Source organism: Kitasatospora purpeofusca, from assembly GCF_034043715.1.
GTDB lineage: Bacteria > Actinomycetota > Actinomycetes > Streptomycetales > Streptomycetaceae > Kitasatospora > Kitasatospora purpeofusca_A.
This window is the reverse complement of sequence record NZ_JAXCLC010000010.1, coordinates 1-55,287: the sequence shown is the minus strand read 5'-3', so window position 1 is coordinate 55,287 and position 55,287 is coordinate 1. Positions and strand designations below refer to the sequence as shown.

Sequence of the window (55,287 nt, the reverse complement as noted above, 5' to 3'; positions counted from 1 at the left end):
CGGGCTCATCGGGCTGACCAGCCGTGGAGGGACGGCCGGGCGGCCACGCGTCACCAGGGGCTCGCGACCGCCACCACGCCGCCGTCCACCACGAGGTCCTGGCCGGTGATGTAGGCGGCCCGGGGCGAGAGCAGGAAGGCGACGGTCTCGGCGACGTCCGCCGCCTCGCCCAGCCGGCCGAGCGGCACCCGCGACCGGACGGCTTCCTGCGCGGCCGGTTCGGTGATCACCTCGTGGAACATCCCGGTGACGATGTAGCCCGGGCTCACCGAGTTGATCCGGATGCCCCGCCCGGCGAACTCGCTGCCGAGGGTGCGGGCGAGGTTGTGCACGGCGGCTTTGGTCGCCGCGTACACCGGGGCGTTGGGCAGGCCCCGGTGCAGGGTCCAGGAGGCGTTGAGGACGATCGCGGCGCCGCCGCCCGGGGCCTGCTCCAGCAGCGGCAGGGCGTGCTGGACGGTGAAGAAGACGCCCTTGAAGTTGACGTCCACGGTGCGGTCGAAGCTCTCCTCGGTCACCTCCGCCGGGGCCTCGAAGACACCGATCCCGGCATTGGCGAACACCCCGTGCAGGTGGCCGTACCGCTCCCCCACCCGCTCCGCCAACCGGGCCAGGTCGGCCGGGCGGCCGGAGTCGGCTCGCACGGCGAACACCCGCTCGCCAGAGGCGAGTTCGGCCTCGGCGTGGGCGAGGCGGGCGTCGTCGCGGCCGGTGATCACCACGTTGGCGCCGCGGTCCAGCAGTACCCGCGCGGTGGCGAGGCCCATGCCGCTCGTGCCTCCGGTGACCAGCACTGTGCGGCCGTCGAAGTCCTGGTCCTGGGTGGTGGGGCTTGTGGAGGCGGTGGGGGTGGTGGGGGTGGTGGGGGTGGCGGGTGCGTTCCGGTGGGTGTTGGTCATGGGCCCAGCCTCACCGCCGGGCGGCGGGGCGGACCAGGCCCGTTCCGACCCTGGGTCCGGCAGGACCACCTTGGCGCGGCTCCGGCGCCGCCCGGGCGTACGTCCGCCCCCGCCGGGGGTCGGCAGGGGCGGACGTGGTCGCGGGGGCGGGGCGGCGCGGGCGGTCAGGACTCCCGGCGGGCGCCGGCGGAGGGCACGGCCCGGTAGACGTGCGGCTCGGCCCAACCCTCCGTCAGGAAGGCCTCGGTGACCGCCTTGGCCACCGCGTCCGCGTCGGCCGTACGGGTCAGGGCGATCACCGAGCCGCCGAAGCCGCCGCCGGTCATCCGCGCGCCGAGCGCCCCGGCCGCGACGGCGACGGAGGCGGCGAGGTCCGTCTCCGGGCAGGACGTCCGGTAGTCGTCGCGCAGCGAGGCGTGGCCGGCGATGAGGATCGGCCCCAGGGCGGCCGGACCGTGCTGCTCCAAATCCCGCATGGTCTGTTCGACCCGGCCGTTCTCGGTCACCACGTGACGGACCAGCGGGACCAGTTCGGCCGGCAGACGGTCGAGGGCGGCGGGGAGGTCGGCGGCGGGGAGGTCACGCAGCGCCGGCAGCCCCAGCAGCGCGGCGGCGCGTTCGCAACCGGCCCGCAGAGCGGCGTAGGCGCCGTCGGCGAGGTCGTGCTGCACCCGGGTGTCGAGGACCAGGAGGGTGAGGCCCGAGCCCGCCAGGTCGAGCGGGACGTACCGGGCGGAGAGGTCGCGCGTGTCCAGGTGGAGGGCGGTCCCGGCGGTGCAGGCCATCGAGGCCATCTGGTCCATGATTCCGCACGGGACGCCGACGAAGTCGTTCTCGGCGCGCTGCGCGATGAGGGCCAGCTCGGCTGCTTCCAGACCGAGTCCGTACAGGTCGTTGTAGGTGATCGCGACCGCGCACTCCAGCGCGGCGGAGGAGGACAGGCCGGCGCCGCCCGGAACGTCGCTGTCGAGCAGGATGTCGGCGCCGCCGATCCCGTGGCCCGCCTCGCGCAGCGTCCATACGACCGCGGCGGGGTACGCGGCCCAGCCGGGCACGCCGCCCGGGGCCAGCCCGGCGACGTCCAGCTCGACGACCTCGCCGGGGACCCGGGTCGAGGCGAGGCGCAGCACGCCGTCGGCGCGGCGGCGGGCGTAGGCGCGGACGGCCTGCGGGAGGGCGATCGGGAGGACGAATCCGTCGTTGTAATCGGTGTGTTCGCCGATCAGGTTGACCCGGCCGGGGGCCGCCCAGACGCCCTCGGGGGCGTGGCCGTAGAGCTCCTCGAAGGCGGCGGACGGGGGCGTGGGGGACGTGAGGGTCATCGCTGCGCTTCCTCGTCGGTCGTATCGGGGGTCGAACCGGTCGCGGCGGTCGGGCCGGACGGGTTCACGGTTCCGGCCTGGCCGACCTCGCGCAGCCGCCGGGCGGCGAACTCCGGGGCGACATCGTTCATGAAGGCTTCCATCCCGGACTCGGTACCGGCCAGGTACTTGAGCTTGTCCGCCGTCCGTCGGACGGTGAACAGCTCTAGGTGGAGGGCGAGTTCGTCCTCGTGGCCGGCCGGTGCCTGGTGCCAGGCGGCGATGTAGGGCGCGCGGACCTGCCGGTCGCCGTCACCGAAGAGCCGGTCGAAGCGGCGCAGCAGGTCGAGGTAGATCCGGGGGAACTCGGCGCGCTCGTCCTCGTTCAGCCCGGTGAAGTCGGGGACGCGGCGGTTGGGGAAGAGGTGGACCTCGTAGGGCCAGCGGGCCGCGAAGGGAACGAAGGCGGTCCAGTGCTCCCCCGCCAGGACGACCCGGCTGTCCTCGGGGTGGTCAACCGGGGCGCTGTCGGCGGACAGGCTGCCGGCGGAGGCTCGCTCGGCGGCCACGAGGTCGTCGAAGAGGTTGCGGCCGGTGGCGGCGCGGTGCCGGGCGGCCTGGTCGATCATCTTGGCCGTGCGCGGGGGCACGAACGGCAGCGCGTAGATCTGACCGTGCGGGTGGGCGAGGGTGACGCCGATCTCGGTGCCGCGGTTCTCGAAGCAGTAGACCTGCCGGATGCCGGACAGCGCGGAGAGTTCGGCGGTGCGGTCGGTCCAGGCGTCCAGCACCAGGCGGGCGCGATCCTCGTCGAGGTCGGCGAAGGAGGCGTCGTGGTCGGCGGTGAAGCAGACCACCTCGCACCGGCCGACACCCGGCCCGCGGCTGTGCAGCGGGTCGTCGAGGGCCGGCGGCACGGGGTGGGTGCCGGGCTCGCCCGCGAGGGAGGGGAAGCGGTTCTCGAAGACGGCCACCTGGTAGTCGCCGGCCGGGATCTCGCTCAGCCGGCCCGCACGGCTGGGGCAGAGCGGGCACTCGTCGGCCGGGGGGTGGTAGGTGCGCGCCTGGCGGTGGACCGCGACGGTCACCCAGGCGCCGGTCATCGGGTCCTGCCGGACCTCGGAGGAGGGCGCGACGGCGTCCAGCGGACGCTGGTCGGCGACGGCTCGACCGGCGGGCGGCGTGCCCCGGTCGTAGTAGATCAGCTCGCGGGCGTCGGCCAGTTCGGTGACCGTCCTGGTCGTCGCACCGGCCTGCCTGCTCGTGCCGGCCGGCGCGCTCGTACCGGCCTGCGCGGCGGTACCGGCGGTCGTTCCGTTCGCCTCTGCCGACCCGCCCGCGCCAGCCTGGCCGGTCGCATCGGTCACCGTTGGGGCCATGATGCGCTCCCTCTCCTGGGGCTTCCCTTCAACCACATGAACAAACAATATCGAACAGGAATCAACATGTGAGCCCTGGGTCCACCCCGATTCCGGAACCGGCCGCCGGCCGGGCGCCGGGGCGCGTCCAGGGGGCATGGCCCCTGAAGTGACCCGACCCAGCACAACCCACCGAGCGTCCCAGGACTTCTCCTGGCGCCGGTGCCGGTGCCGGCGCCGATACCGGTGCCGGTACCTGGCCCGGCACTCGCGAACGAGCCTAGAAGTCGGCGTGGACCACACTCACCCGCCCGGGCCCCCACGCGGAGCAACGACCTCGACGGCCGGACGTCACCCGGGCCGCAGGGGACCGGACGGCCCAGGGCTGGGCTGGGCCAGGGCCGGGCCCTCGCAGCCCCAGCGGCGTTGCGACCCTGGCGCACCCTCCTCGACACTTTGCAAATAGGGTCTATTTGCAAAGTTCTGACGACATACCACCAGCTCAGAGCCGTGCTGTAGGCCATTTCCCGTACTTTGCAAAGTCACACTTTGCAAAGTACGGGAATGGGGAAGGGGCAGGGAGAAGCCCCCACTCCGCTTCCTCACGGGCCAGGATGTAGAGCGCCCCCGGGAGTGACGGCTTCCGGGGCGCGGCGGGCGGTCGTGGTCAGGGGGCCGCGGGGTCGCGGTGGTGGTGATGCCGGACCAGGGCGCGACCGGACGGGGCGTGCAGCGGGCGCCGCTGGACGGGCCGGCGGGCCTGGCGGTGGTGGGGGCGGACCGTCACGGTGGCCGACTCCGGGCGGATGGCCGGGGTGGCTGCCGGGGCCGCGGTACGCCAGGCCCGGGTCGCCAGGCCCGCCGAGACCAGGGCGAGGACGGCCAGGGCGACCGTGGCCGCAGGGAGCCCGGCGGTGGCGCCGAGCCAACCGGCCAGCGGATAGGCGAGCAGCCAGCAGACGTGGGTGAGCGAGAACTGCGCGGCGAAGGCGGCCGGGAGGTCGGCCGACGGGACGGCGGACCTCAGCAGGCGGCCTCCCGGCGTCAGGATCAGCGAGCCCGCCGCGCCGAGCCCGGCCCACAGGGCGAGCAGCGAGGGCCAGCGCCACGCCCCGCCGCCCGCCGTGGTGACGACCGCCAGGGCGGCGAGCAGGCCCGCGACGGCGAAGGCGGCCGGCAGCATCACCGTCCGGTCGGCGACCCGGTCGAGCATCCGGGGCAGCAGCAGCGCGACCAGCATCGAGCCGCCTCCGTACGCACCGAGGGCGAGCGGGACGTCGCCTGTCGAGCGACCCAGCTCCTCGCGGACGTAGACGACCGTGTTGACGATCACCATGGCGCCGCCGGCCGCCACCGCGAGGTCCAGGGCGAGCAGCGCCCGCAGGCGCGACACGGAGAGGAAGAGCCGGATCCCGGCCAGGGAGCGTGCGCCGACCGAACGCACGCCCACCGAACGCGCGCCCACCGAGCGGCCGCCATCGTCGGCCGTGTCGGAGTTGCTCCGCGCCGCCCGCGCCGCGCCGGGCAGGACCACTCCGGGAAGGACCACCGAGACGACGAGGACCGCCGAGGCGAGGAAGCCGACCACCGTCCCCCAGAACAGCCACCGGTAGCCGACCAGCGCGAGCAACGCGGCCGCCAGCACCGGGCTGACCAGGGTTTCCGTGTCGTATGCGAGCCGGGAGAGCGAAAGCGCCCGGGTGTAGTCGCGCTCCGCGGGCAGCACGTCGGGGATCACCGACTGGAAGGCCGGGGTGAAGGTGGCCGAGGCCGCCTGGAGGACGAAGATCAGCAGGTAGACCTGCCACACCGAGCCGACGAACGGCAGCGCGAGCGCCACACCCGCGCGGGCCAGGTCGGCGGCGACCAGCAGCCGTCGGCGCGGGATCCGGTGGGCGAGCGCGGCCACGAGCGGGGCGATGCCGACGTAGGCGACCATCTTGATCGCCAACGCCGTGCCGAGCACCGACCCGGCGTCGGCCCCGGCGAGATCGTAGGCGAGCAGGCCCAGCGCCACGGTGGCCAGGCCGGTCCCGGCGAGGGCGACGACCTGGGCGACGAACAGGTGCCGGTAGGTGCGGTTGCGGAGGACGGCGAGCATCGGGGACTCCGTTCGTGCGGAGCGCGCCGCGGTGGCGCGGGCCGGTGGGGTCCCTTCCAGAATAGGACAACATGTGCGTACGCGTGCACCTATTGGAGGCAAAAGACCTGCGAGGGCACGGGGCCTCGGAGCAGCTCAGTCGTGCGGCGGCAGTCCGCTGATCTGGTGATCGGCGACGCTCAGGGCCTCTTGGACCAGCCGCCGCAGATGCCCGTGCCGCAGCGTGTACACGACCCGGCGCCCGTCCTTGCGCGTGGACACCAGCCCGGCCAGCCGCAGCTTGCCAAGGTGCTGACTGACGGACGGACGCGCCGCACCGGCCGCCTCGGTCAGGGTCGTCACATCCGCCTCCCCCTCGCTCAGCCGCTGCAGTAGCGCGAGCCGGGTCCGGTCGGCCAACAGGGCGAGGATCCCGGCTGCCACATCCAGCCGTTCGTCCCCCTCGGCCAACTGCGAGCCATGTGCACCTGATACCTGGAGGCTCCCGCTCATGACCTCATGGTAGACATCGCACGACCGTCTCTCCCCCGCCTGGCTCTGTTCACCGCGATCTCGCGAACAGAGTCATCCGCTCTGCGGCGAGCCCCCCCCCCCGCTCCGCCACCCAGGCGCCCCGGCATTCACCGACCTGTTCCCACCGAAGTGCCCGAGCGGACGACGCCAGCTGGGCCGCCGGACGCGGGAGGGTCAGCGGGGGGTGCGGCGGACTCGGGTGCGCAGGGCGTCCTGGGACTCGACGTACTTCACCATCAGGCGGGCGAACTCCAGTCGCTCACTCTCGGGCCACTCCGCGGTGATCTGCTCGAAGGCCGAGCGCTGGTACTGACGGAAACGCTCCATCAGCTCCTCGCCCTCCGGCCTGAGGAGCAGGACTGTCCGACGGCCGTCCTGCTGGGAGGCGGCGCGGACCAGGTATCCGGCGGAGATGCAGTCCGACACCATGCGACTGCCCACCGAGGGGTCGACGCCCAGGTGCTCGGCGACGGCGCCGACGGTCACCTCGCGACCATCCTGGCCAGTGACATCCTGGACGATCCGCAGGACCAACGTCCGACTGAGGTCCTTCTGGGACATCGGGTCCTCGACTTCAAGCAGCGAGGAGCGCCGCAGCCGCCCGAAGGCCGGCCCCACGGCATTCAGGAGATCCTCACCCTCGCCCGATCCGGGCTTCGTCGTCATACGGCCAGCCTATCCGTCTACGTGAACCGGCGAAGACATGTGTTGACATGCAAACGTGTGCAAGACATCATGCATATGTCCTTCGGTACCCACCTTGAGGAGCGAGCCCGCCCGAACCACGTCGGCCTTCCGGCCCCGACCCGATCGCCACCCGCTCACCATCTGAATCTGACGAAACGAACGGACTCTTCCTCATGACCACCACCCTCATGACCACCACCCTCGTCACCGGCGCCCGCGGCAAGGTCGGCTGCGGCGTCATCGCCCGCCTGCACGCCGCCGGGCGCTCCGTCCGCGCCGCCAGCGCCCGCCCTGCCGACCTGACCGTTCCCGACGGCGTCCAGCGCGCCGAACTCGCCCTCGACCGACCCGAGGCTTTCGGCGCCGCGCTGCACGGCGTTCAGCAGGTCTTCCTCTATCCCCAGCCCGCCGGCATCCACGCGTTCGTCGAGGCCGCCGAAGCGGCCGGCGTCGAACACGTCGTCCTGCTCTCCTCGTCCTCCGTCCTCGGAGCCGACGCCGAGAACGACCCGCTGGCAAGCCACAGCCTCCTGGTCGAGCGCGCGCTCGCCGACTCAGGCCTCAACTGCACCTTCCTGCGCCCGGATGCCTTCACCAGCAACTCCCTGGGCTGGGCGTACCTCATCGGCCAGGGCCTGCCGATCCAACTCGCCCACCCCGATGCGCACATCGCTCCCATCCACCCCGATGACCTCGCCGATATCGCCGCCGAAGCCCTGACCGACGGCAGCTCCCTCACCGGCGCCGCGCCCACCCTGACCGGCCCCGAGTCACTCACCTTCCGTGAGCAGCTCGCCGTCCTCGCCCAGGCCCTCGGCCGCGAGATCCCGGTCGAGCAGATCAGCCGTGCCGAGGCCGAGGAGCAGATGGGACGTCACATGCCCGCCGCGGTCGTCACCTCCCTGCTCAGCCTCTGGGAGGCCGCGACCCATGGGCCCGCCACCGTTCACGACACCACCGCGACCCTCCTCGGCCGCCCCGCGCGGACCTACCACCAGTGGGCCCGGGAGAACACCGCCGCGTTCGCCAGGGCCTGACCAAGCCCTGTTCCGGCACAGCCCTCGATGTCTCGACCGACCCGGGCACCCATCCAGGAGGACGACGTGCAACCCATCGGTTACTGGCTCAACCGCACCGACCTTGCCCTCACCACGACCATGAACACCATGCTGGCCGAGTCCGGCCTCACCCGGCTGACCTGGCAGGTGCTCAATGCCATCGAGGCCGACCAACAGGCCACCGACTCCACCGTCCACTCCACTCTGACCGCCAACGCCTCACCCGCCGAACTGGCTGACGCCATCACCGCCGTCCTCGCCGACAGCTGGGCCGTCCGACCGGCAGCGCAGCACCTCGCCCTGACCGAGGACGGCCGCGCCCGCCTCGCCCGGGTCGGCGAGCGCGTCGCCGCCTTCCGGGAGGACTCCGTCGCCGGAATCTCGCCCGAGGAGTACCGGACCGCGGTCGGCGTCCTGGAGCGGATGACCCTCAACCTGGAGTCCGGTCAGGGCCGCTGAGCCATGGCCCGGACGGTCCCGTTGTCGACCGGGCTCCGCCCCTCAGCCCCCTCCGTGCCCCTCCCCTCCGCGCTCCCGAAGGTCCTCGATCCGACGGATCTTGCCGACCGAACGCTCGAGCGTGTACGGGTCCACCACCTCGACGTCCACACTGACGCCGACGCCGTCCTTCACCCCCCGCACGATCGTCCCGACGGCCGCCTCACGCTGCCCGGGCCCGGCATCCGGCCGTGCCTCGACCCGCACTGTCATGTGGTCCAGCCGGCCCCGTCGGGTAAGCCGCAACTGGAAGTGCGGTGCGACGGCGGGCACCCGCAGCAGGATCTCCTCGATCTGGGTCGGAAAGACGTTGACCCCGCGCAGGATGATCATGTCGTCGCTGCGCCCCGTCACCTTCGCCATCCGGCGGAACGCCGGGCGCGCGGTGCCGGGCAGCAGCCGGGTGAGGTCGCGGGTGCGGTAGCGGATCACCGGCAGCGCCTCCTTGGTGAGTGAGGTGAAGACGAGTTCGCCGCCCTCGCCGTCCGGCAGCACCTCGTCGGTCAGCGGGTCGACGACCTCCGGGTAGAAGTGGTCCTCCCAGATGTGCAGGCCGTCCTTGGTCTCCACGCACTCCTGCGCGACACCCGGCCCCATCACCTCGGAGAGTCCGTAGATGTCCACGGCGTGGATGTCCATCCGCCGCTCGATCTCGGCGCGCATCTCCTCCGTCCACGGTTCGGCGCCGAAGATCCCGACCCGCAGCGAGGTGCCGCACGGATCGATCCCCTGCCGGTCGAACTCGTCCAGCAGGGTGAGCAGGTAGGACGGAGTGATCATGATGACCTCGGGCCGGAGGTCCTGGATGAGCCGGACCTGGCGGGCCGTCATACCGCCGGAGGCCGGGATCACGGTGCACCCGGCACGTTCGGCACCCGCGTGCGCGCCCAGTCCACCGGTGAACAGGCCGTAGCCGTAGGCGATGTGCACCGTCTGGCCGGGTCGCCCACCGGCCGCCCGGATCGAGCGGGCCACCACGTCCGCCCAGACGTCCAGGTCATGCTCGGTGTAGCCGACCACGGTCGGCAGGCCGGTGGTCCCGCTGGAGGCGTGGATCCGGCGGACCTTCTCCTTCGGAACGGCGAACATCCCGAACGGGTAGGTGTCGCGAAGGTCGGCCTTGGTGGTGAAGGGGAAGCGGGCGAGATCGGCGAGGGCGCGACAGTCCTCGGGCGTGACACCGACCGCGTCGAACTTCCGCCGGTACAGCTCGACGTTGTCGTAGGCGTGGCGCAGCGTTGCCCGCAGGTGCTTGAGCTGGTGCGCCCGCAACTCCTCGCCGGTCATCCGCTCGCCGGCGTCCAGGAGTTCCGCCGGCGGCGCCTCGCCGAGACGCGTCGGCGCCCGCACCTCTCCTCCCGGATCCACGGGCGTACCCGGATCCGTCGCTCCGCCGCTCATCGTGCCTCCTTCAGAACTCACTACCGACCATTCGGTCGGCCCTGGCCGGAGCCAAGTAATCCAGTGCCCGAACCACCTGTCAAGGCTGGGCACGCGGGTGACCTCGCAGGTCGGCACCCATCGCCCTCGCTCAGAATTTTGCCCTTGCCCCCGGGCGCCAACCTGTGCCGATCGGCAGGTTCTCGCTCTGAAAAAAGGCCCTGGATCTATGCCGATCGGCAGATGGCAGGGCGCGGCCGACCGGGAAGGCTGGTTGCCGTCAGTCACCATCCCACCCACGACCGGGAGAGCGGAGCACGGGCACATGAGCCGATCCGATGCAACACCCCACCTCGAACTGACCGACGTCAGCAAGGTCTACCGGGGCGGCAAGCGCGCCGTCGACGGCCTCTCGCTGCGACTCGGGCCCGGGCTGCTCGGTCTGCTCGGACCGAACGGCGCGGGCAAGTCCTCGCTGATGCGGATCGTCGCGACCGTGACCCGGCCCAGCTCCGGACGGCTCACCTACCGGGGGGCCGACGTGCTCGCCCGCCCCGATCTGCTCCGGCGCGAACTCGGCTTCCTTCCCCAGGATTTCGGTGTCCACCCGCACCTCACGTCGCGCGAGTTCCTGTCCTACCTGGCCGCCGCCAAGGGGCTTCCCGCCCGCGCCGCCCGGGCCCGGATCGACGAACTGCTCGTGCTCGTCAACCTGACCGAGGCGGTCCGGAGGCCGCTCGGCGCGTACTCGGGCGGCATGCTGCGCCGGATCGGCATCGCCCAGGCGCTGCTCGGCGACCCGAGCGTCATCGTCGTCGACGAACCCACTGCCGGCCTCGACCCGGAGGAACGGGTGCGCTTCCGCAACCTGCTGAGCGTCCTCGCCGAGGACCGGGTGGTACTGCTGTCCACCCACATCGTCTCCGACATCGAGTCGGTGGCCGGGGACATCGCGGTCCTGGCCGGCGGGCGGCTGCTGCGCCGGGGCAGTCCGGAGGAGTTGCTGCGCGGCCAGGCCGGCCGGGTGTGGGAGGTCCTGGTGGACGCGGGCTCGGTGGCGGCCGTGCAGCAGCACTTCGTGGTGAGCCGGATGGTGCGCACGGGAGACGGGCGGGTGCGGCTGCGGCTCCTCGCGGACGGCCCGCCGACCGCCGGGGCGGTGCCGGTCGCGCCGGACCTGGAGGACGCCTACCTGGGGTTGGTCCGGTCGGCGCCCGACGGGTCTGTCTTCGCCGCCTCGGCCGCCGCGGCCGGTCCGGGGGTGCGGCGATGACCCGGAGCGTTCTCCCCTTGCCCCGCCCCGACGGGTCCCGGGCACCGACCGGCCGTGCTCCCGGCACCGCCGCCGGTGGGTCGGAGCGCACCGGCCCGGTGGGCCGGATCGGCCGGCTGGCACTCGGCGACTTCCGGGACCGGATCCGCCGCCCCGCCTACGCGGTGACGCTCCTCGCCGCGGTGGGCCTGGGTCTGCTCGCCGTGCCGCCCACCGACGGGCACTGGGCGATCCTCGCGCTCGGCTCCTACCGGGGGGAGTACAACAGCGCGTACGTCGGCACGGCGACCGCTTTGGCGGGCACGCTGTGGCTCACCCTCGGCGGGTTCTACGTCGTTCGCAAGGGTCTGGGCCGCGACGAGGAGACCGGGGTCGGCCAGCTCCTGGCCGCGGCCCCACTGCGGAACGTCGAACTCATGCTGGCGAAGTTCCTCGGCAACCTGCTGGTGCTCGGTTCGATGCTCGTCGTGCTCGCGCTCACCGCACCCGTCCTGCAACTGGTCCGGGGCGAGGACCGCGCGCTCGACCCGGTCGCACTGCTGACGCCGTTCCTGGTGCTGACGTTGCCGCTGCTCGCGGCGACCGCGGCACTGGCCGTTCTCTTCGAAACGGTGCCGCTGCTCCGCGGTGGGCTGGGCAATGTCACCTGGTTTGCCTTCGCGCCCGCTCTCCTGATCGCCGGGGAGGCGCCCGGCGCACCGTTCGGCGGGCTCGGCCTCGGCCCGGTGGCCGCGTCGCTGCGCGACACGCTGGCCGCACGAGGTGTCGACCTGGGCGGAGACGACTTCAGCCTCGGCCTCACCAAGGTGGACTCCCCGCTGGAGGCGTTCCCGTGGGACGGTGTGGACTTCGGGACCGGGTTCCTCGCCCAGCGCCTGCTGCTCGTCGTGCTCGCGGTGGCGCTCGCCGCGCTGCCGGCCCTCTGGTTCACCCGTTTCGACCCCGCCCGTGCCAGGGCGGCGGAGCGGCACCGCGACGGTACGGCGTCCGCCCCTGTCCCGGCCTCCGCCCCTGGTCCCGTCCGCGTGGCAGCCCCGTCCGTCGCGCCGTCGGCCGGGCCCGCCTCCGCGCCCCATGCCCACCACCGCTCCCGCTCCGGCTTCGGCTCCCACTTCGGCCGGCTGCTGCTCGGTGAGGCGCGGATCCTGTTCGCCGACGCCTCGCGCTGGTGGTGGCTCGCGGCGGCCGGCCTGGTGCTGGCCGGGCTCTCCGTGCCACGGGACACCGGCGTCGGCGCGGTGCTGCCCGCCGCCTGGGTCTGGCCGGTGCTGCTCTGGTCCCGTCTCGGGAGCCGCTCGGCCGAGAACGACCTGGAGGTCCTGCTCGGCGCCTACCCGGCCGCCCGCACCCGGCTGCTCGCCGAATGGGCCGCCGGGGTGCTGCTCACCGCCCTGATGGGTGCGGGTGTCCTGGTCCGGCTCGCCGCGGCCGGCGACACCGCCGGGGTGGCGGCCTGGTCGGCCGGCGCCCTGTTCATCCCCTCGCTCGCCCTCGCCCTCGGCACTCTCTCCCGCACCCACCGTCTCTTCCAGGCCCTCTACTTGCCGCTGTGGTACCTGGCGGTCAACCAGCTCGCCGCCCTCGACTTCATGGGCATCGTCCGCCGCGCCGGTCACCCCGCCGGCCCCTCCCCGGTCCTGGTCACCGCTGTCACCCTGGCCCTGCTCGCCACCACCTTGCTCACCACAACGACCCGCAGTGCGCTCCGCGACTGACCTCCGAACACGACGGCCGCCGTCCAGCGGGCACAGGACCCCCGGACGGACTGCCGCCCGGTGTGACACGCCGGGTGTGACTCTCCCGGGGAGGCATGACCTCCTCTCCGGACCGGTTGACCGACATCCCACCGCGACCACGTCTCGACATCAGGGAGGTGCCGTAGGGCTTCCGCCCGAAGCACGCTGATACCCAAGGACCTTATGCGGCCCTGGACTTCGCACTGGTCACCAAAAGCGACGGCCGACCCTGCGGGCACGAGGACGGCCTGGTCAACCGGCTTCGTAGTGATCGCGGTGCCGCACTCGGGCCCGAGGCGGACAGCCATCACCTCCTTGCCGCACCGACAGCCGGCAGGTCCTCCTCGCGGGCCTGCACGTCGGCAGCACGACCGGCCACCGGCGGCTTGCCGTCGGAGCGGGTGGGCGCGAGAGGGGCGGGTGGGCGCACCGGCGGCACTGGCACCATTCGGCGATGGTGCTACTCTCACTAGCATCATGTTGCTGAAGCTGGAGGCCGGGGACTCCCGGCCGTTGCACGAGCAGGTTGCGGGAGCGATCCGGCGAGCCGTCGGTGAGGGCGAATGCGTGCCCGGGGAGCGGTTGCCGCCGGCACGGGACTTGGCGCGGGCGCTCGGAGTGAACTCGAACACGGTGCTGCGGGCGCTACGCGTACTGCGGGACGAAGGAGTGCTGGAGTTCCGCCGGGGGCGCGGCATCACCGTCGCCCGCGGTGCCGACCGCCGCGCCGAACTGCTGGAGGCGGCGCGTCGGCTGGTCGAGGACGCGGCGCACGCAGGTTTCAGCCGGGAGGAACTCGTCGAGATGATCAGGGGGCTGGAGTGAACAAGGTTTCGCAGGCGGACGGACGCGGCAGCGGGCAGCGCGACGCTCGCAAGGACGCGGCGGCCCGGGTGATCGGGGTGCTCGCGTTCGGCGCCGTGGCCCTCGGGGTGGTAGCACTGCTGCTCGGACTGCCGTGGGTGGCGCGCGACCGGTTGCCGGAGCCCGTGGCCACGCACTGGAGCGGGACGCGACCGGACGGTTCGATGTCGCTGACGGCCGCGATGGGCTTCCCCGCCGCGGCGTGGGTGGCCTTGGTCGCGGCGGCGGCCGTCGCCCGGTGGCGCGGCGGGAAGCAGACGACGGCCAGGTCGGCGGTCGGGCTCGGCTTCGGAGGCACGCTGCTGACGGGCGCGCAGGCCGCGATCGTCTCGGCCAACCTCGACCGCCCGGCCTGGCATGAGGCCCGGCCGCTGGGCGCCGAGGTGGTACTGGTCGTGGTGGTGGCGGTCGCGGCCGGCGCGCTGGCCTGGTGGCTCACCCGGCCGCAGGGCCTGGGGCCGCGCACCGCCACCGTCGCCGACGGCCCCCGCCTGGATCTGCCGGACGGGCAGCGCGCCGTCTGGCTCGCCCGGGCGGTCAATCCCTGGCTGGGACTACTGGCCGCGGTGGCCGGTCTGGGCGCGGCGGGGGCGGCGCTGGCCGGGTTCGCCGGGCTGGGCGGGGTGGCCTGGGCGACGGCCGCGCCGCTGGCGGTCGTCGCACTGGCGGGGCTCGGCTGTTCGTCGGTACAGGCGCGGGTGACCGAGCGCGGCCTGGACGTGGCGTTCGGCCCGCTCGGCCGGCCGTCCCGGCACTGGGATCCGGAGGAGATCGTCTCGGCCCGGGCCGAGACCCGTACCCCGGCCCAGGTGGGCGGTTGGGGCTACCGGCTGAGCGGCCTGGGCACCACCGTCATGCTGCGCCGCGGCGAGTGCCTGGTGATCCGGCCCCGACAGGGCGCGGAGTTCGCGGTGAGCGTGGACGACGCAGAGCGGGGCGCCGCCCTGCTGAACACGCTCACCGCACCCCGGAGCGCGTGACCCGCCGAGGGGGCGCACGACCAGCGGGCCGGCGCCCCCACCCGGCACGGCCGACGGGCGAATGTCAGCCGCGACGCTTCGGGCGGCCGCGCCGAGCGGCCGCCGTGCCACCGGACGACGATCCGGCGCCGCCCCGGGCGCGCCCGCCGGCGGTGGCACGGCCTCCGGCCGCCGGCTTGCCCGCGCCCTTCGGAGCACCGCCCTTCGCCGCGCCACCCTTGGCGGCACCACCCTTCGCCGCACCACCCTTCACGGTGCCACCCTTCGCACCGCCGGCGCGGCCCGGGGCGGACTTCGCCGCCGGGGCCTCGACCGGGGTCGCGGCCGTCTGGCCCCGGCCGCGCGAGCTGTTGACCGTGCGGCCCCGGACGATGCCGATGAACTCCTCCACCAGGTCGGTGGTCTGCTCCTCCGGCCAGGCCAGCGCGATACGGGACTGCGGAGCATCCGCCATCGTCCGGTAGGTGAGGTCACGCCGGTGGTGCAGCCGTGCCAGCGACTGCGGGACAAGCAGCACCCCGACCCCGGCCGCGACCAGCTCGATCGCGTCGGCCGTGGTCGCCGGTCGCTCGATGGCGGGCCGCCCCGGCAGCTGCTCCCATTCGAGGGTGTCGTCGAGCGGGTGGAAGACCACGTCGTCGGCGAGGTCCGCGACGGTGACCTCCTCGGCCGCCGCCAGCCAGTGGTCCTTCGGAAACACCACCACCGTCGTCTCGGTGTAGAGCGGGATCGCGCTCAGACCGGTCCGGTCGACCGGCAGCCGCAGCAGCCCCGCGTCCGCGTCTCCCGCGCGCAGCGTCGGCTCCCCGGCGGCGGCTTCGACCGCTACGAGGGCGAGCGGAACGTCCGGGAGCCGCTCCGACCAGACGCGCGCCCACTTGCCGGGGATCACGCCCGGGACGTACGCCAACCGGAACGAGGGTGTCACCTGCATCTCTGTCACCCGACCAAGGCTACCGACCGTGACAGCGGGCGTCGGCCGCTCGCTTACCCTGGTGACCATGACATCGCTCAAGCAGAAGACCACGCAGACCATGAAGCCGGCGACGGCGGCGAAGAAGCTCGGGGTCTACCTCGGCGCCACCCCTGCCGACTTCCAGTCGGGCGTGATCTCCCGCGAGGAGCTCACCGCCCTGCAGACCGAGCCGCCGCAGTGGCTCCAGGACCTGCGCCGCAACGGCCCGCACCCGCGTTCCGTGGTGGCCACGCGGCTCGGCGTTTCCGCGTCCGGCCTGGCGCGCGGCGGCATCACCGAGGCGCTCACCACCGAGCAGATCGAGGAGCTGCGCGAGGAGAACCCGGAGTGGCTCCGGCGCGAGCGGACGATCCAGGAGGAGGTCCGCAGGGAGTCCGTGCGGGTCAAGGAGAAGCACGAGAAGGAGGAGAAGCAGCGCCAGCAGGCCGCCACGGAGGTCGAGCGCGAGAAGCGCCGCTGACCTGCGGATTTCCGTCTGCTCCAGCTGTTCTTTCCCGGCCCCCGGCGCTCGCGCGCCGGGGGCCGTCGTTCGTCCGGGACAGGCAACCGGGGGACGGTCCGGCGGGACGGCCGCCACGGCCTCCGGCCGGCGTCGAGCCAGGCGTCGAGCCATGCATCCGGAAAGGCGTCCGGCAAGGCATCCGACGCAGCCCTCTCCCCGCCCGCCGCCCCGGCAGGACAGGCGCCGGCGACTCGCACAGGCGCACGACCAGAGCCCTCCGAAGCTGGTCGAACTTCCACCCGAATGCCGCACGCACGCCCGAAAGGGTTCGCATACGTTCGGCCCCGCGAACAGCGTCACCGGACCGGAGGAGCGGGTCGGGAATCCCGGAGGACCGGCCCGAGCGGCGGGACGAGGGCCGGGCGGGTGGCGGCGCGGAGCCGGGCGGGTGACCTGCTCGACGTGTCGGCGGGGATCCGGCACGGCCGGCGTGCGTCGGTTGGAACGCGCCGCCCTCGAGCGGCGCGCGCCCCTGTCCCCGGACCTGAGAGCCGCCGATGCCCCCCATCGCGCACCTGCGCCGCCTGCTTCCCACCGCCGTGTGCACCCTGGCCGCCGTCCTCGCCGCCCCCGCCGCGGCACACGCCGCACCACCGGGCCGGGGAGGCGGAGCGGGCATCGATCGGGGGACCGTGATCGACTGGGACCGGGTCGCGGCCTGCGAGAGCAGCGGGGACTGGCACATCAACACCGGCAACGGCTACTTCGGCGGCCTCCAGTTCGACGCGCCGACCTGGAAGGAGACCGGCGGCCTCCGCTACGCCCCGCGCGCCGACCTGGCCAGCCGGGACGAGCAGATCGCCGTCGCCAACGCCCTCGCCGAGCGGCGCGGCCTCACCCCGTGGCCGGTCTGCGGCGCCCGCGCCGACCGGGACCGCGAACGCCGCCCGGTCGAGTCGGCCACGGAACCGGCGGAGGCGCCCGCCACGGGCACCCCCGCCGCCCCTCCCCCGGCCGATGGCCCCAGCACCTGGACGGTGCGCGACGACGACACCCTCGACAGCATCGCCGAGCACCTCCGGGTCCCCGGCGGCTGGCAGGCGTTGTGGGAACGGAACCGCGCGGCCCTCGGCGAGGACCCCGACCTCATCCAGCCCGGCCAGGAGCTGACCCTCCCGCTCTGACCCCGGCGCGAGAAGCGCACACCACATCGCGAAACCTGCGACCGGCCGGGGTGCCCCCGCCCCCCGGGGCCCCCGGGCCGCAACCGTGCCGCCCCACCCGGCCTCGCTCCGCGCAGCGCCGGCCCTCTCTCCCGCCAGGGCCGGGCCCACCGAACGCTCGGCCGACAGCCGCCCGCCCTACCCTCCCGGACCGGTCCACAGCCACCCGGAAATGGCCCCACCTCGTCCGGTGTCGGCCCATGGAACGTCGAAGTGACGGGCGCCAAGTACTGACGTTCGCCTCAGCGGCCTTGGAGATCAGACATCGGCGGTGATCGCGTCGGTGGGTGATCCGGACGGTGGCGCAGCCGACCGCCCCTCCAGTGGATGCGGCCCAGAAGCGGCGGAGCCGGACTCAGTCGTCGTCGGGCAGGTGGAAGTAGACCGTCCCCGACCGCCAGGCTCCGTGCTCGGTCATCTCCGACTCGATAACGACATCCTGAACCTCGACAGGGCCCAACGCTTCGATCGAATCGGCCAGCCTCCGCAGGAGTGCTGGCACGCTGGCACAGCCCGGACCTGCAGGATTGGCCTGAGAAAAGTGGCGAATGGTCCAGGAATCCGGAGTGCTCGTCATGAGTCCGATCGTAGGACCCGCCCCTGCCTGGCCAGAGTCGGTGGTGGGGCCTGGCAATCGGGACGACAGGCCCTGGTCCGGTCTGTGATCGTCAGGACAGTGCCTGCCCTGGATCCGGGGCGAATCCCTCCGCGCGGACGGCGTCAGAGCGGGAGCGTGGTTTCGGTCGGTGTCCACGGCCGGGCGAAGGGCCGGTTGAGGTGGGCGGTGCCGAGGAGCGCGCCGGTGCGGCGGGCCTCGGCGAGGAGTTGCTCGCGGCTGTGGCGGGCCGTTTCCGGATCGGCTTCGAAGAGGTAGCGCACGCCGGGGGTGGCGAGTTGGACGGCGTGGACCAGTACGTCGCCGGTGAGCAGCAGGCGGTCCCCGCCGCCGTCGACCAGGACCGACTGGTGGCCCGGCGTGTGCCCGGGCGTCGGGAGCAGGGTGATCGCGCCGCCTCCGGGACTGGCCCGGCCGGCGAGCACCGTGCGGCCGTCGACCTCGTCCAATTGCCCGGCGCGCAGCAGCGGTTCGATGACGTAGGTGCGTGCCGTCCTGGTCGGTCCGAGTGCCGCGACCTCGGCGTGCTGCACCAGGTAGCGGGCGTTCGGGAACACCGGTACGCCCTCGGGGGTGACCGACCAGCCGTAGTGGTCCTCGTGGAGGTGGGTCAGGACCACCGTCTCGACGTCCGCCTTGGCGATCCCGGCCCGGGCCAGGACTGCGGGCAGCCGGCCGGGGACGGGCGCCCAGCCGGAGGCCGGGCTGCCGACCGGGCCGATACCGGTGTCCACCAGGGTGACCCGGCCGCCGGGGCGGCGGACGGCGTAGCAGCGGAAGTCCAGTTCCCAGGTGTCGCCCGGGCCGAAGGCGGCCGGGTCGAGTCGGCGGGCGCGCTCCCAGTCGGTGGCCGTCGCGTCGGGGAACGCGGCCTGCGCGGTGCCGGGGAACGGGCCGTGCGCGTCGAGCAGCGCCAACACCTCGTACCGGCCGAACCGCCGCACGACGACGGCCCCGGTGGCGGCACCGGAAGTGGCACCAGCAGGCTCGGCGGCGGCGGGCGTCGCCGCGACGAGCGGGCGCAGCGCCACCGCGCCCGCGACGGCGAGCGCGCCGCGCAGCATACGGCGGCGCCCAGAAGCAGCCTCGGCTCCGGCTCCGGCTCCGGCTCCGGGATCCTCGGCGAAAGGGACGGCGGGAACGATCGGATCGTTCAACGGGACTCCTCGGACAGGACGCGGACAGGACGCGAACGGGACACGGACTGGACGGGGCCGAAGGGCGACGCGGGGTCGGCGCCCCGACCCCCGTGCGGGGCGCCGACCGGTCCCACTGTCCCGCCGCACCCGTCCCGGCGGCTTGTCGTTTCTTGCGCAATCCGTTCGCGCGCGGGCAAGCACTGTGCGACCACTGTCCGAGTACCGTGCAAGCATCACCGGATGATCGACGAGGAGCCTGCGACGGGCACCGACCTCGTCGGCGACCGACTGACCCGGGCCGGCCTTGGGCTCGCACCGAACTTCGAGCTGCTGGACGGCCGGTGACGGGCGACGACAGTGCGCCGCCCCGCGAGTAGGGTGCGGGCATGGCGGTCGAACGTGCGCCCCTGTTGAGCGGGGACGACCTGAGTGTCGCCGACGTGTCCTGCCAGGACCCGCCGGAGGGGTGGACGGAGTTGCGGCCGGCGCCGGTGTTCGGGTTGGTGATGGTGCGGCGGGGGATGTTCCGGGGGCGGATCGACGGGGTCGACCAGGTACTCGACCCGGCCTGCGTGTATGTCGAACGGGTCGGCTGCGAGCAGCAGTTCGCGCATCCGTGCGGCGGCGATCTCTACACCGAGCTGGTGCTCTCCGAGCCGCGGACCGCCGAACTGCTGGGCGGGGACCCGGAGGTGCCGCAGGGGCTGGTGTTCACCACGCCGCGGATGGCGCTGGCGCACCGGATGCTGGTCGTCCGGGCGCGCGGGGGCGCGGACTCGTTCGAACTCGCCGAGCGTGCGGTGGCCTTGGCGGGCGAGGTGCTGACGGCACTGGCGCCGGCGAGGGTGGCGAGCGGCCGGCCGGTCCGGGACGCGGCTCGCCGTCGGCTGGTGGACGCCGCGCGCGCCGCGCTGGCGGCGGACCTCGGGCTCGGGCTGGAGGAGCTGGGCCGGGCGGTCGGCTGTTCGCCGCACCACCTGAGCCGGATCTTCCGGGCCGGGACCGGCGAGGGGATCGCCCGCTACCGCAATCGGCTGCGGGTCACCCTCGCCCTGGAGCGACTGACCGAGGGGGAGACCCGACTCGCCCTGCTGGCACAGGAGTTGGGCTTCACCGATCAGGCTCATCTGACCCGGGTGGTGCACCGCGCGGCCGGACTGCCGCCCGGCCGGCTCCGGGCCCTGCTCGGACCAGGCCCCGCCCCCGCCGCCGCGTCCGGCGGGGTGACCGCCCCGCAGCACACGTAGGCTCGGCGGGTGTCCTCGACCCCCGCCTCCACCCCCGGCTCCTCCGCCTCGGCCTCGCCAAGCCCCGGCTCCCCCACCGCGCCGCTGACCAGCCTGCACGACCGGGCGGCGCTCGCCGAGCGGTTCGGCCGGGACCCGGAGCTGCACCTCTTCGAACTCGGCGACCTGGACGAGCCGTTCTGGTCCCACACCGCCTGGTACACGACGTCGGCGGACGGCCCGGTGGCGCTGCTGTACGCGGTCGGGGACGTGCCCACCCTGCTCGGCCTCGCCCGGCCCGCACACGCCGACCGCCTGGCCGGGCTGCTGCACGCGATGCGGCCCGTACTGCCGCGCCGGCTGCTCGCCCACCTCACCGACGGCGGGGTGGAAGCCCTCGCACCGGACTACCGCGCCGAGCACCGGACAGCGATGCTGCGGATGGCGCTGACCGACCCTTCCGCCCTCGCCCCACACCTCGGCAGGGCATCGGGCGCGCGCCCGGTCGGGCCCGTGGCGCGGCTCGGCGCGGCGGACCTCGCGGATCTGCGCGCCCTGTTCGCCGCCGGCTACCCGGGCAACTGGTTCGACGAGCGGATGCTGACCACCGGCCCCTACGTCGGGATCCGGGACGCCGGGGGCCGGCTGCTCGCGGCGGCCGGAGTCCACGTCCACTCCGCCGCCCGACGGGTGGCGGTGATCGGGAACGTCACCACCCGTCCGGAGGCCCGGGGCCGGGGGCTCGCGGCGGCCTGCACGGCGCGGCTCTGCGAGGTCCTGGCGGACGGCGTCGACCACATCGGTCTGAACGTCCGGGCCGACCACCCCACCGCGCTCGCCCTCTACCGGCGCCTGGGCTTCGCCACCGTCACCGGCTACGAGGAGGCAGTGCTCACGGCCTGCTGAGGTCCTGGCGCCCTGACCGGCCCTGAGGTCCTGCTGACGTCCTGCTGACGTCCTGCTGAACGTTCTACTGGTGGCCTGTTGAGGTCCTGCCGAGGTCCTGCCGAAGCCCTACCGGCGGCCCACCGACGGCCCACCGACGGCCCACCGGCGGAACGAGCAATGCTCAGGACTTGTGGATCGATTCCTGGGAGGGCGCGCGGAGGGCGTACCTTCCCGAATGATCCTGTGATGGTCACCGAGTAGGCCCGCGTTCGTAGCGCGGGTCGGGAAGGCACACCCGTGCTCAGCGTAGTGAATGCCGATGGTTCGACGGAGTCCGGCTCCCTGATCGACGAGATCGTCCGCGAGGGGGCCCGGCGGATGCCGGCCGCCGCGCTGGAGGCGGAAATCAACCAGTACATAGCCCAGTTGGCCGCAGAGGCCGACGAGCGCGGGCACCGCCTGGTGGTCTGCAACGGTCGCCACCAACCCCGGACCGTGGCCACCCCGGCCGGGCCGGTGGAGGTGACCGCGCCGCGTGTGAACGACCGTCGCGTCGACGAGGAAACCGGCGAGCGCAAGCGGTTCTCCTCGAAGATCCTGGCGCCGTGGTGCCGCAAGTCGCCCAAGGTTTCCGAGGTCCTGCCGCTGCTCTACCTCCACGGCCTGTCGTCGGGGGAGTTCGCGCCGGCCTTGGAGCAGTTCCTCGGCTCGGCCACCGGGCTGTCGCCGGCAACGGTCACCCGGCCGACCAGGCAGCGGGGCGAGGACCACGTGACGTCCCAGGTCCGGGACCTGTCGGACCGCGACTTCGTCTACGTATGGGCCGCCGGGGTGCACCCCAAGGTCCGACTCGGCCAGGCCCACTCGTGTGTGCTGGTGCTGCTCGGCAACGTCACGAATGCCCTGCCGAAGTCCGCCCAGCCCGGCGCGCTGAAAGCGATGCAGGAGACCTACGCTGAGGACCGCGCCCACGCCGAGAAGGCGATCGCGCCGTTCGCACGGACCTACCGCGCGAAGTTCCCGAAGGTCGTCGCGAAGATCACCGACTACGCCGAGGAGCTGCTGGCGTTCTACGACTTCCCGGCCGAGCACTGGATCCACCCGCGGACCACGAATCCGATCGAGCCGACGTTCTCCACCGTCAAGCTTCGCACGAAGGTCACTCGAGACGCCGGCAGCCCGGCCGCCGCACTCGCGATGGTGTTCAAGCTCGTCGAGTCCGCACCGGCCCGCTGGCGCGCGATCACCGGCGCCCACCTCGTCGCCCTGGTCCGCTCCGGCGCCCGCTTGGAGCACGGCATCCTGGTCGAGCGCACCGAGGTGGCGGCATGACCGAGCCCCTCAAATCCGGCAGCCATGTGGTCCAGGTGGAACTGGCGATCGACCAGGTCACCATCGTGAGCCCTGCCGAGGCCACCGCCACCGTGCGCTGCATGCTCGGGCCGGTTCGCTGCGGCGCCCGCTTCGACCGCATCCACGACTCGGCAGAAGCCATCGACCTGGAACTGACGCAGATCCTCGCCTACTTCGGACGCCCGGTCGAGGAACTCGACCCCGTCCACACCGCGCTCGTCACCCTCCGAGGCACAGGGGCCCAACTCCTGACGTCAGCTGCCCCACGCTCCCGCTGGCAGTGCATCCAGGGAACCAACCCGCCACGATGACCGTGCCATCCAAAGGTATTGACTGTTGCTCCGGCGGAACGGTGGCCGTCCCCGCACGGGAAGTCGGCCCGACCGGCCTCCCGTGCGGGCCGCGCGAAGGCGGGCAGCCCCGGTCAGCTGGTGACGGGCCAGGACAGGGTGGCCGTCAAACCGGCGCGGAGGGCCGGGTCGAGGACGGCGGGGGTGGGGTCGGTGGCGGTGGCGGTCAGGGTGTGGACCCGGCCGCGCGGGCCGGGGAGCGGGACGGTGCGCAGGTCGACCGCCGTCCGGCCGCGCAGCTGCGGCAGCGTGCGCCCGTCCAGGGACCAGCTGAGGGCGGTACCGGCGACCGGGAGGTCGACGGTGAGGCGGTCGGCCCGGGTGAGCGGGGTGCCGGCCGGGGTGGGGCTGGTGAGCGGCGCGGCGTGGCGGTAGAACCCGGCGATCATCGCCTCCCGTCCGGGCAGGTTGAACTCCCGTCCGAGCGAGCGCATGATCGAGTTCTCGGTGGGCCGGTACAGGCCCTTGGGGTAGTAGCCACCACCCTCGTAGCTGCCGACCACGCCCCCGTCGGGCGAGGTCCGGCCGATCCAGCGGTACCACTTGGCGCGGTCGTGGGTGAGCCGGTCGGCGGTGGACATGCTGATGTTGGGCTCGGCCGGTTCGCCCTCCTCGGCCGGGTAGGTGCCGGAGCCGTCGTAGAAGTACTCGTCGGCGAGCTTGCCGAGCGAGTGGCCGGTCTCGTGGACGGCGATCTGCCCGGCCTTCGGGTTGCCGCCCGCGACGGTGGCGATGCCGTCGTAGCCGAGCGGGGAGGCGACGTTGTAGCCGGCCCCGCCGTACTTGGCGGTGTTGGCGACGACGAGGACCAGGTCGGCCTGCGGGGCCTTGACGGCGTACTTCTCGACGGCCTCGGTGTCGACGCACAGCAGGCGTTCGATGTCCTCGCACCAGAAGTAGGAGCCGAGCGCGGTGGAGCGGACGGTGGCGCGGTCCGGGTCGCCGGTGATGCCGGACTCGGTGGAGACGGTGGCGACGGCCCAGACGTTGAACAGGTTCCGGTAGCCGGCGTAGGGCTCGACGGCGCTGAGGTCCTGCCACTTGGCGGCGGCGTCGGCGCGGAACTTCTCCTGTTCGGCGGCGGTGTAGCCGTCGCCTATGACCACGACGTCGACCTTGCCGCCGCTGTCGCCGCTGCGCAGGATCGGGGTGACCTCGCCGTCCCCGGTGGCGGGGGCGAGGCCGGGGCGGTCGCCGGTCAGGTACGGGGAGGCGGCGGGCACGGTGGCCCGTCCGATCGAGCCGTCCTCGGCGAAGACCTCGACCCGGTGCCGCGGGCTGCCGGCGGCCTCGGCCACGGACGAGCCCTCGACAGTTGCCGGGCCCGCGACGGCCGCCGGGGCGGTGCCGAGGGCGGCGAGGGCGAGGGTACCGGTCAGGACGATCGAACCGAACCTGCGATTGCGCACGGAAGTTGCTCCTCTGCGGGGCGGGGCCGATAAACGGACTGCCATGCTATGCACCTGACAACCCACCAGCACAGGCCCCGCACACCCCGAACTCCCCCGCCCCCTCAGTCCACGTGCACCCTCAGCTCACGCGCGCCCTCAGCTCACGCGCACCCTCAGCCCACGTGCGCCCTCGGCTCAGGCGCACCCTCAGCCCACGTGCACCCGCGGCCGCCGGACGCGGTCCGGCTCCGCCTCCCGCAGCACCTCGCGGGTGACCGGCGCGACCTCGCCCTGCCCGAACAGGAAGAACCGCAGGAACTGCGCGAACGGATTGCCCTCCGTCCACTCGAAGTAGATGTGCGGCTGCTGCCCGGTGCGGTCCCGGACGGTGAGCAGCAGCGCGGCCAGCGCGTTGGGGACGCTGGAGCTCTCCAGCGTGAGCACCCGGTAGCGGTCGTGCAGTACCTCGCCGTGCACGGTGAGCACCGCCTCGAACTCCGACGGGTCCTTGACCGTCACCTCGACGAAGACCAGGTCGTCCTCGGCCGGGATGTCGTTGTCCGCCCGGATCTGACGCTTCTTTTCCTGGTACTGGGCGAGGTCGCGGCTGTTCGGCTCATTGGCGATCAGGCGCAGCGGCCGGTGGGTGTAGTCGCGCACGAAGCGCTCGGCGGCCTCGTCGAAGACGATGTCGGTGACCCGGAGTTCGAAGGCGCGCTTGAGCCGGGAGAGCAGGGAGACCAGCACGATGGCGGCGATGAAGCAGGCGCCGATCTTCACGCCGTCCGGGCGTTCGGCGATGTTGAGGGCCGTGGTGTAGAGGAAGACGGCCGCGATGATCGCGAAGCCGATGGTCCAGCCGGTCTGGCGGGCGGCCCGGGCGGCGATGGTGACGGCGATCGCGGCGGAGCTGATCAGCACCAGGACGCCGGTGGCGTAGGCGCCGCCCTGGGCGTCCACGCTGGCGTCGAAGAGCCAGGTGACCAGGAAGGCGATCAGGGTGAGCACGATGACCATCGGCCGGACCGCCTTCGCCCAGTGCGGCGCCATGCCGTAGCGGGGGAGGTAGCGGGGCAGCAGGTTGAGCATGCCCGCCATGGCGGAGGCGCCGGCGAACCAGAGGATCGCGATGGTGGACAGGTCGTAGATGCTGCCGAAGGTGTTGCCGAGGTACTCGTGGGCCAGGTAGGCGAGCGCGCGTCCGTTGGCCTCGCCGCCCTTCTCGAAGGCCTCCTTGGGGATCAGCAGGGTGGTGATGAAGCTGGTGGTGATCAGGAAGACGCTCATGATCAGCGCGGCGGTGGTGAGCAGTTTGCGGGCGCCGCGGATCCGGCCGGTCGGCTTCTCCTCGGTGTCCTCCGGGTCGCCCTCGATGTGCGGCATGACGGCGACCCCGGTCTCGAAGCCGGAGAGGCCGAGGGCGAGTTTGGGGAAGGTCACCAGGGCGACACCGATCATGGCGACGGCGTTGCCGTGCTCCGCCGTGAGCGCGTCCGCCCAGTCGCTCACCACGCCGGGGGAGCTGAGGACGTGGGAGAAGCCGGTGATGACGACGACCACGTTCAGCGCGAGGTAGATCGCGACCAGGACGACGGCCAGTCCGATCGCCTCGCTGAAGCCCTTGAGGAAGACGCCGCCGAGCAGGGCGATCATCACCAGGGTGATGAGGACCTGCTTGCCGGTCAGGGCGCTGTGCAGGTGTGGGTTCTCCACCAAGTGCGCGGTGGCGTCGGCGGCCGACAGGGTGATGGTGATCATGAAGTCCGTGGCCGCGAAGCCGAGCAGGGCGAGGACGAACAGCTTGCCCTTCCAGAACGACAGCAGGCGTTCCAGCATCGCGATCGAGCCCTCGCCGTGCGGGCTCTCCCGGGCCACCCGGCGGTAGACGGGCAGGGCGCCGCAGAGGGTGACGACGACGAGGACGACGGTCGCCACCGGGGAGAGCAGACCGGCCGCGAGGGCGGCGATGCCGGGCTGGTAGCCGAGGGTGGAGAAGTAGTCGAGGCCGGTCAGGCACATCACCCGCCACCAGGGGCGGGCCTGTTCGGCGGGGGCCTGGGCGTGCGGGCCGGGGTGCTGCTTGGCCCGGTCGGACAGGCCCTCCAGCAGCCAGGCGCGGAAGCGCTGCCCGCGTCCGAAGGAGCCGCTCGTTCCGGAGGAAGCCACCCTGCACCCCTTTGTCCCACGTGCCCGAAGCCGACCCCGACGCCGACCCAGGAGCCGACCCAGGAGCCGACTTCGGAGCCGTCCGCCGCCCGACGCCGAAGCGGGTCCGCCGACCGACGCCGGCGGTGACGCGGTGACGCGGTGACGCGCCGACGGCAAGGCGACAGGCTATGCGACCGGGCCGCTGACCTCAGGGAACGCCCCGACGGTGTCCCCTCATCGGATCAGTGCCAGGTCATCGGACCAGCACCCGACCTCCCCCGGGTCCGGCGCACACGCGGGGAGCCCCGCCCCGGAGTCACTCCCCCGGTGCGGGGCCCTGTCGCGCGCGGTCGCGCACAGTCGCGCGGTCGCACAGTCGCGCGGTCGCGCGGTCACGCGGCGGATCAGCCGAAGTAGCCGAGCGCCCCCACCGCGCACAGGCCGCCGGCACCCATGAAGACCGGCATCAGCACCTTGAGCTCCACCCAGCTGCCGGCCCGGAAGCGCAACCCCTTCGGCGGGCCGATCGGGTACCAGCGCTTGCGGCCGACCGGGATCGGCCACAGCACCGGGCAGCCGGAGACGGTGAGCGCGTCGCCCAGGCAGTGCACCAGGGCGCCGAGGGTGATCGGCAGGCCGATCCACAGGTATTCCTGCCCCGGCTGGTCGAACAGCCAGAGCGCGCCGTTGCCCGGCTTGTCCAGGACGTCCGTCAGCATCCAGGCCCCGGCCGCGCCGAGCAGCCAGACCAGGACGTCACTGGAGACCCGGGCCTGGCGCCACAGCAGTCCCTCGATCGCCAGCACCATGTGCACGAAGAGCACCCCGAGCACGCCCCACCGTCCGCCGTAGACGGCGATGGCCGAGGCACCCGCACCGCAGAGCGCCGCCCAGAGCCAGGTGTGGGTCAGCGTGCGGTGGCCGCCGGTGCGACGCGGGTCCCGCTTGCCGCGGGTCGCCTTGTAGACGGCGTAGGAGAGACTGTCGATCACCTCGCAGAGGATCCGCGAGACCGGGCCGAACGCCCGGGATATGGTCGCCGCCTTGTGGTCGAGGTCCGGCGCCAGCGCGGCGCCCGCACAGATCAGCGTCCCCGCCAGCAGAACCGGCCAGGGCATCGGTTCGCCCATCGACTCCGCGATCGCTCCAACGCCCAGCCACGCCGCCGCGCCGGACAGTGAATGCGCCGGTCCCATCATCTTTTCGGCTCCCGCCCTCGTCCCGTACGCCCATCGCGAGGGCTTCGCGAGGGCCTGACGGGGCGGCAGCATATCCGCCCAAGATCGAAAACATCTGGAGCCACTGCTTCACCCGAACGGCGGACGTGTTTCACTCGCCCGGATCCAGCTGTCGGGTACCGACAGTGACGGGCGATCACCTGCGGGAGTGACGGAGCGTCCCGGGCGGGTCGCGGCGGACGGATCCGCGAGTGGCCCAGGAAAACCGCGCCGGACCGGCCCTTCCGAGCGGTCCGCCGGGCCCCTAGGCTCGGCCGGGTGACCAAGACAGCTGCCAATGCCAATGCCATTGCCATTGCCGACGCCGATGCCGACGCCGGTGCCAACACCAACGCCAACGCCGACGCCGGTGCCGCGACCAGCACCGTGGACTTCTACTTCGACCCGATCTGCCCGTTCGCCTGGATCACCTCCCGCTGGATCCTGGAGGTGGAGAGGCACCGGGACCTCGACCTGACGTTCCGGGTGATGAGCCTGTCCGTGCTCAACGAGGGCCGCGAGGGCCTGCCCGAGCGCTACGAGCGGCTGCTCACCACCGGCTGGGGCCCGGTCCGGGTCTGCATCGCCGCCGCCGAGCAGCACGGCGTCGGGGTGCTGCGCGACCTCTACACCGCGCTCGGCACCCGGCTGCACGTCGAGGACCGGGAGGTCGACGACAAGCTCCTCCGCGAGGCGCTGGCCGAGGCCGGCCTGCCGGAGGAGCTCGCCGAGGCCGCGCACAGCAGCGAGTGGGACGAGGCGCTGCGCCGCAGCCACCACGCGGGCATGGACCCGGTCGGCGAGGAGGTCGGCACGCCGACCATCCACGTCGACGGCACCGCGTTCTTCGGGCCGGTGCTGAACGCGATTCCGCGCGGCGAGGAGGCCGTCCAGGTCTTCGACGGCGTCCGGCTGCTGGCCGGGCACCAGGCGTTCTTCGAGCTCAAGCGCACCCGGACGGGGTCGCTCGACTTCAGCTGAGGATCCGGGGACGGGGACACCCCCGGGAACGCCGACGGGGACACCGGGGTCAGGCCGACGGGGACGGCCGCCCCGTCGGCCACCGCCCTCCGCCCCCCTCGGCCCGGTGGCCGCCCGACCCGTTCGGCCCAGCTCCGATCGTGGTAACGGCCCGCAGTTCGCAGACTCGGACGCGGGGGACCGAAGAACGGGGCGGGTCCAACCGGAAGAGGCATCCTCATGAACAACGGGCTTCGCCGCACGCTCGCGGCCGCCGCAGTGGTTTCCCTCGGTCTCGCGCTGGCCTCGTGCGGCAGCGCCAAGGAGTCCTCCGGAGGCGGCTCGTCCGGCTCCGCGAGCGGTTCCGCCGGCGGCGGCGGCACGGTCGGCGCGGTCCGGATCGGGCTGCTGCTGCCCGAGACCAAGACCACTCGCTACGAGCAGTTCGACCGGCCGCTGATCGAGAAGAAGATCAAGGAACTGGCGCCGCAGGCGCAGATCGACTACTACAACGCGAACGAGAACGCCACGACCCAGCAGACCCAGGTCGACACCGCGCTCACCAAGGGCGACAAGGTGCTGATCCTGGACGCCGTGGACGCGAAGTCGATCCAGTCCTCCGTCCAGAAGGCGCACGACGCGGGCGTCAAGGTGATCGCCTACGACCGCCTCGCACAGGGACCGGTCGACGCCTACGTCTCCTTCGACAACAAGAAGGTCGGCCAACTCCAGGGCCAGGCCCTGGTCGACGCCGTCGGCGACAAGGCCGGCTCCGGGTCGATCATCATGATCAACGGCTCGCCCACCGACCCCAACGCGGCCGACTTCAAGGCCGGCGCGCACAGCGCGATCGACGGCAAGCTGAAGATCGGCAAGGAGTACGACACCCCCAACTGGGACCCGAACAACGCCAACCAGGAGGCCTCCGCCGGGATCACCGCGATCGGCGGACCCAATGTGGTCGGCGTCTACTCGGCCAACGACGGCATGGCCGCCGGCATCGCCACCGCCCTCAAGGCGGCCGGCCTCAGCGTGCCGCTGACCGGCCAGGACGCCCAGCTGGACGGCGTGCAGCGGATCCTGGCGGGCACCCAGACGATGTCGATCTACAAGCCGTTCAAGCCGGAGACCGACGTGGCGGCGCAGATGGCGGTGACGTTCGCCCAGGGCAAGCCGCTGGACTCGGCGCTGGTGCCGACCACGGTCACCAACGGCAGCGGCAACCAGGTCCCGGCCAACCTGATCACCCCGGTCGTGCTGACCAAGGACAACATCAAGACCACCGTGGTGGCCGACGGCCTCTACACGGTGGCCCAGATCTGCACCCCGGACTACGCGGACGCCTGCAAGGCCGCGGGCCTCCAGTAACCGTGCCCGTCAACCCGGTCGAGGGAGTTGGTCACCGTGACGGGTGAGACCGTCCTGGCCCTGCGCGGGGTCTCCAAGCGGTTCGGCGCCGTTCAGGCGCTCACCGACATCGAGCTGGAGGTCCGCGCCGGTGAAGTGCTCGCCCTGGTCGGCGACAACGGCGCCGGCAAGTCCACCCTGGTGAAGTCCATCGCCGGGGTGCACCAGCCGGACGAGGGCACGATCGAGTGGCAGGGGCGGCCGGTCAGCGTCCACCGGCCGCAGGACGCCCAGCAGTTGGGCATCGCCACGGTCTACCAGGACCTGGCGCTCTGCGACAACCTCGATGTCGTCGGCAACCTCTTCCTCGGCCGGGAGATCCGGCGCTTCGCCGTCCTCGACGAGGTCGCGATGGAGAAGCGGTCCCGCTCGCTGCTGGACACCCTCTCCATCCGCATCCCCAGCGTGCGGATCCCGGTCGCCTCGCTGTCCGGCGGTCAGCGCCAGGTGGTGGCGATCGCCCGCGCGCTGGTCGGCTCGCCGAAGGTCGTGATGCTCGACGAGCCGACCGCCGCCCTCGGTGTGGAGCAGACCGCCCAGGTGCTCGACCTGGTCGAGCGGCTCCGCGACCAGGGCCTCGGCGTCATCCTGATCAGCCACAACATGGCCGACGTCATGGCCGTCGCGGACACCGTCGCGGTGCTGCGGCTCGGCCGCAACAACGGCGTCTTCGACAAGCGCCGGACCAGCCAGGAAGAGATCATCTCGGCCATCACCGGCGCCACGGACAACGCGGTGACCCGCCGGGAGGCCCGCGGTACGGAGGGCTCCCCATGACCGAGCAGACCCCCGGCGGCGACAAGCACCGCCACGTCCCGCTCCCCGAGGACAACATGCCCAGGGGGGGTGTCAACGCCCCCGTGCCGGTCGCCGCCGAGGCCACCCCGGCCGTCGACCCGCGGCTGATCGTGCGGCAGGAGGGCATCAAGGGCTACCTGGGCGAGTTCCGCCGCCGCATCACCAGCGGCGAACTGGGCTCGCTCCCGGTGGTGCTGGCGCTGATCGTGATCTGGGCCGTCTTCGGCAGCCTGAACAGCTCCTTCCTGTCCGCCCAGAACCTCTCCAACCTCTCGCAGCAGATCGTCGGCACCGGCATGATCGCGATCGGCGTGGTGTTCGTGCTGCTGCTCGGCGAGATCGACCTCTCGGTCGGCTCGGTCAGCGGCCTGTGCGCGGCGATCTTCGCCGTGCTGAACGTCACCCACGGCGTCAACCAGTGGGTGGCCCTGCTCTCCGCCCTGGTCGGGGGCGCCGTGGTCGGCCTGATCCAGGGCCTGTTCTTCGCCAAGGTCGGCGTGCCGGCCTTCGTCGTCACCCTGGCCGGCAACCTCGGCTGGAACGGCCTGATGCTCCAGATCCTGGGCGCCAACGGCACCGTCAACCTCTCCGGCAAGGACATCGTCTCCCGGCTCTACAGCACCATCTACGGCGAACAGGCCGCCGCGTACGGCGTGGCCCTGATCGGCGTGCTGCTCTTCCTCGGCGCCTCGGTGCTGGACGCCCGGCGGCGGCAGGCCGCCGGGGTGCCGTCCCGCCCCGTGCTGGACATCGCGCTGCGCACCGCGGCGATCGCGGTCATCGCCTTCCTGGCCGCCTACACGCTCAACCAGTACAAGGGCCTGCCGCTGGCCCTGCTGATCTTCCTCGTCTTCATCGTGGTGCTGGACTTCGTGCTGCGGCGCACCACCTACGGCCGGCAGGTGTTCGCGCTCGGTGGCAACATCGAGGGCGCCCGGCGGGCCGGTATCAACGTGTCGTGGATCCGGATCAGCGTGTTCACCATCTGCTCCACCATGGCGGCCGTCGGCGGCCTGTTCCTGGCCGCCCAGATCCAGTCGGCCAGCCAGACCTCGGGCGGCGGCAACCTGCTGATGAACGCCATCGCGGCCGCCGTCATCGGCGGCACCAGCCTGTTCGGCGGGCGCGGCTCGACCTGGTCGGCGCTGCTCGGTGCGCTGGTGATCGGCTCGATCCAGTCCGGGATGAACATTCAGGGGCTGAGCAACGCCATCCAGTTCATGATCACCGGTGCGGTGCTGCTCGCGGCCGTGGTCGTCGACTCCCTCGCCCGCCGCACCCAGCGGGCGGCCGGTCGCGCCTGAGCGGCGGGCGCGCGCCGGCGGCCGTCCGGGTCGCGGGCGCGCGCCGTGGCGGCCGTCAAGGTCGCGGGCGCGCGCCGGGAGCCGTCCGGGTCAGCCCAGTCGTTCGCCGTAGACGTGGTCGACGGCGAGCACCATCAGGACCCTCCGGTCGGCGACCATCGCGGCCCGGTACTCGTCCCAGTCCGGGTGCTCGCCGGCCGCCCGGCGGTAGTAGTCGACCAGGGCCTCCACCTCGGGGCCCTTTGGATCGCTTCCCGGCCCGACCAGGGTGACGGTGCCCTCGGCGGTCGCCCAGGCCCGGCCGTCGGCCCGGGTCGCCTCCAGGGCGGCGCGCGGGTCGCGGCGCAGATTGGCCGTCTTGGCGCGGCCCTCCGTCATCGAGACGTACAGCCGCTCGGCGGCGCGGTCGTAGAACGGCATCACCGGCGACAGCTGGGGGCGCCCGTCGGACTTGATCGTGGCCAGCACACCGAGGCGGGCGGCTTCGAGCAGGGCGCGGGGATCGAAGGTCGTCATGGGGCCATCATCGACTTCACACCGGTGTGAAGGTCAAGTGACGCACCGCGGATCAGCGTTCCAAAGCGGTGGGCGACTCAGCGTTCCAACCGGTGGGCGACTCAGCGTTCCAGGTGGGCCAGGACGGCCAGGACCCGGCGGTTGTCGTCGGCCGAGGACTCGATCCGCAGCTTGGCGAAGATGCTCGCGGTGTGCTTGGCCACCGCGCTCTCGCTGATGTGCAGGGCGCGGGTGATCGCCGCGTTGGAGCGGCCCTCCGCCATCAGCCGCAGCACCTCGTGCTCGCGCGGCGTCAGCTCCGCGGTGCTGCCCCGGGCGTCGCCGCGCGCCAGCAGCTTCGCGATCACCTGCGGGTCCATCACCGTGCCGCCGCCCGCGACCGTCCGCACCGCGTCCACGAACTGCTCGGTGCGGGTGACCCGGTCCTTGAGCAGATAGCCGATCGCGCCCCGGCCGTCGGCCAGCAGCTCCTGCGCGTACAGCCGGTCCACGTACTGGGAGAGGACCAGCACCGGCAGGCCCGGGCGGGAGCCGCGCGCCTCCAGTGCGGCCCGCAGCCCCTCGTCGGTGAAGGACGGCGGCAGCCGGACGTCCACCACCGCGACGTCCGGCTCCTGCTCACGCAGCGCGCGCCGCAGGTCGGGGCCGTTGTCCACGGCCGCGACCACCTCGAACCCGTGCTCCCGCAGCGTCCGGATCAGCCCGTCCCGGAGCAGGAAGAGGTCTTCGGCGAGGACGACGCGCACGGTATCTCCAGGGTCACGGTGGTCGGGCCGCCCGGCGGGCTGTGCAGGGCGAACGTTCCGTCGACGGTACTCAGCCGGCGCACCACCCCGCGCAGCCCGCTGCCCCGGCCGGGGTCCGCGCCGCCGCGGCCGTCGTCCGCGACCAGGGCGGTCAGGGTCCCGTCCGCATGCGCCAGCCGGATCGTCACCTCCCGGCCGCCGCCGTGCTTGGCCGCGTTGGCGAGCAGCTCGGCGACCGCGAAGTAGGCCGCCGCCTCGACCGGCGCCGGGAAGCGCCCCGGCAGTCCGACTGTGACGTGCACGTCCAGGAAGCTGTCCAGCGCGAGCGACCGGACGGCGTCGCCGAGGCCGCGGTCGGTGAGGATCGGCGGGTGGATGCCGTGCACGAGGTCCCGGAGGTCCTGGAGGGCCCGCGCCGAACTCGCCCGCACCTCCCGCAGCAGGTCGCGGGCGGCGGCCGGGTCGGAGTCGAGCAGCCGGGTCGCCGCGTCCAGGGTCATGCCGAGGGCGACCAGCCGGGCCTGCGCGCCGTCGTGCAGATCCCGTTCGATCCGCCGCAGTTCGTCCGCCCGCGCGTCCAGCGCCTCGGCCCGGGTGCCGGTGAGGTGCTCGACCCGGCGCACCAGCTCGGTGGTGTACGGCGCGGCGAGGGCCCGCCGGCTCCACCGGGCGTGCAGCCGGAGCGCCGCCGGCGCCAGCCGCAGCCCGGCGGCGACGGACAGCAGGCCGAGCGCGGCGGCGGCGAGCATCGAGGGGGTGGAGTCGACGAGCACGAAGGCGTACCAGTTGCCGTCGCCGAACCGGCGCCACAGGAAGGGCTGGACGAGCGTGCCGAACAGTCCGAAGTCGACCAGGGCCGGCGGGGCGGCGACCAGCAGCCCGCCCAGCCACGGTTCCAGCCAGGCCCAGCGGACGTCGCGCCAGAAGCCCTCGTCGGCGAGGACCGGGCCCGCCCGCCGTCGGCCGTCGCCCTCCGGTAGCGGGTCGGGCGGGCTGATCCGGGTGCCCGTCCAGCGGGTCGTCCAGGAGCGGTAGCGGTCGGAGAGCCGGCGCAGGAGCGCCGCCGCGCCCGGCAGCAGTGACTGGCCGACGCCGACCGGGAGCAGCAGCAGCGCGCCCACCACGAGGGCGCCGAGCGCGGTCACGGCGAAGGCGGAGAGGGAGAGCAACTGGCAGCGGACCAGTGCCCGCACCGCGCCCGCGAGTCCCCCGCCCGCCTGCCCCCGCACCGCCGCGCCCGCCCGTCGTTCCGTCACCTCAGCGCGCTCCGTGCGGCGCCGCCGGGATCCTACCGGGCGCCGTCCGCCGACGGGCGCCCGGCCGCGTGTCCCGCCGGGCTCCCAGCACCCACGGCACGGCGGCCAGCAGGCAGGCGGCGCCGAACAGCGCCATCGGCAGCACCGTGCCGTCCTCCTCGTCCATCGCCAGCAGCATCCCGAGGTTGACCAGGGTGTGGAAGCCGCCCGCGAACAGCAGCCGGTGGGCCCGCACCCGCTCCAGGCCGAGCCCGAGCACCACCGACATCGCGACCGTGCCCAGCAGGAACCCGGCCGCGTACCCGGGCCGCTGGGCGAACACCTGGACGTGCCAGCAACCCCAGAGCAGGCCCACCGCCGCCGGGGCGGCGAGCGGCCCGAACCGGGTGCGCAGCAGCGGCTGCAGGTAGCACCGCCAGCCGAGCTCCTCGCCGCAGGCGCCGACCAGCTGGGCGAGCACGATCAGCGCGAACGGGTGGGCCAGCGAGCGGGGGTCGGTCAGCCGCGCGTCGCCGTCGCCGTCGAACAGCGCGTAGGCGCCGGCCGCGAGAACGATGATCAGTGGCGCCGTGAGCAGCAGCCGCACCCCGGCGCCACGGCCGGGGCCCGCCCAGGCGGTGTCGCGCCGCCCGCGGGCCATGCCGGCCAGCCCGGCTCGGATCCGCTCCGGCCACAGTAGGGCGACCGCCAACACCCCTGCGGCGGGCCCGAACTGGGTCAGCTGCAGCACCTCGGTCGGGATCCCGGTGGCCGGCTGGACGGCGCCCAGCGCCCCCGCGCCGAGGAAGGCGACGGCGAGGAAGACGCCCGCCTCGGCCTTCCACGGCACCCGCCGGCCCTGCCCCGCCGTGCCCTGCTCCTGTCCGGTCCTCATATCGTCCGCCTCCGGTCCGCTCGTCCGCGTGGTTCCGTCGACGACGACTCTTCCGGGGCGCGGGCGGCCGGACATTGCGTCCAGCTGCCCGGCGGGGGTGTATCCAGGTACACCCCCGCCCAGTCAGGACTGCTTCTGCTGCTGCCGGGGCGGTTCCTCCTCCTCGACCGGGTCGGGCGGCCGGAACACCGCGGGCAGATCGCCGAACAGCGGCACCGTGGGCGGCTCGGAACCGGTGATGTCGGTGAGCGTCTCGGACCGGCCGGTGCCGAGGTCTTTGGCGGACACCAGGATCTCGCCGTTGGCGTCGATGTCCACGGTGACCTCGAACTGCGGCACCCCGGCGGGTGCGGGCGGCAGCCCGGACAGCCGGAGGCTCGCGAGCAGGGAGTTCCGGGCCGCGAGCTCGTGCCCGCCCTGGTACACGTTGATGTTCAACCCCGGCCGGTCGTCCGAGGAGGAGGTGAGGATCTCGCTCCTCTTCGTCGGGAGACCCGTGTTCGGCGGCACCAGGACCCTCATCGACCCGTCCTCGGTCTCGATGCCGATGGCCCGCAGCACGACCTCCACTCCGAGCATGTCGCGCACCTCCCCGGTCATGATCCCCGCCTGGAGCACCGCTCCCGTCGCCAGCTGGGTGTCGGCCATGACACCGGTGGTGACGTCCTTCCGTCCGACGGCCCGGCGCACCAGCTCGACCAGCCCCGGGATCCGGGCGCCGGCGCCGACCAGCAGGACGTGCTCGATCTCCGCCCGCCAGGACTCCGTGAGTACTTGCTCGACCGTTGTCGCACAGGCGGTGAGAAGGTCGGCGGTGATCCGGTCGAACCGCTCGCGGGTGACCGGGGCTTCGAGGGTGGCCGGGCCCGCCGGTGTGTCCGCGAGGTGGAGAAGGTGGACAGCGGTCTCCCCGACCGAGGCCAGTTCCTCCATCGCCTTTGCCGCCGCCTCCTGTACCCGCCGGCGGACGTCCGGATCCCGGTCCAGACGCACTCCGTGCCGGTGCTCGAACTCCTTCAACAGATCGTCGGCCAGACGGGTCACCCAGCGATCGCTGCCGAGCCCGTCCCCGAGCGCGACCGCGTTCACGAACGTCATGCCGTAGCCGGCCTCGACCACGGCCACCTCCGAGGACGTCGCCTCCAGCCCCACCACGAGCACGGTCGATTCCCGGTCGCCCAACTGCCGATCGAAGGCCATCCCGGCGGCGAGCGAGGTGGAAATGATCCGCAGCGGCTCGATCTTCACGGCCCGACAGGCCCGGCGGATCCGGCGCCGCTCCGCCTCGCCGGTGGCGGCCGGGACAACGATCGTCGCCCGGGTGACCCGCTCACCGAGCCGGCTCTCGGTGTCCCGCTTCAGCTTGGCGAGCAACTCGGTGCAGACGCGGTCGGCGGTGACCGGGTCCACATCGGCCCCGGCCAGCCGGAAGGTGCCGTTCGGGTTGAGCAGTTCCTGCCGCAGGGCCGGTTCGCCCACCAGCACCCGGTCACCGGTCGTACCGGTCAGGGCGACCACGGACGGGGTCCGCTCCGCCCCCTCGGCGTTGGTGACGATCTCGATCCGCTCGCCTTCCTGGTAGGCCACCGTGCAGGAGGTGGGCCCCAGGGCGATGCCCACCGTCCGGTAGCCGGTCAGCGGGGGCTGCTCGGGCGGCGGGGGCACGGCGGCCACGATCGTTGTCCGGCGGGCCGCCCAGAAGGCGCGGCTGTGCTGGGCGGCCTCGGCGAGTTCGTCCTTGGGGCCGAACAGCCGGGTCAGCACCTGGGCGACGGTGGCGTAGCCGTCCGCCGCCTCCTCGTGGCGGCCGACGTGCCCGGCGCGCTCCTCCTCGTCGAGCAGCAGCCGGCCCTCGCGCAGCGCCGGGTGCCCGGAGTGCCCGGACCGCTCGGCGCGCCAGGTGCCGGTGTCGGGGCGGTAGCCGCGGTTGCGGGCGATCACCAGCCGGGCGGCCGTGTTGGTGGCCGTCCTGGTGGGCCGGGGCCGGCCGGCCGCGGTGAGTTCGTGGAGCAGGTGCTGATAGACGTTGTCGAGCGTCAACTCCGGCCCGAGGCGGGATGATCCGTCCTGGAGAAGCACGATCAGCTCCTTGGTGAACGCGGTGAACCGCTCCCCCACCGGCGCCAGCGAGGTGCTGTCGTGCTCGGAGGAGGCCAGCACGAACGCGCCCTCGATCGCGGTCTGGGTGCGCAACCGCTCCTGGCCGCCCGCCATGTGGGCGGTGGTGGCCATCCCGGACCAGCAGGCGTCGATGATGACGACCCGGTTGCGGGCCCGGGCACCGAGCACCACCTTGCGCAGCGTCCGGTACGGCAGCGCGCTGATCGACGGTTCCTCGGGATCGGTCTCGGTGACCGCGAGGTAGTAGTCGGTGTCCTCGACGATCCCGTGGCCCGCGTAGTAGACCAGCAGCAGGTCCTCGGCCTCCAGGACCGACGGCCGCAGGGCCCGGACGACGTCCGCCGCCATGCGGGGATCGGCCACCAGCGTGCACTGGGCCTCGTCGAGCCAGCCCTGCTGCGGGTCGGTGAGCGCGGCGGCCAGGTCGGTGAGGTTGTTGCGGACGGCGGGCAGCGGCGGCAGCTCGTCGTGCCGGTAGGCGGCCGAGCCGATCAGGACGATCCGCGAGCCCGGTCCGTCAGGCAGTGCCATCGTCGGCGACCCGTTCCGGCGGCCGTACCTGCTCCTGCTGTACCTGCTCCTGCCGTACCTGCTCCTGCTGTACCTGCTCCTGCCGTACCTGCTCCTGCCGACCCTTGACGAACGCTTCGAAGCGGTCAAGCAGTTCGCCCGCGTCCTTGACGTTGTCGAGTTCGAGCTCGTACGTCTCGTGCTCGGCCCGGCTCACCTTGATCACCAGGTGGCTGCGCTGCCCGCGCAGCCAGTCCGCCACCACCCGCACCAGCACCGTCCCGGCGCCCCCGGAGGCGAGCGCCACGGTCACCAGCTGGACCACCCCGGCGTTCATCTCCCCCGCGGCCGGCCCGGTCAAGTGCAGCGCCACCCGGCCCCGCAACTCGTCCTCGACACGCAGCCGTTGCGCCAGCGAGCGCACCGCTGCGGGCACCGCCGCCCCCGACCCGCCGTCCACCAGCGCCAACCCGATCTCCACGACGCGCGGTTCCCCTTCCCGTCCCCCGGCCGGCTCCGGCCTCGGCCAACCTATTCCGGATCACGTTCCCCCGTCCCCCGGATCGCGGGAATCCGGGGGACACCGGCGGTCCGGCGCCCGGACGGAAATTCCGTTGCGGACGGGCCGTGAGGGCGGGTAGCGTCCTGCGACTTGTCGCTTCGGGCGCGTCCGGCCCCGGTTCCGGCCTCGGTTCCGGTTCCGGTTCCGGTTCCGGTTCCGGTTCCGGTTCCGGTTCCGGTTCCGGTTCCGGTTCCGGTTCCGGTTCATCATGGAGAAGATTTGTCGATTCGTATCACCACTCTGACCGATCCCGATCACGGCACCCACAGCCGACGGCTGGTGTGGCTGGCGGTGGACGGGGAGGGGAATCCGGTCGGGACGGCCTCGTTGCGGCTGTTCACCGACCCGGGGCAGGCGCACCTGGCCGAACTGGCCGTGCGAGTGCACCCGGCGGAGCGGCGCCGGGGGGTCGGGGCCCGGCTGGTGGACACCGCGGTGGCGGCGGCCGGCACCGACGGGCGGCGGGCCGTGGTGGTGGCGGTCGACGGCGGGACGCCGGGCGAGGAGTTCCTGTCCGCGCAGGGGTTCCGGAGGGCGCTGACGCTGCGTCATTCCCGGCTCGACCTGGCCGGTTCGGCCGAGGTGGAGACGTCCGGGGGAACGGAGCGCCCGGAGCACCCCTACCGGCTGGTGGCCTGGGACGGCGCCGTCCCCGACGAGTTCGCCGCCCCGTACGCCGCCGCCCGCCGCGCGATGGACGACATGCCGATGGGCGAGGTCGACCACGGCACGGTGAGCTGGGACGTCGACCGGCTGCGGGCGGTGGCCCGGGTGGTCGAGGAACGCGGCGAACACCTGCACACGGTGGCGGCGGTGGCCGCGTCCGACGGCTCGATGGTCGGCTTCACCGAGCTGGTGGTCCCGGCCGACGGCACCGGCGACGGCCAGCACTACGGCACCGCCGTCCTGCCCGCCCACCGCGGGCACGGCCTCGCCCGGCGGATGAAGGCCGAGGCGATCGCCCTGACCCGCCGCCGGCACCCCGCCCTCGGCGGCCTGCTGACCGACACCGCCGAGGACAACACCGCGATGCGGAGGGTCAACGAGGCCCTCGGGTACCGGCCGACCCACGAGACCTACCAGTACCAGCGGGTGCTGTAGCCGGCTCCGTCCGGACGGAGCGGGCCGTCAGAGGTCGAGGAGCTCGACGGTCACGGCGGCGGTGTCGCCCGCTTCGAGGTCCTCGGCCTTGCGGACGGCGCGTTTGACCGGGAGCACGTAGGCGCCGTCGGAAGCCGGGAAGATCGAGGTCTGCCAGCTGCTGGCGCCGATCGTGACCCGCACCCGCAGCGAGCCGAACCCGCGCCGCGGCCCGGCGGCGGTCAGGTCGTGGATCTCCTCCGACACCTCGACGGGCAGTCTGACGAAGGTCCAGCTGTCGGCGCGCCGCGCTTCCCAGATCCAGAGCTCGGCCGCGAAATCGAACTTCATCGGACAAGCATCCCACGCCTCACATCGGCAACGAGTGCAACCGGAGGGCCCCTCCGGACCACTGGACACCCTCGTGCAGCGGGAACCACATCGTGCGCAGCGGCATCCTCGCCGGGCCGGTGGGCTGCTCGACCTCGACGGAGCCCGCCAGTGGCTGCCAGCCGAGGCGGGCGTAGAGCCCGGCCTTGTCCGGGCGGCAGAACAGGACGGCGAAGCGCGGCCCGAGGGTGCGGGCGTGGGCGAGGGCGCCGTCCACCACCGTCCGGGCGAGACCGTGCCCGCGCCGGTCGGCGGCGACGGCCACGCCGCCGAGTCCGACGAGTTCGGTCGGGCTCCCGTCGATCGACACCTGCAGGACCACCAGCCCGGCGTGCGCGACGAGCCGTCCGTCCGGTTCGGTGCGGATGCCGAAGTGGATGTCCTTGGGGCGCCAGACCATCCCGTGCTCGGCGACCTGGAAGGGGTCCGGCGCGTCGCCGAGGATCTCGGTGTGGCGGTACTCCTCCAGCGGGACGACCGTGCTGAATATGCTGATCTGATCATCACTCATTCCCGCATCATGCCAAGGTCCGCCTGCGGCAGGGCCTGCGGTCCCGAGGAGGAAGCGTGGACACTCTCCCGAACGGGCCCGGACCGGACGGCGACGGACCGGGGCACCTGCCGGGCCCGCTGGTGCGGGTCGACGGGCGGTGGCTGCTGGGCGACCATCGGGACCGGGCGCACCTGGAGTTCGCTCCCGGAGGCATCGTCCCGCACGCGGACGGACGGGCGGGTGAGGTCGTGCCGTGGGCGCGCTTCATGGACCTCGGTCTCCACGTCACGACCCACCGGTGGATGGGGTCCCGGAGGACGGCTGTGCTGTCGCTCGGCCAGATGGCCCCGCTCGGGCTGACCGGCCCGCACCTGGCGGCGACGGTCCGGCACCCGTACACGTACTGGACCGGCCGGTTCAGCCACCACCGGGGCGTGCAGTACGCGCCAAGGGGGTTGGTGACCCTGGGCGTCCTGCTCGGCGTCACCGTCGACGCCGGGGAGGCCGCTCTGCTCGGCGACCGCGCGTGGATGGACGAGGCCGTCCCGGCGGTCCTGCCGCTCCGGCGCGAGGGCGAAGCCCGGGCGGCCGTCACCAAGCTGGTGGCGGGCGCCCGGGCCTCGCGGGGGCTGCACGAACCGTGACCGCGTGAGACGGAAGCGGACCAGGCGTCAGCGGACGACGTCGAAGACCTGCTTCTGGAGACCGTTGGCGTAGGCGGCGTGCTCGACCAGCTTCAGCTTCTGGGTGTCCTTGTCGGCGTCGCTGAAGAGGCGCTTGCCGGCGCCGAGCAGCAGCGGGAAGACCAGCAGGTGGTAGCGGTCGATCAGGCCGGCGTCGGAGAGGGCCCGGTTGAGGGACGCGCTGCCGTGGACGATGATCGGGCCGCCCTCGGTCTCCTTCAGGGCCGCGACCTCGTCGAGCGAGCGCAGGATGGTGGTCTCGCCCCAGTTCGACACCAGGTCGCCCTCGGTGAGGGTGGTGGAGACCACGTACTTCGGCAGGGTCTTGTAACGGGCGAAGTCCGCCATGTCCGGCCAGACCGGGCTGAACGCCTCGTAGCTGACCCGGCCCAGCAGCACCGCCGTGGCCTCCTCCTGCTCCCGGCCCTTGATCTCGAAGGCCTCGGGGAGGAACTCGACGTCCTTGAAGGTCCAGCCCGCGTTGCGGTAACCGGACTCGCCGCCCGGGGCCTCGACGACGCCGTCGAGGGAGACGAAGGCGGAGCTGATCAGCGTGCGCATGATGATTCCTCGGGATGATTGTGCGGGCGGGGTGCCTGTGCGGGCGTGCGGGATGTCTGAGGGAGTTGCCCGGGGCGGGCGGGTCAGGTGAGGACGCCGCTCAGCCACTGCTGCCAGGCGGCCTCGGCGCCGTCGGTGTCCGGTCCGAAGAGGTGGTGGAACATCAACACCAGGCCCGCGCGGTGGTGGAAGCCGTACAGGCCGTCGCCGGTACGGATCGCGAAGCGCTCGTCGTCCGCCCACACCACCTCGCCTTCCAGTGGCGGCAGACCCGCCGGGCGGGCCGACACCCGGATGCCGGTGGTGGGCGGCGAGGGCAGTGCGAGCGCGTTCGCCAGCACGCCCCGGAGCTCCGCCGCCGGGCGGCCGGGCACCGCCGCGACACCGAAGACGGGCGCGCCGGTGCGGCCCCGGAAGTGGGTGAGGTACTCGACGAGCGTGTGGAGGTGGAACGGCCAGCCACGCCGCAGCGCGTCGTACTCGTCCTCCCAGTCGTCGCCCAGCAGGCCGCTGTGGACGACGCGCAGCACGGTGGCGGAGCCGTCCCGGCCCTCGACGAGGTACTCGAAGGCCATGAAGCGGCCGTTCTCGGCGGTGGCGGTCCGGGTGGCCAGGCGTTTGCCGGGCTCGTAGGCGGTGATCAGCGCGTCCTCGCGGTGGCCGCCGATCTCCATCGCGGCGGTACCGCCCTCGCGCGGGTCCAGCTCGTTGCGGCCCATGAACCAGGAGTCGATGCCCGGTCCGGTGGCGATCGCCTGCCAGACCTCGTCCGGGCTCGCCGGCAGGACCGTCTCCAGCTCGATCTCGAACGGGTGGGTCATCGTGCGTTCTCCTGTCCCGGCCCGCAGTCGGGGGCGGTATCGGGGGCGGTATCGGGGAAGGACTCCGGGGCGGATTCGGTACTGGGGAGGGAATCGGTACCGGCGGCGGAGTCTGTGGTGGCGGGGTGTGTGGTGGCGGGGTCTGTGGTGGCGGCGGGGATCTGGTGCAGGCCGACCACCACCCGGTGACTGCGCCCGCCGGGGGCGGACTCGTCGTGGTAGCGGGCGACCAGGGTGGCGACCGCCTCGGCGAGTTCGTCGGCGAAGGCCGTGCGGTCCGCCGCCGAGGCGAACCGCACCTCCGCGTCGATGCCGAAGCTGGCGACCCGCCGCTGCGCCCGGGCGGCGCCGGTCAGCAGCGCGCCGACCTCCTGCACCAGCCGGGAGCCGAGGGCCAGCAGCCAGCGGGCGGAGAGCTGGTCCGGCGAACGGCTCGGATCCGGACTCACGGCGGCCAGGACGGCGGGCGAGATCACGTAGGAGGCGGCGGTGGCCCGGTACACCCGTTCGGTGACGTTGCCCTTGCGCCGTTCCTCGGCGAGTACGACCAGGCCGTGCCGCTCCAGCTCCTTCAGGTGGTAGTTGACCTTCTGCCGTGCCAGCCCCAGACGGGCGGCCAGCGCGGTGGCCGAGCCGGGCTCGGCGAGGGCGGCGAGGATACGGCGCCGGATCGGGTCCAGCGAGGCCTCGGCCGCTGCGGGTTCTTCGATCACGGCGACGTCCAACATGCTTCAAGGATCACTCTGACAAGAAAACTTGTCAAGGAAATATTTCTTGTCGGTGAGTGAGCTCCGCGACTTCGGAGCTCACCATGAAGCCCCTCAGGCCGGCCGGAGTTGATTGACTGCCTCCATGTCCTCAACGGCGTTCGAAACCACCGCCCCCGACCCGATCGTCTACCTCGACCGGGTGGCCGCGACCGACCTCGGCCGCTCCTACAAGCGGCGCATGCTCGACGAGCTCGACATCCGCCCGGGCCAAACGGTGCTCGATCTGGGCTGTGGCCCCGGCACCGATCTCACCTCGCTCGCCCGAGCCGTCGCCGAGACAGGCACGGTGATCGGTGTCGACCACGACCCGGCCTCGGTCGAGGCCGCCAGGGAGCGCACCGCCGACCGGCACACCGTCACCGTGCGACTCGGCGACATCCACGACCTGCCGCTGCCGGACCGCGCCGCCGACCGCGCCCGCACCGACCGGGTACTGCAACACGTCACCGATCCGGCCCGAGCGCTCCGGGACTTCCATCGCGTGCTGCGCCCCGGCGGGCGGCTCGTCATGGGCGAGCCGGACTGGGACACCCTGGCCGTCGACCATCCGGAGAGCGACCTCTCCCGCGCCTACACCCAGTACGTCACGGACAGGGTCGTCCGCAACGCCCGCATCGGCAGGCAACTTCCCCGACTCGCGACAGAGGCCGGATTCGCGGTGCCCTCGGTCGTCCCGATCACCTCCGTATTCCGGGATGTCCGGGAAGCCGACAAGATCCTCGGACTGGAGCGCACCACACGACGCGCCGTCGCCGCCGGCTACCTCACCGAGGAAGCGGCAGCACGCTGGCTGGACCACCTCTCCACCGGGCCCTTCCTCGCGGCGGTGACGTTCTACATCACCGTCGCCGAGTCGTAGCCACCGATCCGGCGACAACGGCCGGCCAACACTCCTTGCGGGAATCCCGAACTCGCGGCACGTGCGTGCGCGAGCCCGCCGGTACCGAGGCCCGCGAACGCCCGGCCGGGTGCTTCCGGCCGGGCGTGGAGGAGGAGGGTCGGCGGCTCAGCCCACCGGGACCATGCCGAGCAGCTCGCCCAGTCGGCGGACCGTGGCGGGCGACTCGCGGTGCAGTCCGGCGAGGTCGAGGCCCTCGTCGCCCAGGACCATCAGCAGCGCCCGGTCCCCGATCGCGAGCACCACGACGTAGCCGCCGTCGCAGCGGGTGACCACGTCCCGCAGCCCGCCCACGCCGACCTCGGCGGCGGTGCGGCGGCCGAGGCCGAGCATGGCGGCCGACAGGGCGGCGGCCGACTCGGGTTGGACGGTGGCCGTGTCGGCAGCCACCAGCAGGCCGTCGGCGGTGGAGACGACGCTCTCCGAGACGCCCATGACCCGCTCGCGGAGGGACTTCAACTCGTCGACCAGCACGGCGGTCGGCGTCTGGCTGCTCATGGTGTGCTCTTCTCGGTCGTCACGGTCGTCATGGTCGTGTCGGTCGGCTCTGTCGTTGCGGCGCGATCGGTGCCGCCGGCGCGATCGGCGCGCTGGGCGCGCGGTGGACCGCCAGGAGCGGCTGCGGCGGCTCCCCCGTCCGCTCCGCCCGGGGTCCGCGTGCCGGGGACGCGGCGCGGCAGGGACTGCCCGGTGTCGGCCGGGAGCGGCTCGCCCGGCGGTGTCCGGGGAGCGACGCTCGGCGCCATCGGGACGGCGTCGGCCGGTTCCCGGTGGAGCAGTTGCCGGGCGTCCATCCGGACGAGGTCGAGCAGCACCGCGAACACGCCCCGCCCCAGCGCGAAGCCGATGTCTCGCGCGGTGCGGCGGCCGGTCGCGGCGGCCAGGATCTCCCGGTGGCGGGCCGGGATCCGGTCGGCGGCGGGCCCGGAGGACGCGCCCCCGGCGAGCGCGGCGGCGGGCCGGATGCGGGTGCGGGCCAGTTCGCCGGGCGGGCCCCAACGGCGAGTCAGCAGGGCCGTGCGGCGGGCGGTCTCCTCGAAGAGCCGCTTCGGCTCGATCCCGGGCCGCAGCGCGAGCCCGGCGGGCGGGGCCGCTTCGACGGTCTCCCACGCCCCGGGCGGGCTCAGCACCAGGGCGAAGGCACCGTCGAAGACGGCGGAGGCGCAGACCGCTTCGAGTTCGGCGGCGCCGATCGAGCCCCGGGCGACCAGGGCCGCGCCGAGGCCGCCGGCGCCGACGGTGGCCGCGGCCGGGGCCACCGCGCCGACGGAGGAGGCGGCCGAGGCCACCGCCGCCCAGTCCGCCTGACCGATCCGCCCCGACTTGAGCAGCAGGGTCTCGGCGGTCGGGGCGCCGGGGGTCTCGATCGCCGTGATCAGGCCGCGTTCCAGGTGGATCGTGCCGCCCGGCGCGCTGGAGACGGCGACCGACCCGGTGAAGTCCTCCTCCCGCAGCGCCAACAGCAGCGCGGGCACATTGCGGGCGGCCGAACGCGGGCCGGCCTGAGCGAGGTCATGGGCATGGGGGCTCATGCCACGAAGCCCCGGGCACCGTCGGCGGTCTGGCGCAGTGCCAGCGCCAGGTTGACCCGCGTCCGGTCCAGCACGGTGGCGAGCAGCAAGGGATCGCCCTGACGGGTCAACACCTGGACCACCTCGTGGTGCCGGGTGCTGGTGACCACCACGCTCTCCAGCTCCCCGCCCGCCCCGGCCTCGCACAGCCGGTCGCCGATCAGGGCGGCCAGCTCGGCGAGTTCGGCCCCGGGGCCGAGCAGCCGTTGGTCCCCGCCCGCGGCGTAGGTGAGGCCGGTGGCGGCGTCGACGAGCGCGGCGCCGACCACGCCGGGGGAGCCGAGCACATCGGAGAGGGAGGCTTCGAGTGCGCGCACCGGTACCCCTTCGTGTTCTGAACTGTTGGCAGCGTACTTTATTCCATCATTTCCGCGGCGCGGCCGACGCGGGGGACTTCTTGCTACTTTGTTCCCGCACACGGGAGTTCTCCCCCGTAGTTACGCAAAGGACGAACAGCGCATGAACATTGACGACGCACTCAAGGACGCGATGGCCATCGAGGGCGCGATCGGCGTCGCCGTGGCCGACTACGAGAGCGGTATGTCACTCGGGTTCCTCGGTGGGGGGCAGCAGCTGGACCTGGAGGTCGCGGCGGCCGCCAACACCGAGGTCGTGCGGGCCAAGGCGCGGGCGCTGGCAGCGCTGTCGATCGATGACGTCATCGAGGACATCCTGATCACCCTGGGCACCCAGTACCACCTGATCCGCCCGCTCGCGCGCAGCCAGGGCTCGCTCTTCCTCTACCTGGCGCTGGACCGCTCGCGCGCGAACCTGGCACTCGCCCGGCACAGCCTCAAGCGCATCGAGACCTCACTCGAGGTCTGAGCCGTCGTCCGTTCCGTCTTCCGTTCCACCTTCGTTCCTGAATTCTCGACCGGACGAATACGAAACGTGATGAACCGGTCACGGCAATCTGCCCGTAGGAATTGGGCGGTCAAAAAACGCAGGTACATATCGGTCACCGAATGATGTGATCCCCCGGTAACTGGGCGTCATATTCACCCGGTCCCGCCGTGGTCCCGGCATGCCCGCCCGTCGGAGTGGAAGGTCGGCGCCGTCGACTTTCCACTCCGACGGGCGGGCGGCTCAGGCCCCGGGAAGGAGCCGGACCTCGGCGCCGTCCGGCCGGGCACTCGGCTTGCTCCACCAGTGGTGGTAGCGGCGGTAGACGTGCGGTTCGCGGTCGGCGAGCAGCCCCGTCAGCGAGCGGGCCTCGGCGGCGAGCCCCTCCCACGCCGCGTCCGGCAGCGGGTTGAACGCCGTCGCCTCGACACCGCCCTCGACCGCGCGCCACACCCCGGCCACACGGCCGTCCACGAGCAGGGTCGGCAGCACATCACCGTTGCGCCTGATCACCATGGCGCGGTACTCCGGCGGGATGATCCGGCTCCGGTCGGCGTAGGCCAGCAGGACGCTGTCCCACATCGCCATCAGCCGGGCCGGCGCCGGCAGTTCCCCGTCCGGCAGTGGCGCCCCCGCGAGGTCGAACAGCTCCGCTCCGCCCGGCCCCTCCAGTCGCCCGACCTCGCCCTCGGCCGCCAGCACCCGCAGGGCCTCCTTGACCCGGCCCCGCTGCACCAGCGCGAACTGCGCGACGTCCGCCACCGAGGCCGGTCCGAAGCCGGCGAGGTAGCGCCGCACGAGCGTGCGCAGCGAGGCCGCGTACACCTCCGGATCGCCGAGCACCGGCCGGACCGGCGGGGCGACGTAGGAGAGCCGGTGGCCGAACGACCAGAGCCCCTCCCCCGGCGCGCGCAGCAGCGGCGCCACCTGCCGCAGTCCCCACCAGGCCGGCGCCGCCGCCTCCACTCCGAGCCGCCCGGCGAGCCAGGTCTCGAACTCCGGGGCGGGGCGGGGACGGTCACCGAAGTCCAGCACGTCCGCGACCAGCGCGTCGCCGTCGGCGGCGGTCAGGCCGGAAGCCGTGAACCGGTCGTCGCCCAGCCGGGCCCCCCGCACCGACAGGTGGACGGCCTCCCGGAACGTCGCGAAGTCGTCGACGTGCACGGCGTGCAGGGTGATCCGCATCAGCGTGGACCTCACGATCCCCAGCTCCGCGAAGGCCCGGTCCAGGTCGGCGGGGTCGAAGCCGGCCACCCGGTTCCACAGCGCGAGGTAGGGCGAGGCCGCATGCTGCGCCTGGAGCGCAACCACCCGCCGCACCGCCTCGGCGACGCCGATCTCCTCCCGCCGCAGCAGCAGTTGCCGTTCGAGAGTGGCCCGGTTGAGCTGCCCCTCGGTGATCCTCACGTCCATGACCCTCTCGTCCTCCGGCCGCCCGGTGCGCCCCGGTGAATGCCGGAGGTGGAGCCTAGCCTCAGGGTCCGACAATCCCGCCGCCGTCCCGTCGAACCCCGGGGGTCCGGTGCAGGGATGAATTGACGTCACGATTCGTCGGCGAAGCCCCGTGGACCGGAAACGCGGAATTCGGCGCCGTGACCGGGAAGGATATTGGCATGGGCAGATCAGATAGTGCCCCACCAGGACCTCGGCGCGCCGCACCGATTCCCGCAGGGGGGGATATGCCGCTCCGTGACGCCCCGGTGACCGGGCGGGCGATTGGCCGGGGCGATGCAAAAGCACGCATTGGCAGCAGCTTGACGGTAAGTCATCGCACCACGGATACTCCGTCTGCCCTCGATGATCAACGCCTGCGGCGGGTGGGCTCTCCACCGGATCGCGGGGCATTCCGACCGCTCGACCGAAACGGGGTAGTCCATGAAGATCCGCAACAAGGTCGCCGCCGGGGTGCTTTCCATAGCCGCCCTCGGCTTCACCGTCGCCACCGCCGCGCCCGCCTCGGCCTCCAGCGGCGGGTGTGCCTCGTACGACGCCTGCCTGTACTACAGCCCCGACTTCCAGGGCGCCAAGTTCGGCGACGGCGACGGCAGCAGCCGCGGCTACGAGACCTACCAGTACAACTCCACCTACACCTTCGGCGGCGGCGGCGCCGGCAACGGCCAGCACGTCCGGAACAATGCGGCGTCGGTCTTCAACAACAACCAGAACTACAGCGTGACGATCTACTACAGCCCGGGCGGCTACGGCGTCAGCCAGTACATCAAGCGCGGCACCGGCGCCAACCTGATCCCGCAGCTGCGGAACAACAACGCCTCGCAGTGCTTCGACTACTTCGAGGCCTGCCGCTGACCTCGGGTCGGCCCGCGATTCCCTCGGCGGCGGTGCCGGTGCCGCGCAGCCTCAGCGCGCGGCACCGTTCCGTTGTCCGTCGGCAGACCGGAAGACCGGAAGACTGGAAGAAGAGCCCACCATGCGAAGTGCAGCCTCCACGTCGATACGGTCGGCACGGTCAATAAAGTCGGCGCGGTCGGCACGGTCGGCACGGTCGGCACGGTCGGCACGGTCGATCGGTGCGCCGGTGATCGCCGCCCTGGTCGCGCTGGGCGTCGCCGCCACCGGCTGCGCGGCCTCCGGTCCGGCCGCCGGTCCGGTCTCGGCTCCGGCCTCCGCTGCGGCGGCGGCACCGCCGGCGGTCGACGCGGTCCCGGTCCTCGCCACCGCCGACGGCCAGACCCTGCCCCTCGCCAAGTACCTGATCAGCCCCGACGAGGACCGCCGGATCGAGGCCGCCAGGACGGCGCTCATCGGGTCGTGCATGAAGCGCTTCGGATTCGACTACGCGCCGGCGGCGGTCGGCACCAAGCCGGACCTGATGACCCGCCGGTACTACCTCACGGACGCCGCGAGTGCGGCAGCCCACGGCTACCACTGGGGCACGCAGGCGGACCGGAAGCAGCAGTCAGCCACTCCGCAGCCCCCCGCACCGGAGATGCAGGCCGTCCTGGGCCACGGCCGAGGCGGCCCCGCCTCGTCGGCGGCGCCCGCCGAGCGCACCCACAACGGCATCGCGATCCCGCCCGGCGGCTGCCTCGGCGAGGCGGACGACACCCTGACCCGGGGCGGCGGAATCCTCCAGGACGACGCCCGGGCGCTGGAGATCAACGGCCAGGGCTTCGCGGACTCCATGGCCGACGGGCGGGTGCGGGCGGCCTTCGCCGCGTGGTCGCGCTGCATGAGGGAGAAGGGGCAGACGTACGCGAGCCCCGTGGACGCGGTGAGCGACGAGCGCTGGTTCTCGTCGCCGACCGCGACCGCTCCCGAGATCGCCGCCGCGACAGCCGATGTCGACTGCAAGCAGCGGAACAACGTCGTGGGCATCTGGTTCGCCGTCGAGACCGCCTACCAGGACCGGGCGGTCCGGGCGGATTCGAAGCGCCTGGAGCAGGCCCGGAAGGCGGTCGACGTCACGCTCGCCAACGCGGCGGCGGCTGCTGTGGCGCCGTGACGCGTCCGACGGCGCCGTGACGGTCCGGACAGTGCGGGTGGGCCGGACAGTACGGGTGCGCCGGCCAGTGCCGCCGGTTCGGACGGTGCAGGTGGTCCGGACAGCGCGGCCGGTCCGGGTCCCGAGCTGACCCCGTGCGGCATGACGTCGCTACGTCCGAAGCGGCTCGGTGAGCACACGGGCGAAACCGTCCAGCAGTGCCCGGTTGACGTCCCGGGCCTGCGGGGTGTCGGCATGGATGGTGTTGACGAACAGGCCGTCGTCGGTGCGGTGCAGCCAGTGCAGGATCCCGTTGCAGCCGGACACCCACACGTGCATCCGGGCCTGTTGGGCGGCGTGGCGGTCCGCGCCTGGCAGCCTGCGGCAGTCGATGTAGGAGAAGAAGTTCACCGCGTACGGCCAGTAGCGCAGTGTCGCGTACTCGGCCGGGGCGAGCAGCTTCCATGCCTTGACGAAGTGCACTTCCGCGTGGGCCCGCACCTGAGCGTAGGCGTCCTGGGCGTCGGCGAGCACGTCACCGAGACCGGCCCCCGGCCCGACGGGGAACTCGATCGGCAGGGTGTTGATGAACCAGCCCATCGACTCCGCGTAGACGCCCCGGCCGCGTTCGTTGAACGGCATCAGCCCGCGGTACACCGCCGGCCCGCCCAACTGCCGGAGCGCGAGCGCGAGGCTTCCGAGCAGCCCCATGGACAGCCGCCCGCCCAGGTCCCGGCAGACGGTGCCGAACTCCTCTACCTGGTGGGCGGCCAGCAGCCTTTCGGTGCTCGCCACCGGTGCGTACAGCTGCCCGGGCCGGACCCCGAGGTCGAGCGGGAAGCGCGGGAAGAGCCCGCCGTTCCGGTCGCGGAACGCCCGCCAGTGGTCCAGCCGCGCATCGTCGGCGCGCATCGCACGGTTGGCCCGGCGCTGGGTGCGGCTGAACTCCAGGTAGCTCCACGGCTGCCGAGCCGCGCCCGCCGTGGCGTCGACGGCAACGGCAACGGCCGCAGGGGCGGCAGGGGCGGCCGGGGCGGTCGGGAGCGCGGGCCCGACGGAGGTGAGGTTCCGGTACGCCGTGGTGACGTCGTTGATGGCGATCGCGGTGGAGAGGCCGTCGGTGACCAGGTGGTCGCAGGAGAACCAGACGGTGGTGGACTCGGGCCGCACCACCGCACCCATGGTGATCAGTGGCCAGGAGAGGGTGTCCACCTCCTGGAACGCTTCCTGGAGGTGCCGGGTGACCTGCTCGGATGTCTCCAACGGGCCGCCGTAGACGTGCTTGAGGGCCACCTCGTCGGGCGTGAGGACCTCGCAACCGAGGTCCCCGGCCAGCGGCTGGTAGACCGCCCGGAGGACCTCGTGACGTCGCACCAGCTGGAGCAGCGCGGCCGCCAGCGCGTCCAGGTCCACCCGGCCGGCGAGTTCGAAGCTCGCCGCGACGTAGGACCGGATCGGATCGTCGACGCTCTGCGCGTACTGGGCAACGGTGAAATGTTTCGCCTGGTTGTAGCCGGTCATCCGGCGCGGGGCGGGTCCGTCGGCACCGGTCAGGGGGACAAGATGCCACCGGTGGGCCTCACCGGGGCCGATCTCGGAGTCCTCGACTGAGATCTGGAGCATGCCGCCCTCTTCTGCTGGTGGGTCGTGGTCGGGTGGCATTCCGAGCGGTTACGTACCGTTCCTGCCACCTGGGTGCCATACCAACGGACCTACTCGGCAATCGGATACGCACCTCGGCCGATCGGGTGACGTGGTCGGCGGGCGGCGCGCTGTCCGCCGGACGCCGGGTCGCGGGCTGTCGGACCGGGGCTGCCGGGTCGCGGCTGCCGGACCGGGCCCGTCGGACCGACAGCCGCCCGGGGTCAGGCCAACGCGGCTCCGCCGTCGAGGGTGACCACCGTGCCGGTCGCGTAGCCGTTGTCCAGGAGGTAGAGGTAGGCCACCGCGGCCTCCTCGGGGGTGCCGACACGCTGCACGGGAAGGCCGCTGCCCTGCGCCTGGAGGAAGGCCTCCGGATCCGGCACGGTGCTGTCCCACAGCTCGGTGCGGATCGCGCCGAGGCGCACGGCGTTGACCCGCAGCGGGGCGAGCTCCAGGGCCAGGGCCCGCGTCACACCCTCGACGGCGGCGGTGATGCCGGCGCCGAGCAGGGCTCCGGGGACCGGCCGGGTGGCGAAGGCGCCGGAGGTGAAGGTGATCGAGCCGCCGGGCCGCAGCTTCGGCGTCGCGTACTTCGCGGCGAGCAGGGCACCCCAGAAGCGGCGCTCGAAGAACGCCCGGGACTCCTCGGCGCCGAGGTCGGCGAGCGGCTTCAGCAGCAGGGGCTCGCCCGCCGTGTAGACGAGGTGGTCGAACTCGCCGATCCGGTCGAAGAAGGCGACGACCGCCGCCTCGTCGGCGACGTCCAGCACGATGCCCTCGGCCGCTCCGCCGAGCTTCTCCACCGCCAGGTCGACCCGGTGCTGACTGCTGGAGGCGACGACCACGTTCGAGCCACAGGCCGCTGCGGCCTGGGCGACGGCGAATCCGACGCCGGAGGTACCACCGATGACGACGACACGCTGGGTGTTCGCTGTGTTCGCTGTGTTGTTCATGACGAGGACGCTACGGCTCACGACCGAGACAATGAATGACATGAAGTCTTGATTCTATGTCCGATCGTCTCGATCCCGGCGCGCTAGGGTGAGCGCATGGACATCCTCAGCGACACGCTCGCGGCCCTGCGCACCGGGCGCCCGTCCGTCGTCCGCACCGACGCGCGGGCGCCGTGGGGCGTGCGCTTCCAGCCCATCGCGGGAGCCGGATTCCACGTCGTCGTCGAAGGACACTGCTTCCTCCGGCCGGTCGGCGGCGATCCGATCGCCCTCGGCCCCGGCGACGTCGTCTTCCTGCGACGCGGCACCGATCACGCGATCTGCGACGCCGTCACCAGCGAGGTGGTGGCCTTCGAACCCGACCGCGTCGACACCTCCTCGCCGATCGGGTCCTTCACCGTCGGGGGCGGCGGCGCGCGCAGCGTGCTGGTGTGCGGGGCCTACCACCTCGACATCGACCGGCCGCATCCGCTGCTCGGCGACCTCCCCGAGGTCATCCACCTCCCGGCGAGCCCCGGTCGCCATCCGGCGTTGCGCTCGGCGGTCGACCAGCTCTGCGCCGAGATCCACCGGCCCCGGCCGGGTTCGGATTCGGTGGTCACGGCGCTCGTCGACCTGCTGCTGCTCTACATCCTGCGGTCCTGGTACGCCGAGTTGCCCAGCGAGCAGACGCAGGGCTGGGCGTCCGCGCTGAACGATCCGCTGATCGCGCCTGCGTTGAAGGCGATCCACGACGACCCGGCGCACCCGTGGACCGTCGAGTCGCTGGGGAGCCTGGCCGGACTGTCACGGGCGGCGTTCGCCCGCCGGTTCAGTGCGGTGGTCGGCGAGCCGCCGCTGAGCTATCTGACGACGTGGCGGATGGCCGTCGCGGCGCGGATGCTGCGCGAGACGGGCGACTCGCTGGGTGCCGTGGCCGAGAACGCCGGCTACACCTCGGAGTTCGCGTTCGCGAAGGCGTTCAAGCGACACTTCGGCGCCCCGCCCGGCGCGTATCGGCGGGAGCGGCGGGTGGTGTCGGCCCGGTGACGGGTCAGACGGTGCCGAACTCGCCCGCTTGAACGGCGGCGACGAACGCGCGCCAGGCGTCGGAGGGGAAGGCGAGGGCGGGACCGGAGGGGTCCTTGGAGTCGCGGACGGGGACGAGACCGGGGATGTTGGCTGCGATCTCGACGCACTGGCCACCGTTGTTGCTGTAGGAACTCTTGCGCCAGCTCACAGGGGTCATGTCGTCCACGGTAGCGCGGACGCCTCAACACGTGGACCCCGACCGGGAATCCGGCCGGGGTCCACGGTCAGTTCAGGTCAGACAGCGCCGAACTCGCCCGCCTGCACACCGGCGACGAAGGAACGCCAGGCGTCGGCCGGGAAGACAAGGGCCGGGCCCTCGGGGTCCTTGGAGTCGCGGACGGGGACAGCACCCGGGAAGCTCGCGGAAACCTCCACGCACTCACCGCCGTTGGTGGAGTACGACGACTTGAGCCAGGACACGCCAGACAGGTCGAGGTTCATGGGGACAGCTCCTTTCGAGCCTTGCGGATCAGCGCCAGGGAGGCAGCCTTGGGCAGAGCCTCCACCACCAACTGATCGTACTGCGTCTCCCACCCCCTAACCGCTTCGCGGACTCGTTCGAGGTGGCCACGAGCATGCGATTCGGCATAGCCGACCAGAGAACTGTCTGAGAGGTCAAGCAATGTCACCGGCAGGGCGAACGGCAGGTTCTCACCCAGGGCGAATGGTGCTACCTGGATGGTGATGTTCGGTCTCGCGGCCAGTTCCTCAAGGTGATCGAACTGCTTCAGCATCACGCTCGGGCTGCCCACAGGACGCATGAGGCAGCTCTCGTCCAGAACGGCGTGGATCAGCGGTGGCTTGTGCCGCTCAAGCAGGCGCTGCCTCGCGATGAGTACATCGACGCGCTCCTCAGCCTCCGCCTGAGTGATTGCACCTCGATCGACAGCTGCATACGCCAAGGCTTCCGCATACTCGCGCACTTGAAGCAGGCCAGTGACGATGGTCAAGGCAAAGGTTCTCAGTCGACGACATCGGCTCTCAGCGTCAACAAACTCCTGAAAGCCCTCCAGCAGACTTGCTCGGGCGATCCTGCGCCACAACTCGTAGAAGGTGCCCCCGGTTTCGAACACCTCGTCGGCCTTAACTGCGAAGTTAGAGGTTACCGGCTTCTTCGCTCGTTCGACGTACGAGACCATGGCATCGGAGTAACCCATCCTCCGCCCCAACTCGACCTGCGACCAGCGCATTGCCCGTCGCGACCTGCGCAGTTCTATGCCGAATCGAACAAGAGCAGTTGATGTCGCGTCAGACCCTGATTCAGTCACAGTGATTGCCACCCGCTAACCAGTCGGAACGGTCAAGGTTAGACCCCTGGTCATCGTAAGCCGACGCGGTCCACCATGGCTACACCCCGTGAGAAACCGGGGACCCAGCGCAACCAGTGGAGCCCCCG

56 protein-coding genes are annotated in these 55,287 nt (G+C 72.7%); 23 read left to right on the top strand and 33 right to left on the bottom strand.

What is annotated here, in order from left to right; translation table 11 throughout:
- Window positions 1–50: 50 nt before the first annotated feature.
- From SM793_RS07650 to SM793_RS07625, 6 genes are all read right to left on the bottom strand, one after another.
- Window positions 51–899, bottom strand: a complete 849-nt coding sequence (locus SM793_RS07650; RefSeq protein WP_320437278.1) for a glucose 1-dehydrogenase — start codon at window positions 897–899, stop codon at window positions 51–53.
- 164 nt (window positions 900–1,063) lie between these two features.
- Window positions 1,064–2,221, bottom strand: coding sequence for a galactokinase (galK, locus tag SM793_RS07645; protein WP_320437277.1), 1,158 nt, complete (start codon window positions 2,219–2,221; stop codon window positions 1,064–1,066).
- Window positions 2,218–3,579, bottom strand: a complete 1,362-nt coding sequence (galT, locus tag SM793_RS07640) for a galactose-1-phosphate uridylyltransferase (RefSeq protein ID WP_320437276.1) — start codon at window positions 3,577–3,579, stop codon at window positions 2,218–2,220. The genes galK and galT overlap by 4 nt, the downstream gene beginning before the upstream one ends.
- 646 nt (window positions 3,580–4,225) lie before the next feature.
- Window positions 4,226–5,659 (bottom strand): MFS transporter, encoded by a 1,434-nt coding sequence (locus SM793_RS07635; protein ID WP_320437275.1) that lies wholly within the window; start codon window positions 5,657–5,659, stop codon window positions 4,226–4,228.
- A gap of 135 nt (window positions 5,660–5,794) precedes the next feature.
- Window positions 5,795–6,151 carry a metalloregulator ArsR/SmtB family transcription factor gene (locus SM793_RS07630; protein WP_320437274.1) on the bottom strand — a complete coding sequence of 119 codons (357 nt, stop codon included), beginning with the start codon at window positions 6,149–6,151 and terminating at the stop codon, window positions 5,795–5,797.
- Window positions 6,152–6,346: 195 nt separating this feature from the next.
- Window positions 6,347–6,838, bottom strand: a complete 492-nt coding sequence (locus tag SM793_RS07625; protein WP_320437273.1) for a MarR family winged helix-turn-helix transcriptional regulator — start codon at window positions 6,836–6,838, stop codon at window positions 6,347–6,349.
- A 194-nt stretch (window positions 6,839–7,032) separates the two neighbouring features.
- Here SM793_RS07625 and SM793_RS07620 point away from each other — a divergent pair, with 194 nt between their 5' ends.
- Together SM793_RS07620 and SM793_RS07615 are read left to right on the top strand one after the other, a co-directional pair.
- Window positions 7,033–7,896 carry an NAD(P)H-binding protein gene (locus tag SM793_RS07620; RefSeq protein WP_320437272.1) on the top strand — a complete coding sequence of 288 codons (864 nt, stop codon included), beginning with the start codon at window positions 7,033–7,035 and terminating at the stop codon, window positions 7,894–7,896.
- 66 nt (window positions 7,897–7,962) lie between these two features.
- Window positions 7,963–8,376 (top strand): MarR family transcriptional regulator, encoded by a 414-nt coding sequence (locus SM793_RS07615; RefSeq protein WP_320437271.1) that lies wholly within the window; start codon window positions 7,963–7,965, stop codon window positions 8,374–8,376.
- A gap of 42 nt (window positions 8,377–8,418) precedes the next feature.
- Here the strand turns inward: SM793_RS07615 and paaK are convergent, their stop codons facing one another.
- Window positions 8,419–9,816 (bottom strand): phenylacetate--CoA ligase PaaK, encoded by a 1,398-nt coding sequence (paaK, locus tag SM793_RS07610; protein ID WP_320437270.1) that lies wholly within the window; start codon window positions 9,814–9,816, stop codon window positions 8,419–8,421.
- A gap of 304 nt (window positions 9,817–10,120) precedes the next feature.
- Between paaK and SM793_RS07605 the strand changes: the two genes are divergently transcribed.
- The 4 genes from SM793_RS07605 (at window position 10,121) to SM793_RS07590 (ending at window position 14,648) form a co-directional block, all read left to right on the top strand.
- Window positions 10,121–11,068, top strand: a complete 948-nt coding sequence (locus SM793_RS07605; RefSeq protein ID WP_320437269.1) for an ATP-binding cassette domain-containing protein — start codon at window positions 10,121–10,123, stop codon at window positions 11,066–11,068.
- 107 nt (window positions 11,069–11,175) lie between these two features.
- Complete coding sequence (locus tag SM793_RS07600; RefSeq protein ID WP_413815897.1) at window positions 11,176–12,783, top strand: hypothetical protein; 1,608 nt, start codon at window positions 11,176–11,178, stop codon at window positions 12,781–12,783.
- Window positions 12,784–13,281: 498 nt separating this feature from the next.
- A complete protein-coding gene (locus SM793_RS07595) occupies window positions 13,282–13,629 on the top strand; it encodes a GntR family transcriptional regulator (protein ID WP_320437267.1) in 348 nt (115 codons plus the stop codon).
- The gene (locus SM793_RS07590; RefSeq protein ID WP_320437266.1) at window positions 13,626–14,648 is read left to right on the top strand and encodes a DUF1648 domain-containing protein; all 1,023 of its coding nucleotides are present in this window, start codon (window positions 13,626–13,628) and stop codon (window positions 14,646–14,648) included. The genes SM793_RS07595 and SM793_RS07590 overlap by 4 nt, the downstream gene beginning before the upstream one ends.
- 64 nt (window positions 14,649–14,712) lie before the next feature.
- Here the strand turns inward: SM793_RS07590 and SM793_RS07585 are convergent, their stop codons facing one another.
- The gene (locus SM793_RS07585) at window positions 14,713–15,591 is read right to left on the bottom strand and encodes a LysR family substrate-binding domain-containing protein (RefSeq protein ID WP_413815892.1); all 879 of its coding nucleotides are present in this window, start codon (window positions 15,589–15,591) and stop codon (window positions 14,713–14,715) included.
- Window positions 15,592–15,649: 58 nt separating this feature from the next.
- Between SM793_RS07585 and SM793_RS07580 the strand changes: the two genes are divergently transcribed.
- The gene (locus tag SM793_RS07580) at window positions 15,650–16,084 is read left to right on the top strand and encodes a DUF5997 family protein (RefSeq protein ID WP_320437265.1); all 435 of its coding nucleotides are present in this window, start codon (window positions 15,650–15,652) and stop codon (window positions 16,082–16,084) included.
- A 539-nt stretch (window positions 16,085–16,623) separates the two neighbouring features.
- Entirely contained in the window at window positions 16,624–17,250 is a 627-nt protein-coding gene (locus tag SM793_RS07575; protein WP_320437264.1) for a transglycosylase family protein, read from the top strand.
- A 394-nt stretch (window positions 17,251–17,644) separates the two neighbouring features.
- Here the strand turns inward: SM793_RS07575 and SM793_RS07570 are convergent, their stop codons facing one another.
- Both SM793_RS07570 and SM793_RS07565 read right to left on the bottom strand, forming a co-directional pair.
- Window positions 17,645–17,866 (bottom strand): hypothetical protein, encoded by a 222-nt coding sequence (locus tag SM793_RS07570; RefSeq protein WP_320437263.1) that lies wholly within the window; start codon window positions 17,864–17,866, stop codon window positions 17,645–17,647.
- A gap of 143 nt (window positions 17,867–18,009) precedes the next feature.
- Window positions 18,010–19,062, bottom strand: a complete 1,053-nt coding sequence (locus tag SM793_RS07565) for an MBL fold metallo-hydrolase (protein ID WP_320437262.1) — start codon at window positions 19,060–19,062, stop codon at window positions 18,010–18,012.
- 368 nt (window positions 19,063–19,430) lie between these two features.
- Here SM793_RS07565 and SM793_RS07560 point away from each other — a divergent pair, with 368 nt between their 5' ends.
- The 4 genes from SM793_RS07560 (at window position 19,431) to SM793_RS07545 (ending at window position 22,822) form a co-directional block, all read left to right on the top strand.
- A complete protein-coding gene (locus tag SM793_RS07560) occupies window positions 19,431–20,291 on the top strand; it encodes an AraC family transcriptional regulator (RefSeq protein ID WP_320437261.1) in 861 nt (286 codons plus the stop codon).
- A 9-nt stretch (window positions 20,292–20,300) separates the two neighbouring features.
- Window positions 20,301–21,176 (top strand): GNAT family N-acetyltransferase, encoded by an 876-nt coding sequence (locus SM793_RS07555; protein WP_320437260.1) that lies wholly within the window; start codon window positions 20,301–20,303, stop codon window positions 21,174–21,176.
- A gap of 279 nt (window positions 21,177–21,455) precedes the next feature.
- Window positions 21,456–22,490, top strand: a complete 1,035-nt coding sequence (locus tag SM793_RS07550; protein WP_320437259.1) for a transposase — start codon at window positions 21,456–21,458, stop codon at window positions 22,488–22,490.
- Complete coding sequence (locus SM793_RS07545; RefSeq protein ID WP_320437258.1) at window positions 22,487–22,822, top strand: hypothetical protein; 336 nt, start codon at window positions 22,487–22,489, stop codon at window positions 22,820–22,822. The genes SM793_RS07550 and SM793_RS07545 overlap by 4 nt, the downstream gene beginning before the upstream one ends.
- Window positions 22,823–22,935: 113 nt before the next feature.
- Here SM793_RS07545 and SM793_RS07540 read toward each other — a convergent pair whose 3' ends face one another.
- The 3 genes from SM793_RS07540 to SM793_RS07530 all read right to left on the bottom strand — a co-directional run bounded on the left by SM793_RS07540 (window position 22,936) and on the right by SM793_RS07530 (window position 27,599).
- The gene (locus SM793_RS07540; RefSeq protein ID WP_320437257.1) at window positions 22,936–24,270 is read right to left on the bottom strand and encodes a M64 family metallopeptidase; all 1,335 of its coding nucleotides are present in this window, start codon (window positions 24,268–24,270) and stop codon (window positions 22,936–22,938) included.
- A 189-nt stretch (window positions 24,271–24,459) separates the two neighbouring features.
- A complete protein-coding gene (locus tag SM793_RS07535; protein WP_320437256.1) occupies window positions 24,460–26,418 on the bottom strand; it encodes an amino acid transporter in 1,959 nt (652 codons plus the stop codon).
- A 386-nt stretch (window positions 26,419–26,804) separates the two neighbouring features.
- The gene (locus SM793_RS07530) at window positions 26,805–27,599 is read right to left on the bottom strand and encodes a metal-dependent hydrolase (RefSeq protein WP_320437255.1); all 795 of its coding nucleotides are present in this window, start codon (window positions 27,597–27,599) and stop codon (window positions 26,805–26,807) included.
- Window positions 27,600–28,004: 405 nt separating this feature from the next.
- On the opposite strand from SM793_RS07530, the gene SM793_RS07525 reads away from it, so the two are divergent.
- The 4 genes from SM793_RS07525 (at window position 28,005) to SM793_RS07510 (ending at window position 32,086) form a co-directional block, all read left to right on the top strand.
- Complete coding sequence (locus SM793_RS07525; protein ID WP_320437352.1) at window positions 28,005–28,598, top strand: DsbA family protein; 594 nt, start codon at window positions 28,005–28,007, stop codon at window positions 28,596–28,598.
- A gap of 219 nt (window positions 28,599–28,817) precedes the next feature.
- Entirely contained in the window at window positions 28,818–29,945 is a 1,128-nt protein-coding gene (locus tag SM793_RS07520; protein ID WP_320437254.1) for a sugar ABC transporter substrate-binding protein, read from the top strand.
- Between the two features lie 36 nt (window positions 29,946–29,981).
- Window positions 29,982–30,761, top strand: a complete 780-nt coding sequence (locus tag SM793_RS07515) for an ATP-binding cassette domain-containing protein (protein ID WP_078880721.1) — start codon at window positions 29,982–29,984, stop codon at window positions 30,759–30,761.
- Window positions 30,762–30,817: 56 nt separating this feature from the next.
- Window positions 30,818–32,086: an ABC transporter permease subunit gene (locus SM793_RS07510; RefSeq protein ID WP_320437351.1), complete on the top strand. Its 1,269-nt coding sequence runs from the start codon at window positions 30,818–30,820 to the stop codon at window positions 32,084–32,086.
- Between the two features lie 90 nt (window positions 32,087–32,176).
- Here the strand turns inward: SM793_RS07510 and SM793_RS07505 are convergent, their stop codons facing one another.
- The 6 genes from SM793_RS07505 to SM793_RS07480 form a co-directional block, all read right to left on the bottom strand.
- Entirely contained in the window at window positions 32,177–32,602 is a 426-nt protein-coding gene (locus SM793_RS07505; protein ID WP_320437253.1) for a PPOX class F420-dependent oxidoreductase, read from the bottom strand.
- A 101-nt stretch (window positions 32,603–32,703) separates the two neighbouring features.
- Complete coding sequence (locus SM793_RS07500) at window positions 32,704–33,348, bottom strand: response regulator transcription factor (protein ID WP_320437252.1); 645 nt, start codon at window positions 33,346–33,348, stop codon at window positions 32,704–32,706.
- Complete coding sequence (locus tag SM793_RS07495) at window positions 33,300–34,604, bottom strand: sensor histidine kinase (protein WP_320437251.1); 1,305 nt, start codon at window positions 34,602–34,604, stop codon at window positions 33,300–33,302. Before SM793_RS07495 ends, SM793_RS07500 begins: the two co-directional genes overlap by 49 nt.
- Before the next feature lies 1 nt (window position 34,605).
- Window positions 34,606–35,478, bottom strand: coding sequence for a type II CAAX endopeptidase family protein (locus SM793_RS07490; protein WP_320437250.1), 873 nt, complete (start codon window positions 35,476–35,478; stop codon window positions 34,606–34,608).
- A 123-nt stretch (window positions 35,479–35,601) separates the two neighbouring features.
- Entirely contained in the window at window positions 35,602–38,130 is a 2,529-nt protein-coding gene (locus SM793_RS07485; RefSeq protein ID WP_320437249.1) for a caspase, EACC1-associated type, read from the bottom strand.
- The gene (locus tag SM793_RS07480) at window positions 38,117–38,590 is read right to left on the bottom strand and encodes an effector-associated constant component EACC1 (RefSeq protein WP_320437248.1); all 474 of its coding nucleotides are present in this window, start codon (window positions 38,588–38,590) and stop codon (window positions 38,117–38,119) included. The genes SM793_RS07485 and SM793_RS07480 overlap by 14 nt, the downstream gene beginning before the upstream one ends.
- A gap of 300 nt (window positions 38,591–38,890) precedes the next feature.
- On the opposite strand from SM793_RS07480, the gene SM793_RS07475 reads away from it, so the two are divergent.
- Window positions 38,891–39,772, top strand: coding sequence for a GNAT family N-acetyltransferase (locus SM793_RS07475; RefSeq protein ID WP_320437247.1), 882 nt, complete (start codon window positions 38,891–38,893; stop codon window positions 39,770–39,772).
- Between the two features lie 27 nt (window positions 39,773–39,799).
- Here SM793_RS07475 and SM793_RS07470 read toward each other — a convergent pair whose 3' ends face one another.
- Window positions 39,800–40,102: a DUF1905 domain-containing protein gene (locus SM793_RS07470; RefSeq protein WP_320437246.1), complete on the bottom strand. Its 303-nt coding sequence runs from the start codon at window positions 40,100–40,102 to the stop codon at window positions 39,800–39,802.
- Between the two features lie 19 nt (window positions 40,103–40,121).
- On the bottom strand, window positions 40,122–40,652 hold the full coding sequence (locus SM793_RS07465) for a GNAT family N-acetyltransferase (protein ID WP_320437245.1): 531 nt from the start codon (window positions 40,650–40,652) through the stop codon (window positions 40,122–40,124).
- Between the two features lie 56 nt (window positions 40,653–40,708).
- Between SM793_RS07465 and SM793_RS07460 the strand changes: the two genes are divergently transcribed.
- Window positions 40,709–41,278, top strand: coding sequence for a hypothetical protein (locus tag SM793_RS07460; RefSeq protein ID WP_320437244.1), 570 nt, complete (start codon window positions 40,709–40,711; stop codon window positions 41,276–41,278).
- A 27-nt stretch (window positions 41,279–41,305) separates the two neighbouring features.
- Here the strand turns inward: SM793_RS07460 and SM793_RS07455 are convergent, their stop codons facing one another.
- The 3 genes from SM793_RS07455 to SM793_RS07445 all read right to left on the bottom strand — a co-directional run bounded on the left by SM793_RS07455 (window position 41,306) and on the right by SM793_RS07445 (window position 43,427).
- The gene (locus tag SM793_RS07455; protein WP_320437243.1) at window positions 41,306–41,878 is read right to left on the bottom strand and encodes a dihydrofolate reductase family protein; all 573 of its coding nucleotides are present in this window, start codon (window positions 41,876–41,878) and stop codon (window positions 41,306–41,308) included.
- 83 nt (window positions 41,879–41,961) lie between these two features.
- Entirely contained in the window at window positions 41,962–42,699 is a 738-nt protein-coding gene (locus SM793_RS07450; RefSeq protein WP_320437242.1) for an SRPBCC domain-containing protein, read from the bottom strand.
- Window positions 42,696–43,427 (bottom strand): ArsR/SmtB family transcription factor, encoded by a 732-nt coding sequence (locus SM793_RS07445; RefSeq protein ID WP_320437241.1) that lies wholly within the window; start codon window positions 43,425–43,427, stop codon window positions 42,696–42,698. The genes SM793_RS07450 and SM793_RS07445 overlap by 4 nt, the downstream gene beginning before the upstream one ends.
- Before the next feature lie 124 nt (window positions 43,428–43,551).
- Between SM793_RS07445 and SM793_RS07440 the strand changes: the two genes are divergently transcribed.
- Window positions 43,552–44,328, top strand: a complete 777-nt coding sequence (locus SM793_RS07440; RefSeq protein WP_320437240.1) for a methyltransferase domain-containing protein — start codon at window positions 43,552–43,554, stop codon at window positions 44,326–44,328.
- 147 nt (window positions 44,329–44,475) lie between these two features.
- On the opposite strand, the gene SM793_RS07435 is transcribed toward SM793_RS07440, so the two are convergent.
- From SM793_RS07435 to SM793_RS07425, 3 genes are read right to left on the bottom strand one after another with little or no spacing between them, the layout of a single operon-like run.
- Window positions 44,476–44,865 (bottom strand): roadblock/LC7 domain-containing protein, encoded by a 390-nt coding sequence (locus tag SM793_RS07435; RefSeq protein WP_320437239.1) that lies wholly within the window; start codon window positions 44,863–44,865, stop codon window positions 44,476–44,478.
- Window positions 44,862–45,899 carry a hypothetical protein gene (locus tag SM793_RS07430; protein WP_320437238.1) on the bottom strand — a complete coding sequence of 346 codons (1,038 nt, stop codon included), beginning with the start codon at window positions 45,897–45,899 and terminating at the stop codon, window positions 44,862–44,864. Before SM793_RS07430 ends, SM793_RS07435 begins: the two co-directional genes overlap by 4 nt.
- A complete protein-coding gene (locus tag SM793_RS07425; protein WP_320437237.1) occupies window positions 45,896–46,255 on the bottom strand; it encodes a hypothetical protein in 360 nt (119 codons plus the stop codon). The genes SM793_RS07430 and SM793_RS07425 overlap by 4 nt, the downstream gene beginning before the upstream one ends.
- A gap of 142 nt (window positions 46,256–46,397) precedes the next feature.
- Between SM793_RS07425 and SM793_RS07420 the strand changes: the two genes are divergently transcribed.
- Complete coding sequence (locus tag SM793_RS07420; RefSeq protein WP_320437236.1) at window positions 46,398–46,763, top strand: hypothetical protein; 366 nt, start codon at window positions 46,398–46,400, stop codon at window positions 46,761–46,763.
- 261 nt (window positions 46,764–47,024) lie between these two features.
- On the opposite strand, the gene SM793_RS07415 is transcribed toward SM793_RS07420, so the two are convergent.
- Window positions 47,025–48,188: a winged helix DNA-binding domain-containing protein gene (locus tag SM793_RS07415; protein ID WP_413815896.1), complete on the bottom strand. Its 1,164-nt coding sequence runs from the start codon at window positions 48,186–48,188 to the stop codon at window positions 47,025–47,027.
- A gap of 468 nt (window positions 48,189–48,656) precedes the next feature.
- Between SM793_RS07415 and SM793_RS07410 the strand changes: the two genes are divergently transcribed.
- On the top strand, window positions 48,657–49,088 hold the full coding sequence (locus tag SM793_RS07410; RefSeq protein ID WP_320437234.1) for a peptidase inhibitor family I36 protein: 432 nt from the start codon (window positions 48,657–48,659) through the stop codon (window positions 49,086–49,088).
- Between the two features lie 229 nt (window positions 49,089–49,317).
- Window positions 49,318–50,244 (top strand): hypothetical protein, encoded by a 927-nt coding sequence (locus tag SM793_RS07405; RefSeq protein ID WP_320437233.1) that lies wholly within the window; start codon window positions 49,318–49,320, stop codon window positions 50,242–50,244.
- Window positions 50,245–50,394: 150 nt separating this feature from the next.
- On the opposite strand, the gene SM793_RS07400 is transcribed toward SM793_RS07405, so the two are convergent.
- Together SM793_RS07400 and SM793_RS07395 are read right to left on the bottom strand one after the other, a co-directional pair.
- Window positions 50,395–51,846 carry a condensation domain-containing protein gene (locus SM793_RS07400; RefSeq protein WP_320437232.1) on the bottom strand — a complete coding sequence of 484 codons (1,452 nt, stop codon included), beginning with the start codon at window positions 51,844–51,846 and terminating at the stop codon, window positions 50,395–50,397.
- Window positions 51,847–52,088: 242 nt separating this feature from the next.
- A complete protein-coding gene (locus SM793_RS07395; protein WP_320437231.1) occupies window positions 52,089–52,820 on the bottom strand; it encodes an SDR family oxidoreductase in 732 nt (243 codons plus the stop codon).
- A gap of 96 nt (window positions 52,821–52,916) precedes the next feature.
- Between SM793_RS07395 and SM793_RS07390 the strand changes: the two genes are divergently transcribed.
- A complete protein-coding gene (locus tag SM793_RS07390) occupies window positions 52,917–53,849 on the top strand; it encodes an AraC family transcriptional regulator (RefSeq protein WP_320437230.1) in 933 nt (310 codons plus the stop codon).
- Between the two features lie 4 nt (window positions 53,850–53,853).
- Here the strand turns inward: SM793_RS07390 and SM793_RS07385 are convergent, their stop codons facing one another.
- The 3 genes from SM793_RS07385 to SM793_RS07375 all read right to left on the bottom strand — a co-directional run bounded on the left by SM793_RS07385 (window position 53,854) and on the right by SM793_RS07375 (window position 55,159).
- The gene (locus SM793_RS07385; protein WP_320437229.1) at window positions 53,854–54,048 is read right to left on the bottom strand and encodes a DUF397 domain-containing protein; all 195 of its coding nucleotides are present in this window, start codon (window positions 54,046–54,048) and stop codon (window positions 53,854–53,856) included.
- Window positions 54,049–54,125: 77 nt separating this feature from the next.
- Window positions 54,126–54,332 (bottom strand): DUF397 domain-containing protein, encoded by a 207-nt coding sequence (locus tag SM793_RS07380; protein WP_320437228.1) that lies wholly within the window; start codon window positions 54,330–54,332, stop codon window positions 54,126–54,128.
- Window positions 54,329–55,159 carry a helix-turn-helix transcriptional regulator gene (locus tag SM793_RS07375; protein ID WP_320437350.1) on the bottom strand — a complete coding sequence of 277 codons (831 nt, stop codon included), beginning with the start codon at window positions 55,157–55,159 and terminating at the stop codon, window positions 54,329–54,331. The genes SM793_RS07380 and SM793_RS07375 overlap by 4 nt, the downstream gene beginning before the upstream one ends.
- Window positions 55,160–55,287: the final 128 nt, after the last annotated feature.

Bases quoted from the DNA above. Each gene is read 5' to 3' on its own strand.
- SM793_RS07650 (WP_320437278.1), bottom strand. From the start codon at position 899: ATGACCAACACCCACCGGAACGCACCCGCCACCCCCACCACCCCCACC.
- galK (WP_320437277.1), bottom strand. From the start codon at position 2,221: ATGACCCTCACGTCCCCCACGCCCCCGTCCGCCGCCTTCGAGGAGCTC.
- galT (WP_320437276.1), bottom strand. From the start codon at position 3,579: ATGGCCCCAACGGTGACCGATGCGACCGGCCAGGCTGGCGCGGGCGGG.
- SM793_RS07635 (WP_320437275.1), bottom strand. From the start codon at position 5,659: ATGCTCGCCGTCCTCCGCAACCGCACCTACCGGCACCTGTTCGTCGCC.
- SM793_RS07630 (WP_320437274.1), bottom strand. From the start codon at position 6,151: ATGAGCGGGAGCCTCCAGGTATCAGGTGCACATGGCTCGCAGTTGGCC.
- SM793_RS07625 (WP_320437273.1), bottom strand. From the start codon at position 6,838: ATGACGACGAAGCCCGGATCGGGCGAGGGTGAGGATCTCCTGAATGCC.
- SM793_RS07620 (WP_320437272.1), top strand. From the start codon at position 7,033: ATGACCACCACCCTCATGACCACCACCCTCGTCACCGGCGCCCGCGGC.
- paaK (WP_320437270.1), bottom strand. From the start codon at position 9,816: ATGAGCGGCGGAGCGACGGATCCGGGTACGCCCGTGGATCCGGGAGGA.
- SM793_RS07605 (WP_320437269.1), top strand. From the start codon at position 10,121: ATGAGCCGATCCGATGCAACACCCCACCTCGAACTGACCGACGTCAGC.
- SM793_RS07595 (WP_320437267.1), top strand. From the start codon at position 13,282: ATGTTGCTGAAGCTGGAGGCCGGGGACTCCCGGCCGTTGCACGAGCAG.
- SM793_RS07580 (WP_320437265.1), top strand. From the start codon at position 15,650: ATGACATCGCTCAAGCAGAAGACCACGCAGACCATGAAGCCGGCGACG.
- SM793_RS07575 (WP_320437264.1), top strand. From the start codon at position 16,624: ATGCCCCCCATCGCGCACCTGCGCCGCCTGCTTCCCACCGCCGTGTGC.
- SM793_RS07570 (WP_320437263.1), bottom strand. From the start codon at position 17,866: ATGACGAGCACTCCGGATTCCTGGACCATTCGCCACTTTTCTCAGGCC.
- SM793_RS07560 (WP_320437261.1), top strand. From the start codon at position 19,431: ATGGCGGTCGAACGTGCGCCCCTGTTGAGCGGGGACGACCTGAGTGTC.
- SM793_RS07545 (WP_320437258.1), top strand. From the start codon at position 22,487: ATGACCGAGCCCCTCAAATCCGGCAGCCATGTGGTCCAGGTGGAACTG.
- SM793_RS07530 (WP_320437255.1), bottom strand. From the start codon at position 27,599: ATGATGGGACCGGCGCATTCACTGTCCGGCGCGGCGGCGTGGCTGGGC.
- SM793_RS07520 (WP_320437254.1), top strand. From the start codon at position 28,818: ATGAACAACGGGCTTCGCCGCACGCTCGCGGCCGCCGCAGTGGTTTCC.
- SM793_RS07510 (WP_320437351.1), top strand. From the start codon at position 30,818: ATGCCCAGGGGGGGTGTCAACGCCCCCGTGCCGGTCGCCGCCGAGGCC.
- SM793_RS07505 (WP_320437253.1), bottom strand. From the start codon at position 32,602: ATGACGACCTTCGATCCCCGCGCCCTGCTCGAAGCCGCCCGCCTCGGT.
- SM793_RS07490 (WP_320437250.1), bottom strand. From the start codon at position 35,478: ATGAGGACCGGACAGGAGCAGGGCACGGCGGGGCAGGGCCGGCGGGTG.
- SM793_RS07485 (WP_320437249.1), bottom strand. From the start codon at position 38,130: ATGGCACTGCCTGACGGACCGGGCTCGCGGATCGTCCTGATCGGCTCG.
- SM793_RS07470 (WP_320437246.1), bottom strand. From the start codon at position 40,102: ATGAAGTTCGATTTCGCGGCCGAGCTCTGGATCTGGGAAGCGCGGCGC.
- SM793_RS07465 (WP_320437245.1), bottom strand. From the start codon at position 40,652: ATGAGTGATGATCAGATCAGCATATTCAGCACGGTCGTCCCGCTGGAG.
- SM793_RS07455 (WP_320437243.1), bottom strand. From the start codon at position 41,878: ATGCGCACGCTGATCAGCTCCGCCTTCGTCTCCCTCGACGGCGTCGTC.
- SM793_RS07450 (WP_320437242.1), bottom strand. From the start codon at position 42,699: ATGACCCACCCGTTCGAGATCGAGCTGGAGACGGTCCTGCCGGCGAGC.
- SM793_RS07445 (WP_320437241.1), bottom strand. From the start codon at position 43,427: ATGTTGGACGTCGCCGTGATCGAAGAACCCGCAGCGGCCGAGGCCTCG.
- SM793_RS07440 (WP_320437240.1), top strand. From the start codon at position 43,552: ATGTCCTCAACGGCGTTCGAAACCACCGCCCCCGACCCGATCGTCTAC.
- SM793_RS07435 (WP_320437239.1), bottom strand. From the start codon at position 44,865: ATGAGCAGCCAGACGCCGACCGCCGTGCTGGTCGACGAGTTGAAGTCC.
- SM793_RS07430 (WP_320437238.1), bottom strand. From the start codon at position 45,899: ATGAGCCCCCATGCCCATGACCTCGCTCAGGCCGGCCCGCGTTCGGCC.
- SM793_RS07420 (WP_320437236.1), top strand. From the start codon at position 46,398: ATGAACATTGACGACGCACTCAAGGACGCGATGGCCATCGAGGGCGCG.
- SM793_RS07410 (WP_320437234.1), top strand. From the start codon at position 48,657: ATGAAGATCCGCAACAAGGTCGCCGCCGGGGTGCTTTCCATAGCCGCC.
- SM793_RS07400 (WP_320437232.1), bottom strand. From the start codon at position 51,846: ATGCTCCAGATCTCAGTCGAGGACTCCGAGATCGGCCCCGGTGAGGCC.
- SM793_RS07395 (WP_320437231.1), bottom strand. From the start codon at position 52,820: ATGAACAACACAGCGAACACAGCGAACACCCAGCGTGTCGTCGTCATC.
- SM793_RS07390 (WP_320437230.1), top strand. From the start codon at position 52,917: ATGGACATCCTCAGCGACACGCTCGCGGCCCTGCGCACCGGGCGCCCG.
- SM793_RS07385 (WP_320437229.1), bottom strand. From the start codon at position 54,048: ATGACCCCTGTGAGCTGGCGCAAGAGTTCCTACAGCAACAACGGTGGC.
- SM793_RS07380 (WP_320437228.1), bottom strand. From the start codon at position 54,332: ATGAACCTCGACCTGTCTGGCGTGTCCTGGCTCAAGTCGTCGTACTCC.